This is a genomic window from Salarchaeum japonicum, from assembly GCF_049705945.1.
Taxonomy (GTDB): domain Archaea; phylum Halobacteriota; class Halobacteria; order Halobacteriales; family Halobacteriaceae; genus Salarchaeum; species Salarchaeum japonicum_A.
The window spans coordinates 1-56,432 of sequence record NZ_JBNAMV010000001.1 but is presented as its reverse complement, the minus strand read 5'-3'; the positions used below and the strand labels follow the sequence as shown (position 1 = coordinate 56,432).

General features: G+C 64.4%; 53 protein-coding genes (1 of these 53 running past the window's edge). 31 read left to right on the top strand and 22 right to left on the bottom strand.

What is annotated here, in order from left to right:
- Positions 1-136, top strand: partial view of a hypothetical protein gene (locus ACOZ4O_RS00265; protein WP_424523367.1) — the end only. It extends 503 nt beyond the left edge of the window; the window shows 136 of its 639 coding nt (coding positions 504-639); its start codon lies beyond the left edge, outside the window; its stop codon occupies positions 134-136.
- 133 nt (positions 137-269) lie between these two features.
- On the opposite strand, the gene ACOZ4O_RS00260 is transcribed toward ACOZ4O_RS00265, so the two are convergent.
- Positions 270-926: a helix-turn-helix domain-containing protein gene (locus ACOZ4O_RS00260; protein ID WP_424523366.1), complete on the bottom strand. Its 657-nt coding sequence runs from the start codon at positions 924-926 to the stop codon at positions 270-272.
- 176 nt (positions 927-1,102) lie between these two features.
- Here ACOZ4O_RS00260 and ACOZ4O_RS00255 point away from each other — a divergent pair, with 176 nt between their 5' ends.
- The 3 genes from ACOZ4O_RS00255 to ACOZ4O_RS00245 all read left to right on the top strand — a co-directional run bounded on the left by ACOZ4O_RS00255 (position 1,103) and on the right by ACOZ4O_RS00245 (position 4,931).
- Positions 1,103-2,305, top strand: coding sequence for an FAD-dependent monooxygenase (locus tag ACOZ4O_RS00255; protein WP_424523365.1), 1,203 nt, complete (start codon positions 1,103-1,105; stop codon positions 2,303-2,305).
- Positions 2,306-2,686: 381 nt separating this feature from the next.
- Positions 2,687-3,049 carry an STAS/SEC14 domain-containing protein gene (locus ACOZ4O_RS00250; protein WP_424523364.1) on the top strand — a complete coding sequence of 121 codons (363 nt, stop codon included), beginning with the start codon at positions 2,687-2,689 and terminating at the stop codon, positions 3,047-3,049.
- 52 nt (positions 3,050-3,101) lie between these two features.
- Positions 3,102-4,931 carry a S9 family peptidase gene (locus tag ACOZ4O_RS00245; protein WP_424523363.1) on the top strand — a complete coding sequence of 610 codons (1,830 nt, stop codon included), beginning with the start codon at positions 3,102-3,104 and terminating at the stop codon, positions 4,929-4,931.
- 102 nt (positions 4,932-5,033) lie between these two features.
- Here ACOZ4O_RS00245 and ACOZ4O_RS00240 read toward each other — a convergent pair whose 3' ends face one another.
- The 3 genes from ACOZ4O_RS00240 to ACOZ4O_RS00230 all read right to left on the bottom strand — a co-directional run bounded on the left by ACOZ4O_RS00240 (position 5,034) and on the right by ACOZ4O_RS00230 (position 7,707).
- On the bottom strand, positions 5,034-5,381 hold the full coding sequence (locus ACOZ4O_RS00240) for a VOC family protein (protein WP_424523362.1): 348 nt from the start codon (positions 5,379-5,381) through the stop codon (positions 5,034-5,036).
- A 43-nt stretch (positions 5,382-5,424) separates the two neighbouring features.
- Positions 5,425-6,429: a lysylphosphatidylglycerol synthase domain-containing protein gene (locus ACOZ4O_RS00235; RefSeq protein ID WP_424523361.1), complete on the bottom strand. Its 1,005-nt coding sequence runs from the start codon at positions 6,427-6,429 to the stop codon at positions 5,425-5,427.
- A 114-nt stretch (positions 6,430-6,543) separates the two neighbouring features.
- Entirely contained in the window at positions 6,544-7,707 is a 1,164-nt protein-coding gene (locus tag ACOZ4O_RS00230) for a PQQ-binding-like beta-propeller repeat protein (protein WP_424523360.1), read from the bottom strand.
- An 88-nt stretch (positions 7,708-7,795) separates the two neighbouring features.
- Here ACOZ4O_RS00230 and ACOZ4O_RS00225 point away from each other — a divergent pair, with 88 nt between their 5' ends.
- The 4 genes from ACOZ4O_RS00225 (at position 7,796) to ACOZ4O_RS00210 (ending at position 11,399) form a co-directional block, all read left to right on the top strand.
- Positions 7,796-9,127, top strand: a complete 1,332-nt coding sequence (locus ACOZ4O_RS00225) for a hypothetical protein (RefSeq protein ID WP_424523359.1) — start codon at positions 7,796-7,798, stop codon at positions 9,125-9,127.
- A gap of 94 nt (positions 9,128-9,221) precedes the next feature.
- The gene (locus ACOZ4O_RS00220) at positions 9,222-9,407 is read left to right on the top strand and encodes a DUF7333 family protein (protein ID WP_424523358.1); all 186 of its coding nucleotides are present in this window, start codon (positions 9,222-9,224) and stop codon (positions 9,405-9,407) included.
- A 57-nt stretch (positions 9,408-9,464) separates the two neighbouring features.
- Positions 9,465-9,899, top strand: a complete 435-nt coding sequence (locus tag ACOZ4O_RS00215) for a hypothetical protein (protein WP_424523357.1) — start codon at positions 9,465-9,467, stop codon at positions 9,897-9,899.
- Between the two features lie 93 nt (positions 9,900-9,992).
- The gene (locus ACOZ4O_RS00210; protein WP_424523356.1) at positions 9,993-11,399 is read left to right on the top strand and encodes a PAS domain S-box protein; all 1,407 of its coding nucleotides are present in this window, start codon (positions 9,993-9,995) and stop codon (positions 11,397-11,399) included.
- 153 nt (positions 11,400-11,552) lie between these two features.
- Here ACOZ4O_RS00210 and ACOZ4O_RS00205 read toward each other — a convergent pair whose 3' ends face one another.
- From ACOZ4O_RS00205 to ACOZ4O_RS00195, 3 genes are all read right to left on the bottom strand, one after another.
- A complete protein-coding gene (locus ACOZ4O_RS00205; RefSeq protein ID WP_424523355.1) occupies positions 11,553-11,729 on the bottom strand; it encodes a DUF1059 domain-containing protein in 177 nt (58 codons plus the stop codon).
- Positions 11,730-11,793: 64 nt separating this feature from the next.
- Positions 11,794-12,300: a winged helix-turn-helix transcriptional regulator gene (locus ACOZ4O_RS00200; protein WP_424523354.1), complete on the bottom strand. Its 507-nt coding sequence runs from the start codon at positions 12,298-12,300 to the stop codon at positions 11,794-11,796.
- Positions 12,297-12,581 (bottom strand): DUF7471 family protein, encoded by a 285-nt coding sequence (locus ACOZ4O_RS00195; RefSeq protein WP_424523353.1) that lies wholly within the window; start codon positions 12,579-12,581, stop codon positions 12,297-12,299. Before ACOZ4O_RS00195 ends, ACOZ4O_RS00200 begins: the two co-directional genes overlap by 4 nt.
- A 304-nt stretch (positions 12,582-12,885) precedes the next feature.
- On the opposite strand from ACOZ4O_RS00195, the gene ACOZ4O_RS00190 reads away from it, so the two are divergent.
- A complete protein-coding gene (locus ACOZ4O_RS00190) occupies positions 12,886-14,976 on the top strand; it encodes a hypothetical protein (RefSeq protein WP_424523352.1) in 2,091 nt (696 codons plus the stop codon).
- Here ACOZ4O_RS00190 and ACOZ4O_RS00185 read toward each other — a convergent pair.
- Positions 14,973-15,110: a DUF7503 family protein gene (locus ACOZ4O_RS00185; protein WP_424523351.1), complete on the bottom strand. Its 138-nt coding sequence runs from the start codon at positions 15,108-15,110 to the stop codon at positions 14,973-14,975. The two genes, ACOZ4O_RS00190 and ACOZ4O_RS00185, sit on opposite strands and share 4 nt — an antisense overlap.
- Positions 15,111-15,444: 334 nt before the next feature.
- Here ACOZ4O_RS00185 and ACOZ4O_RS00180 point away from each other — a divergent pair, with 334 nt between their 5' ends.
- Together ACOZ4O_RS00180 and ACOZ4O_RS00175 are read left to right on the top strand one after the other, a co-directional pair.
- A complete protein-coding gene (locus ACOZ4O_RS00180; RefSeq protein ID WP_424523350.1) occupies positions 15,445-16,077 on the top strand; it encodes a hypothetical protein in 633 nt (210 codons plus the stop codon).
- Positions 16,074-17,531, top strand: a complete 1,458-nt coding sequence (locus ACOZ4O_RS00175; RefSeq protein ID WP_424523349.1) for a response regulator — start codon at positions 16,074-16,076, stop codon at positions 17,529-17,531. The genes ACOZ4O_RS00180 and ACOZ4O_RS00175 overlap by 4 nt, the downstream gene beginning before the upstream one ends.
- Before the next feature lie 113 nt (positions 17,532-17,644).
- On the opposite strand, the gene ACOZ4O_RS00170 is transcribed toward ACOZ4O_RS00175, so the two are convergent.
- From ACOZ4O_RS00170 to ACOZ4O_RS00160, 3 genes are all read right to left on the bottom strand, one after another.
- Positions 17,645-20,155, bottom strand: coding sequence for a PAS domain S-box protein (locus tag ACOZ4O_RS00170; RefSeq protein WP_424523348.1), 2,511 nt, complete (start codon positions 20,153-20,155; stop codon positions 17,645-17,647).
- A gap of 189 nt (positions 20,156-20,344) precedes the next feature.
- Entirely contained in the window at positions 20,345-21,589 is a 1,245-nt protein-coding gene (locus ACOZ4O_RS00165; RefSeq protein WP_424523347.1) for an anion permease, read from the bottom strand.
- Between the two features lie 117 nt (positions 21,590-21,706).
- Positions 21,707-23,881: a PAS domain S-box protein gene (locus tag ACOZ4O_RS00160; protein ID WP_424523443.1), complete on the bottom strand. Its 2,175-nt coding sequence runs from the start codon at positions 23,879-23,881 to the stop codon at positions 21,707-21,709.
- Positions 23,882-24,723: 842 nt separating this feature from the next.
- On the opposite strand from ACOZ4O_RS00160, the gene ACOZ4O_RS00155 reads away from it, so the two are divergent.
- The 4 genes from ACOZ4O_RS00155 (at position 24,724) to ACOZ4O_RS00140 (ending at position 28,007) form a co-directional block, all read left to right on the top strand.
- Positions 24,724-25,968 (top strand): orc1/cdc6 family replication initiation protein, encoded by a 1,245-nt coding sequence (locus tag ACOZ4O_RS00155; protein WP_424523346.1) that lies wholly within the window; start codon positions 24,724-24,726, stop codon positions 25,966-25,968.
- A gap of 1,068 nt (positions 25,969-27,036) precedes the next feature.
- Positions 27,037-27,375: a helix-turn-helix domain-containing protein gene (locus ACOZ4O_RS00150; protein ID WP_424523345.1), complete on the top strand. Its 339-nt coding sequence runs from the start codon at positions 27,037-27,039 to the stop codon at positions 27,373-27,375.
- Entirely contained in the window at positions 27,372-27,689 is a 318-nt protein-coding gene (locus ACOZ4O_RS00145; protein WP_424523344.1) for a DUF7521 family protein, read from the top strand. Before ACOZ4O_RS00150 ends, ACOZ4O_RS00145 begins: the two co-directional genes overlap by 4 nt.
- Positions 27,690-27,722: 33 nt before the next feature.
- Complete coding sequence (locus ACOZ4O_RS00140) at positions 27,723-28,007, top strand: DUF7521 family protein (protein ID WP_424523343.1); 285 nt, start codon at positions 27,723-27,725, stop codon at positions 28,005-28,007.
- On the opposite strand, the gene ACOZ4O_RS00135 is transcribed toward ACOZ4O_RS00140, so the two are convergent.
- Entirely contained in the window at positions 28,004-29,281 is a 1,278-nt protein-coding gene (locus tag ACOZ4O_RS00135) for a glycosyltransferase family 87 protein (protein ID WP_424523342.1), read from the bottom strand. The two genes, ACOZ4O_RS00140 and ACOZ4O_RS00135, sit on opposite strands and share 4 nt — an antisense overlap.
- A 205-nt stretch (positions 29,282-29,486) precedes the next feature.
- On the opposite strand from ACOZ4O_RS00135, the gene ACOZ4O_RS00130 reads away from it, so the two are divergent.
- The 3 genes from ACOZ4O_RS00130 to ACOZ4O_RS00120 all read left to right on the top strand — a co-directional run bounded on the left by ACOZ4O_RS00130 (position 29,487) and on the right by ACOZ4O_RS00120 (position 33,120).
- Positions 29,487-30,647, top strand: coding sequence for a LolA family protein (locus ACOZ4O_RS00130; RefSeq protein ID WP_424523341.1), 1,161 nt, complete (start codon positions 29,487-29,489; stop codon positions 30,645-30,647).
- A 44-nt stretch (positions 30,648-30,691) separates the two neighbouring features.
- On the top strand, positions 30,692-31,447 hold the full coding sequence (locus ACOZ4O_RS00125) for a hypothetical protein (RefSeq protein WP_424523340.1): 756 nt from the start codon (positions 30,692-30,694) through the stop codon (positions 31,445-31,447).
- Between the two features lie 200 nt (positions 31,448-31,647).
- Positions 31,648-33,120, top strand: a complete 1,473-nt coding sequence (locus ACOZ4O_RS00120) for an MATE family efflux transporter (RefSeq protein ID WP_424523339.1) — start codon at positions 31,648-31,650, stop codon at positions 33,118-33,120.
- On the opposite strand, the gene ACOZ4O_RS00115 is transcribed toward ACOZ4O_RS00120, so the two are convergent.
- From ACOZ4O_RS00115 to ACOZ4O_RS00085, 7 genes are all read right to left on the bottom strand, one after another.
- On the bottom strand, positions 33,117-33,473 hold the full coding sequence (locus tag ACOZ4O_RS00115) for a TRAM domain-containing protein (protein ID WP_424523338.1): 357 nt from the start codon (positions 33,471-33,473) through the stop codon (positions 33,117-33,119). The genes ACOZ4O_RS00120 and ACOZ4O_RS00115 overlap by 4 nt on opposite strands.
- Before the next feature lie 46 nt (positions 33,474-33,519).
- Complete coding sequence (locus ACOZ4O_RS00110) at positions 33,520-33,696, bottom strand: hypothetical protein (protein ID WP_424523337.1); 177 nt, start codon at positions 33,694-33,696, stop codon at positions 33,520-33,522.
- A gap of 181 nt (positions 33,697-33,877) precedes the next feature.
- A complete protein-coding gene (locus tag ACOZ4O_RS00105; protein ID WP_424523336.1) occupies positions 33,878-34,324 on the bottom strand; it encodes a hypothetical protein in 447 nt (148 codons plus the stop codon).
- Positions 34,324-35,184 (bottom strand): ParA family protein, encoded by an 861-nt coding sequence (locus ACOZ4O_RS00100; RefSeq protein WP_424523335.1) that lies wholly within the window; start codon positions 35,182-35,184, stop codon positions 34,324-34,326. The genes ACOZ4O_RS00105 and ACOZ4O_RS00100 overlap by 1 nt, the downstream gene beginning before the upstream one ends.
- A gap of 299 nt (positions 35,185-35,483) precedes the next feature.
- Positions 35,484-37,415 carry an archaea-specific SMC-related protein gene (locus ACOZ4O_RS00095; RefSeq protein WP_424523334.1) on the bottom strand — a complete coding sequence of 644 codons (1,932 nt, stop codon included), beginning with the start codon at positions 37,413-37,415 and terminating at the stop codon, positions 35,484-35,486.
- Between the two features lie 76 nt (positions 37,416-37,491).
- Entirely contained in the window at positions 37,492-38,109 is a 618-nt protein-coding gene (gene rdfA / locus ACOZ4O_RS00090) for a rod-determining factor RdfA (protein WP_424523333.1), read from the bottom strand.
- 72 nt (positions 38,110-38,181) lie between these two features.
- The gene (locus ACOZ4O_RS00085; RefSeq protein ID WP_424523332.1) at positions 38,182-38,955 is read right to left on the bottom strand and encodes an IclR family transcriptional regulator; all 774 of its coding nucleotides are present in this window, start codon (positions 38,953-38,955) and stop codon (positions 38,182-38,184) included.
- Between the two features lie 95 nt (positions 38,956-39,050).
- On the opposite strand from ACOZ4O_RS00085, the gene ACOZ4O_RS00080 reads away from it, so the two are divergent.
- From ACOZ4O_RS00080 to ACOZ4O_RS00065, 4 genes are read left to right on the top strand one after another with little or no spacing between them, the layout of a single operon-like run.
- On the top strand, positions 39,051-40,391 hold the full coding sequence (locus tag ACOZ4O_RS00080; protein WP_424523331.1) for an MmgE/PrpD family protein: 1,341 nt from the start codon (positions 39,051-39,053) through the stop codon (positions 40,389-40,391).
- 36 nt (positions 40,392-40,427) lie between these two features.
- Positions 40,428-41,627, top strand: a complete 1,200-nt coding sequence (locus ACOZ4O_RS00075) for an acyl-CoA dehydrogenase family protein (RefSeq protein WP_424523330.1) — start codon at positions 40,428-40,430, stop codon at positions 41,625-41,627.
- Positions 41,627-42,175 (top strand): MaoC family dehydratase, encoded by a 549-nt coding sequence (locus ACOZ4O_RS00070; RefSeq protein WP_424523329.1) that lies wholly within the window; start codon positions 41,627-41,629, stop codon positions 42,173-42,175. The genes ACOZ4O_RS00075 and ACOZ4O_RS00070 overlap by 1 nt, the downstream gene beginning before the upstream one ends.
- Positions 42,168-43,619, top strand: coding sequence for an acetyl-CoA hydrolase/transferase C-terminal domain-containing protein (locus ACOZ4O_RS00065; RefSeq protein WP_424523328.1), 1,452 nt, complete (start codon positions 42,168-42,170; stop codon positions 43,617-43,619). Before ACOZ4O_RS00070 ends, ACOZ4O_RS00065 begins: the two co-directional genes overlap by 8 nt.
- Positions 43,620-43,648: 29 nt before the next feature.
- On the opposite strand, the gene ACOZ4O_RS00060 is transcribed toward ACOZ4O_RS00065, so the two are convergent.
- A complete protein-coding gene (locus ACOZ4O_RS00060; protein WP_424523327.1) occupies positions 43,649-44,272 on the bottom strand; it encodes an RraA family protein in 624 nt (207 codons plus the stop codon).
- Between the two features lie 82 nt (positions 44,273-44,354).
- Between ACOZ4O_RS00060 and ACOZ4O_RS00055 the strand changes: the two genes are divergently transcribed.
- From ACOZ4O_RS00055 to ACOZ4O_RS00035, 5 genes are all read left to right on the top strand, one after another.
- Positions 44,355-45,971: a thiamine pyrophosphate-binding protein gene (locus ACOZ4O_RS00055; protein WP_424523326.1), complete on the top strand. Its 1,617-nt coding sequence runs from the start codon at positions 44,355-44,357 to the stop codon at positions 45,969-45,971.
- Positions 45,972-46,013: 42 nt separating this feature from the next.
- Positions 46,014-47,114, top strand: a complete 1,101-nt coding sequence (locus ACOZ4O_RS00050; protein WP_424523325.1) for an Ldh family oxidoreductase — start codon at positions 46,014-46,016, stop codon at positions 47,112-47,114.
- A 66-nt stretch (positions 47,115-47,180) separates the two neighbouring features.
- Positions 47,181-48,452, top strand: coding sequence for an acyl-CoA dehydrogenase family protein (locus ACOZ4O_RS00045; RefSeq protein WP_424523324.1), 1,272 nt, complete (start codon positions 47,181-47,183; stop codon positions 48,450-48,452).
- Positions 48,453-48,495: 43 nt separating this feature from the next.
- Positions 48,496-49,029, top strand: a complete 534-nt coding sequence (locus tag ACOZ4O_RS00040) for a carboxymuconolactone decarboxylase family protein (protein WP_424523323.1) — start codon at positions 48,496-48,498, stop codon at positions 49,027-49,029.
- Positions 49,030-49,071: 42 nt separating this feature from the next.
- On the top strand, positions 49,072-49,845 hold the full coding sequence (locus ACOZ4O_RS00035; protein ID WP_424523322.1) for an enoyl-CoA hydratase/isomerase family protein: 774 nt from the start codon (positions 49,072-49,074) through the stop codon (positions 49,843-49,845).
- Between the two features lie 37 nt (positions 49,846-49,882).
- Here ACOZ4O_RS00035 and ACOZ4O_RS00030 read toward each other — a convergent pair whose 3' ends face one another.
- Complete coding sequence (locus ACOZ4O_RS00030; RefSeq protein WP_424523321.1) at positions 49,883-50,923, bottom strand: TAXI family TRAP transporter solute-binding subunit; 1,041 nt, start codon at positions 50,921-50,923, stop codon at positions 49,883-49,885.
- Positions 50,924-51,097: 174 nt separating this feature from the next.
- Here ACOZ4O_RS00030 and ACOZ4O_RS00025 point away from each other — a divergent pair, with 174 nt between their 5' ends.
- The 3 genes from ACOZ4O_RS00025 to ACOZ4O_RS00015 all read left to right on the top strand — a co-directional run bounded on the left by ACOZ4O_RS00025 (position 51,098) and on the right by ACOZ4O_RS00015 (position 54,757).
- Entirely contained in the window at positions 51,098-52,588 is a 1,491-nt protein-coding gene (locus ACOZ4O_RS00025; protein WP_424523320.1) for an aldehyde dehydrogenase, read from the top strand.
- 65 nt (positions 52,589-52,653) lie between these two features.
- Positions 52,654-53,922 carry an MFS transporter gene (locus ACOZ4O_RS00020; protein WP_424523319.1) on the top strand — a complete coding sequence of 423 codons (1,269 nt, stop codon included), beginning with the start codon at positions 52,654-52,656 and terminating at the stop codon, positions 53,920-53,922.
- Positions 53,923-53,959: 37 nt separating this feature from the next.
- The gene (locus ACOZ4O_RS00015; RefSeq protein WP_424523318.1) at positions 53,960-54,757 is read left to right on the top strand and encodes an SDR family oxidoreductase; all 798 of its coding nucleotides are present in this window, start codon (positions 53,960-53,962) and stop codon (positions 54,755-54,757) included.
- On the opposite strand, the gene ACOZ4O_RS00010 is transcribed toward ACOZ4O_RS00015, so the two are convergent.
- Positions 54,754-55,779 carry an NAD(P)-dependent oxidoreductase gene (locus ACOZ4O_RS00010; RefSeq protein WP_424523317.1) on the bottom strand — a complete coding sequence of 342 codons (1,026 nt, stop codon included), beginning with the start codon at positions 55,777-55,779 and terminating at the stop codon, positions 54,754-54,756. The genes ACOZ4O_RS00015 and ACOZ4O_RS00010 overlap by 4 nt on opposite strands.
- Positions 55,780-55,864: 85 nt before the next feature.
- On the opposite strand from ACOZ4O_RS00010, the gene ACOZ4O_RS00005 reads away from it, so the two are divergent.
- Positions 55,865-56,432, top strand: a 568-nt coding sequence (locus tag ACOZ4O_RS00005) for an acyclic terpene utilization AtuA family protein (RefSeq protein ID WP_424523316.1), incomplete at its 3' end; no start/stop codon positions are given.

Genomic DNA, 56,432 nt, shown 5'->3' with positions numbered 1-56,432 from the left:
CGCCGTCACAACGATTCTGCTACTGCAGCGAACACGCGGAACCACGTATGCACTACTCGGATTCGGGATACTCGCCCTCCCGCTGGGCCTCCCAGCCCTCTACAAAGGCGTCCGGCAAGCAAGAACTGACGGCTGATGTGAGCCAAAGGACGGCAGTGAGGTTTGGTTCGGGCTGCTCCCAGAGCGTGTCACGGAGGGCCTCCTGCACCCCCATTCATCGGTTCGTCGCAAAAATAGCAACCGCCGCACCCAATTCGACCCTCCCAGCCTCACCGAACGAGAGTTCCAAATACGCGTTCTTCGGCTTTTCGGAGGTGGTCGCCGACAGTCGTGGGCGCGATCCCGACGGCCGCGGCCACGTCATCAAGCGTTGCTTCCCGAGGAACCCTGTAGTACCCTAGTTCGACAGCCGACTCAACCACCTCTTGCTGGCGTGTCGTTAACAGGCGTGTGAACGAGGGATCGTCCGGGTTGTATTCGCCCATTTCGACGACATCAAACGTAAAGGGGAGGTCCGCCGGTCTGTCTCCAGCGAACGTCTGAAAATCTTCGTCGGTGCCCAGGTATGTGACGCGGAACGAGCCATCTGCGTTGAAGTGAATCGGCGTTTCAATGGTGAGATTCAACTCACGTTGTCGTTCCAGCAGTCGTCGCGTCGTCTCAGTCGGTTCAAACTGACTGACAGCCATCCATCGGTCGTCTCCGGACACGAGATAGTCGATGACGAATTGAGAGTGGTCCATGATCTCCTTGTATCGATCCTGGTCGCCACTTCCTTCGGCGAACAACAGCACCGACCCATCCGAGAGCAGTTCGACGTTGTGAATCGCTTCCCGAGTGATTGCGGGGTCGTCCATGAGCTCTTTAGCGAGCGGATGGAACGCGCCTGCAGCCGCCGGACGGATATGGAGCGTGAGATACCGCATTGGAGAGGGTGATTCGCAGTGCCTGATAAAAACACGTGGATATACGCCAATCACCGTTTCGTGATCCCCCTCGAATCAAGTAGCATGAAGCCGCTCCGAATGGCCGCCCGCTCTGCGGAACTGGCAGTGGTGAGGGATCTGCAACGTGCCGTGACTGCTGCAGGACGGGGATACTGATGGTGGAATCGAACCCAGACGTTGCGATCGTTGGAGGCGGCATCTGCGGACTCACGACGGCACTCGCGTTTGAACAGCGAGGATGGACGCCGACAGTCTACGAGGCTGCCTCCGAATATCGTCCTATCGGCGCGGGACTGCTCCTCCAGACGAACGCACTCCGCGTCTTCGATCGGCTCGGAATCGCTGACCGGATTCGCGCTGCGGGCGTCCCGCTCAACGAGGGGCTGATCCGCTCCGCGAGCGGCCGGATTCTCACCCGGTTCGATCTCGATCGCGTGGAACGGAGCCAGTTCGGGTACGGATTCATCGCGATTCACCGGGCTGAGCTCCAGCGGATACTCCTTGCGGAGCTCGACACCGACGTTCGTACAGACATGACGTGTGAGGCGGTCGCCGCGACGACTCCGCCATCGGCTCGGTTCGCTGACGGCACGCAGATTCACCCGGATATTCTCATCGGGGCTGACGGTATCAACTCTGTCGTCCGAAACGAAATCACAGCGAACGTCGAACCAACCGAGTTGGATAGTATCGTCTATCGAGCGGTCACCACAGTTACGCTTCCCGACGACTATCGCAGTCAAGGCGTCGAAATCTGGGGGAACGGGACCTATACAGGTGGCGCGCCAATCGACGACAATCGATTCTACTGGTTCGCAACAGCACCTGGGGAAGTGCCATCTGATCCAACTGCGCTTCCGGAAACGATAGCGACACTTCGTGACCGATACGCCGAGTATCCGGAACCGATCCCCACGGTAGTAAACTCGCTCAATCCCGAGGATGTTTTCGTCACTGGTCTCACGGAGGTTCCAGCTCTGGAGACGTGGTATCGTGGGTCGGTTGTCATCGCGGGCGATGCAGCTCATGGAATGCTCCCGTTCGCGGGCCAGGGCGCGGCGCAAGCCATCGAGGATGCCCTTGCGTTGGCGCACGCGCTCGACACACACGCCAACCCTGAACTAGCGTTCGAGGCATTCGAAGCAGAACGTAAGCCGAGAGCGGACCGGATTCGGTCCGACTCCCATCGACTTGGCGCTCTCGCGACGATACAGTCGGGGGTCGGAACCTACGCACGCAATCTTGCTGTCAGGCTGCTTCCGAGCGCTGTTGTTCGGCGATTGCGTCGGCGGCGAGCAGCTCAGACCGCACTCCCAGAATCCAGAGTGAAAGAAGCACCCTCCGACAGTCCCCGCTGAGTCAGACACGGTGACTGCTGTCCTAATGCTTCACTCGCTGTCACGTGTCGTGGAACTCGCGTTGGATAGGCGGGTTAAAGCCGCTGTCGCTCGGACGGCTCGTAGTTAGGTGGGGATGCGCGGCTGTGAGGCTGGGTGTGTTAGAAATCCGAACGCTGAAGATGGGGTGTCGTTGGGCCGCGGCAAATCGGGCTTATGGCACTCGGCCTCGCCATGGTTGTGGTTGGTGTTGCTGGGCTCGTTGGCGTGGTCTGAAAGCCACGGTGAATCCACCGCATTGAGCCGGGCGACGGGTGCGAGCACACGCTCGCACGTGTTGGAGTGTGATGCGCGTTTCGCGCCGCCAGAATGGTTTTTTGGGTGGCGTTCGGCTTGTCGGGTATGTACGAGAAGCTCGACCGGAGTCACGGAGCGGTTCGTGGGTACGAGGTTCGGGACGAGCTGAGCGAGGCGGATTTGGAGGCGATTGTCGCGGATCTCGAGGGGACGATTCACGAGGAGGGATCGGTGCGGGTGCTCGTTGCGATGCCGTCGGTACCGACACCCGAACTCGACGCACTCGACGAAGACCTCGGATTCTGGCTGGAGCACAGCGACGACATCGAGAAGTACGCCGTCGTCGGCGACAGCACGCTCGTTGAGTGGGCGTCCAGCGCCGGCGACCTCGTCTCCAGTATCGACGTTGAGCACTTCGAGGCTGACGAACGAGACGACGCGTGGGCGTGGCTGGAAGACGACGATTGATGGGGTCGCCGGTGGGCGAACTGTTTAGCCGCCGGACGTTCGCAGTCACGGTATGTCGAGTCCGGAGTACGGTGTCGCTCGCTACCTGGCGATCGAGCGCGCTGAAGCACCGACTGTAACGCCCGCCGGCCGTCTTCTCTTCCTTGCGGATACGTCCGGCACGCCACAGGTGTGGACGACCGAGACCGCGGGGACGTGGCCCGAGCGGTTGACGCCACACGAGGAACGCGTCTCCGCGGTCGCCGCGTCCCCAACGGACGAAGCGTTCGTGTTCGGGATGGACCAGGGGAGCGACAAGCGCGACCAACTCTTCCACTACGACCTCACGACGGGCGTCGAAACGGCACTAACCGACGAACCCGAGGCGAAACACGCGTGGGGTGCCTGGGGGCCGGACGGCGACCGGGTCGCGTACACCGCGAACCGGGCGGACCCGGGACGGTTCGACGTGTACGTTCAGGAGGCCGACAGTACTCCCGGCACGCACGAGCGAGTGTACGAGGGCGGGGGTGGATGGTTGACTGTTGCTGCGTTCGGGCCGGACGGCCGCCGGCTCGCGCTCCTGAAACCACACTCCAGTACGAACGTCGCGCTCTCTGTTCTCGACCTTGAGACGGGCACGCACCGCGTGCTCTCGGGGGACGAGCCGGCGCGACACTCACACGTCCACTTTGACGGCGACGGCGGCATATACTGTGTCACGGACGCGGACGCGGACACCGCGTACGTCGCTCGGTACGACCTCGATACGGGCGCTCGCACGCCGGTCGCGGGGTACGAGGAAACGCTCGGCGAACCGGAGACGGACGCGTGGTCTGTCGACGGCTTCGCGTATGACGCGGAGACCGGACGGAGCGTGTTCGCAACGAATGAGAACGGTTACAACGGTGTGCACGCCGGTGTTCTCGACGGGTCGTCGTTCGCGGAGACGGTCGCGCCGGACGTGGAGGGGGTGGCGAGTGGGTTCGTGTTCGGGCCGAACGCGGAGTGGGTGGCGTTCACGCAGACGGCGCCGACCGACCCGTACGGCGTGCACGTTGCGGACTGGGCGGCCAGCGACCACACCGAGTGGACGCCCGTCGGCACGAACGGACTCCCCGACGACGCCCTCCGCACGCCTACCGAGGTTGACTACGAGTCGTTCGACGGCCGGCGGATTCCGGCGTACTGGACGCTGCCGGAGGGTGCGGACGCCGCAGACCCCGCGCCGGTGATCGTGGATATCCACGGTGGGCCGGAACATCAGCGCCAGCCGTGGTTCTACCCGGAAAAACAGTTCTTCCTCAATCGTGGCTACGCCGTCTTGGAGCCGAACGTCCGCGGGAGTTCGGGGTACGGGAAACGGTATGCTGGGCTCGACGACGTGGAGAATCGCATGGATTCTGTCGCCGATATCGCCGCCGCCGTCGAGTGGCTCAGTGACCGTCCAGCGGTAGACGAGGAGCGTGTCGTCGCGTACGGCCGGTCCTACGGCGGGTTCATGGTGCTCGCAGCTATTACCGAGTATCCCGAGCTCTGGGCAGCGGCGGTGGATTTCGTTGGTATCGCGGATTTCACGACGTTCCTCGAAAACACGGGGGAGTGGCGGCGCAGCCACCGTGAAGCCGAGTACGGCAGTCTGACGGACGATTACGAGTTCCTGAAATCCATCTCGCCGCTCTCGAACATCGACCGCATCCAGTGTCCGCTGTTCGTCCAGCACGGCGCAAACGACCCTCGCGTTCCCGTCGGCGAAGCCGAACAGGTCGCTGATGCCGCCCGCGAACAGGGTGTGCCCGTCGAAACGCTCATCTTCGACGACGAAGGCCACCACACAACCTCCCGCGAGAACCGTATCACCGAGTTCGAAGCCATCGCCGACTTCCTCGACACCCACGTGTAGGAACCCAGTGAACAGCGCGTCCCCATCCACGAAGAGACGATGAGCGGGACGTGCCGGTTGGAAGTGGGTTACCTGGGTGAGGTGACAGCGGGGAGGCAGAGTTTACTCCGGGGTTTCGTGGAGGAATGCCTGAAGTTCGACGATACGGCCGTCTGGGTCGTCGGCGAAGAACTGATAGATGCGGTACTGTTCGTTCTCGTGCGGGTCCTCGCGGACAGCGTCGCCGAGGCGGTCGTGCATCGCGTCCACCTCACTCGGGGTGTCGTAGACGAACGTGAGGATGCCCTCGGTTTCGGTGTGGTCGGCGTCGCAGAACCCGAACCGGAACCCCTCGAATTCGAGGATTGTGCAGCCGGGTTGTTCGAGCCAGACCTCAACGTCGAGCGTCTCGGTGTACCAGTCTTCGAGCGCTGCGCGGTTCTCCGTTCGATAGAAGACGATTCCGGACACGAGCGAACGCTCTCACGCCGGGACTGTGTACGTTTCGACGCCCCTAGGTCGGCCGCCAGCCGCGGAGGAAGGCGGCGCAGACGCCGCCGACGGACGCGCCGAACACGAGCGTGACGGTGCGAAGGACGAGCACGGCGGCGGCCGCGGGGGCGCTCGGCGCGGCGGTCACGACGACCAACGCGCCGCCGAGGAGGAGGTCGTACGCGCCGAGACTCCCGGGAATCGGGACGGCGCTCGCGACCTGCGGGAGCGGGATGACGACGAGAATCGGCAGGAGCGCGACCGGGTGGCCGACGCCGTGGAGGGCGACCCAGAGCGTGATCGCAGTGGCGAATTGTTCGAGCACGCCGCCGAGCGCGATAAGCGCGAGGAGGCCGGGCGTTCCGCGGAACGCGACGATACGCGTCCAGAACCGTTCGACCGCCGCCCGGACGGTCGCGCGGTCGTGCGGCCGGTCGCGGTAGAGTGCGGACACCCGCCTGACGAGCGGCGTGAGCACGGCCACGAGGAGGCGCGACAGCGCGTCACGGGACATGAGCGCGACGACGCCGACGACGAGCAGTCCGCCGATGGCGACGGCGAGCACGGACAGAATCCCCGTGGCGTCCGGGACATCAAGGAGGACGAGGACGCCGAGCGCGGCGGAGAGTGCGACCTGTGTGCCGGATTTGACGTACTTGGCGACCGACCGCACGCCGAGCGCGTCCGAGTACCCGGTGTCGGTCGCGACGCTGATGAACCGCGCCATAATCGGCTCCGAGGTGACGGGGCCGGCGGGGCTCACGATGTCGAAGAAGTCGCCGGCCAACGCGAACTGCACGCTCTCCCTTCCAGAGAGCCCGTCGTTCAGCGGACGGACGGACGCCCAGACGCCGATAGCGTCTACGAGACCCTCGATAACGACGAGTGCGACAACGACGGCGAGCAGAAGTGGTGAGAGGCGGGTAGCACGGGTGACGATGGCGTCCACGCCGACCGTGGCGACGGCGGTGGCGAGCACCGCCAGTCCAAGAAGCGCCCCGACAAGGAATCGGAGTGAACGACGCACGTCCGCCAGTCCGCGGAGGACGAGGAAAAACGCTCCGGGGTTCAGTCACACACCGACGACGGCTCGGTCCGCGTGCAGTCTGCGAAATACACGAGCTGACGCACGGAGCAGTACTCAGGCGTTGAGGGCGACGATGCGGCCGTCGCCGTACATCACGAGGAGTTCGTCGAGCGGGTCGGCGTCGATGTCGGCGGCAGTCGGGTGCACCCAGACGGCGACATCGCGTTCGTATGTGGCGACGGTTTCGCCGGTCGCTGCGTCGAGGACGGCGACTTGGCCGTCGTGGGTGACGGCGGCGATCTCGAGGCCGGGATTGTCGGTGAAGTTTCCGGTGATTGGTGCGGGGGTGAGGTCGGTTGTTTCCGAGAGTCGGGTCCGCCACTCGACGGCGCCAGTAGTGGCGTCAATGGCGAGGATGCGGCCGCCACGACTTCCGACGTACACCTCACGCGTGCCGTCCTCGTCCCCGTCCGCGGCGTCGTGGACGACTGCGCGACCGGCGGTGTCGAGCGTCCAGTCGACCGTGCGGGTGCTGGTGTCGATACTCGCCAGACGGGGGCCGTTCGACGTGACGACGTGTGTCTCGTCGACCCGGGTGAGCCACTCGGCGCCGACCGGTACCGACCACGCGCGCGAGCCGTTCCGGTGGAGGGCGATGGTGGAGTCGGTCATCCCGACGACGATGCGGTCGTTCATCACGACCGGGTCCGCGATGACGGCGGGGTCGACGGAGACGTTCCACGCGACCGACCCGTCCGGCCGCCAGGCGTACGCGCGGCCGTCGAAGTCGATCGCAAAGACGCGACGCGGGTCGTCGAGAAGGATTGGCTTGCTGTATCCGAACGAGGTCGTGTTCCCGACGAACTCGCGGTCGCCGCTCGACACGTCGTAGCCGTAGACGGCGTTTTCGGCGGTCGGCACGACGACCTCGCGGTCGCCGTCACCGGTGAGGTCGAGGACGGTCGGGTCGCCGATGCCGTGAATCGCACACGCCCGGTCGGCGATGCCCTCGCTCCATTGCTGAGCGCCGGTGGTGTCGAGCGCGATCAGCCGACAGTGTCCGCCGCTCCCGGAGACGGCGCTTACGGGCGCGAGCACCGTCGCATCCGCTCCGGCGACGGCGACGGGGTGGTGGTTCACCTGGTTCGGGCGGTCGGTGTCGCTCACCCACGCCACGTCGAGCGTCCCCGGCCCACCGCCATTCGTGACGGCGTACGCGCCGACGCCCGCGAGCGCGAGCACCACCACCGCCGCGGCCACCGTCGTCCTCCGACGCATACAGACAGTCCGCGACAACGCCGGAAAACCCCCACTATTCGACGCGCGTACCACTACCGCTTTCCCGCGACGGCGTCAAGCCCGCGTGATGTCGGTCGCCCGCACCCTTCCCGTACTCGCCGCGCTCGCCCTGTTCGTCGTCCCGGCGAGCGCACACGAGGTGACGGCGACTCGATTCGACGCCCCGCTCCCGCTCTCCCTCCTCTACCTCGGCGCGGCCGCGACCGTCGCGGCAACCGCGCTCTTGCTCGCCCGCGCCAACACCACCGACACCGACGAACGAACCATCATCACGCTTCCCGCGAGCGTCGGTGCCATCGGCCGACGCGTTCTCTCTCTCGGATTTCTCGCGGTGTTCACAGCCGTCCTCGTCGTAGGGGTGGTCGGCCGAACGTCGCCGACGAACCCCGCGGTCGTCGTGTTCTGGGTGCTCTGGCTGAAGGGCGTGCTCGTCGTCGCCGCACTCATTGGGAATCCGTGGCGTGCGCTGTCGCCGTGGCGAACCGTCCATCGCGCGCTGGAGAGCCTCGAAGGCGAGCGCATCAGTGGCTATGCGTATCCGTCGTGGCTCGCCGCGTGGCCGGCAACCATCGGGTTCGTGGTCGTCGCAGGCGTCTTCGAGAACCTCACCGTCCTCCCGCGGTCGCCCGAACGCACCACCGTCCTCCTCGCGGCGTACGCGACCGCGATGATAGGCGGCGGCGTGGTCTTCGGCCGCGACTGGTACCGCCACGCGGACCTCTTCGAAGTGTTCTACGACCTCGTCGGCCGTGTCGCCCCGCTCACCGCCCGCGTACAGGACGGCCGACTCGTCGTCACTGTCCGCCGGCCGTGGACCGCCTGCGCACGCCCCGTCGCGTCACCAGCCGTCGTCACGTTGGTCGTGGCGAGCGTGTACACGGTGAGTTTCGACGGTTTCACCAGCACGCCCGAATACCAGACGCTCGCACTCGCGCTCCGCGACCTCGGCGCCATCCAAACCCCCGGCCTCCTCGTCTACACGCTCGGGCTGCTCGCCTTCATTCTCGTGTTCGCGCTCACGGCGAGCGTCGTCGCTCGTATCGTTGCTGACGACGCGCGAACGGTCGCACTCGTCATCGCCGCATCCCTTCTTCCTATCGCAGTTTCGTACGAACTCGCACACAACGCCACCCACCTCGTCGAGAACGCCGCGCTCCTCGTCGGCGCTCTCACTGGCACCCCACCCGTCCTGCTCGCCTGGCTGTCCATCCCGGCGTACTGGACCGGTCAAGTCCTCCTCGTCGTCGCCGGCCACCTCGTCGCCGTCGCCGCCGTCCACCACGCTCTCACTCACACCTACCCCGACCGGTCGCTGCGCGCTCACGCCCCACTCGTCGCGCTCATGGTCGCCTACACCGTCCTCTCACTCTGGATTCTCTCCCGTCCACTCGCTACGTAGCGTCGTCCAGGTCACCGCTGCCGCCGCCATCACAGGCCTGACCGAGGCCGTATCCTCGGTCAACGTTTTTGTCGGTCCGTCCCGAACAGTGAGTATGGAATACGACTTCGCGCGCTCGGTGGTTCCGCTCGTCCTCATCGTCGCCATCGCAACGGTCGCGCTCACCAGCGTGATGCAATCTTCGACGGTCTTCATGATGGTACTCCCCTCGATGATCGTCTTCTCGGTCATCGCGTTCTTCTTCGGTATGAAACACGGCGAGTTCCGCGCCGGCCGGTAATCCTCGCACGGCGGCCGCCACGTAGTTAGGGACGGCTCGTGACGAACGAGTGAACAGATGGCATCAACGTCGGCTGCGACGCGACGCAGGCTTCTGTCGGGCGTGGGCGTCGCGCTCACCGCCAGCGTCGCCGGCTGTTCGGCACCGGAAGAAACGACGACAACGACGCGCGAACCGCCCGAATCGACGACACTCCGGATTCGCGTCGAGAATCACGACACCACCATCCACGACGCGACGTTTCGGCTCCTGGTGACGACGGACGACGCCGACCGTTACGAGTTGTTCGAGGTCGCGGACCTCGCGCCCGGCGAACATCGCACGCTCGACGACCGAGAACTCCCCGCGGGCGAGTACGAACTCGAAATCGACCTCCCGCTCGGCACGCCGACCATTCGCTGGACGGCGTCGGAGTGTGTCGAGAAACTGGTCGTCGTTCGGTTCACGGAGTCCGGATTCGAAATATCGGACCGATGTCCCTCAGCGGAGTGAGAACGAACACCTCCGCTTAGTCCTTCGATTCTGGATGTTCCGCGCCTGGTTTTTCCGGTTCGTTTAACCCTCCACGTGAGGTACTAGTCGGTAATGGATTCCGGGGTGGGCGGGTCGACAGCGCTGCGGACGTTCCGCGAGGCCGTAGAGAACACGGGGCATGCGGTGTACTGGACGGATACGAACGGACGCATTCAATACGTCAACCCAGCGTTCGAGGCGCAGACAGGCTACTCGGCAGACGAAGCCGTCGGTAGTAACGCGAACATCCTCGAGTCCGGCGTGCACGACGACCGCTTCTACGAGCAGCTCTGGGAGACGATTCTCAACGGCGAGGTCTGGGAGGGTGAAATCGTAAATCAGCGGAAATCGGGTGAACGCTACGTCGTCAAACAGACGATCTCGCCCATCACGGACGACGCGGGAAACATCACGCGGTTCGTCGCCGCGAACGAGGAGGTCACCGAACTGCGGACGTACCAAAACCGACTCGAACGCCAACGCGACCGGTTCGCCGCACTCCTCGACGGCGTCCCTGTGCCGCTGGTGCTCGCCGACTACGACGACAGTGGAGACCCGGTGGTCAAGCAGACGAACGACGCGTTCCGGGAGACGTTCGGCTACAACGGTAGCACAATCGGCGGGTCGTCGCTCGACAAATTCATCGTCAACGACAGCAAGGCGGAGGAAGCCCGCGAGTTGAACGAGCAGGTCCAGCACGGAGAACAGGTACGCCGTGAGGTGGTTCGGCACACGGAAACCAACGACAATCGGACGTTCCTCCTCAACGCGACACCGCTCTCTTACGACGACCAGTGCGAAGTGCTCGCGACGTACATCGACATCACCGACCGAAAAAAGGCGGAGGAGATGCTCGAACGCCGAACCGAGGCGCTCGAAGACTTCGCGAGCGTCGTCAGCCACGACCTCCGCAACCCCCTGAACATCGCGTCCGGCCATCTCGACTTGCTGGACGACGAGTACGACAGCCCCCACATCGACCCCATCCGGAACGCCCACGAGCGGATGCAGGAACTGATAGAGAACATTCTGCTGCTCGCGAAACAAGGGAAGTCCGTCGGTGAGACCGAACGCGTCGCGCTCGACGACTGCGTCGCCCGCAGCTGGGGAACCATCGACACCGGAAACGCCAGCCTCCGCGTCGAAACCACGAAAACCGTGCACGCGGACGAGAGCCGGCTACGACAGCTGTTCGGGAATCTCATTCGGAACGCCGTCGAACACGGCGGCACCGACGTAACGGTCACCGTCGGCGACCTCGACGACGGCTTCTACGTGGAAGACGACGGCCCGGGAATTCCCGAATCAGAGCGCCCGCAGGTGTTCGACACCGGCCACACGACCACGAAGGACGGCACGGGCTTTGGGCTCTCCATCGTCCGCGAAATCGTGGACGCCCACGGCTGGACTGTCACCGTCACCGACAGCGAAAGCGGCGGCGCACGCTTCGAAATCACGGACGTCCCAACTGCCACCTGATAGACTCCGCACCCCGAGGCGAACGACGCGCCCGGGTCCGCGTCACCCCACCGTGTCCGCTGTTCTTCCTATCGCCCTCACTGGGTTCGACGACGGAGAACGTCGGTGAAGAGGACGGTAGGAACGAGGAGGGAGGCGTGGACGCCTCCGCGTTTAGTCGTCCGCGGGGAGTTCGACGCGCTGCCAGCTATCTCGGACGTCTGCCCGAGACATGTCGAGGTTGTGCATCTCTATCGCGTGTTCCTGCGTGAAGTCGATGACCTCGTCGTGTTCGTTCGACCGTACCTGGAACGCACAATCGTCTGCCGTGCACGTGAACTGGTATGCCATTGCGTCCGACGCTACGGTTTCGTCGTACCTTGTTAGCGCGGGCGTTCAGAACGTACGCGACGGCTTACCCGTCGAAAACGGAGTCGAGGAGGCGTTCGAGGCGGTCGACGAGGCGTTCGGGAAGCGACGGTTCGATGTCGGCGAGGATGCGCGCGGTGCGCTCCGGATCGGTGAGGGCGAGTTCGACGCGCTGCTGGGAGTCCTTGTGCTTCTCGACGAGTCCCACATCGACGAGGCGGCTGGCGTGGTAGGAGAGCGTGCTGCGCGCCAAATCGAGGTCGTCGGCGAGCCGGCTGGCGCGACGGTCACCGTCGAGGAGCGCGATGAGAATGTCGCGGGAGTTTTCGCGGCGGGCGAGCGCGAGCGCGCGGCGTTCGAACGCGTCGTAGCCCCGTGGGTAGTAGTGTGTGCGGCCGTACAGGGACTCTTCGACGAGCGTATCCGCGCGCAGGAGGCGGTGGACGTGGTACTGGACTTGGCCGGGCGCGAGGTCGAGTTCGCGGACGAGCGCGCTGAAGTGAATGCCCGGGTCCGCGTCGATACGGTTCGTGATTCGTGTGCGTGTCGTCATGGCGTGTTGTCGCGTTCGACGGTGCGGGCGTAGTAGACGGCCGCAACCACTAGGCCAGCCATTACCACGTCGAGCGCGTGTTCGAGGACGTGGTGGAACGTGGCCGGAACCGTGTTCGAGACGGAGAGCAGTGCGACGATAGCGCGCGCGAACAGCGCGGCGAACGCGAGCACGACGAGGAGGTAGGAGCGCTGGCGGCGCCGCAGATACACCGCGGTAGCGAGCACGACGAGCACCCCGGAAATCGCGGCCGCCGCGAGGAGCACCGCGACCAAGAGCATACTCGGGTCGCCACCGTGGTACTGCACGCGCCGACGTTCGGCCCCGAGCGCCGTATGTCGTTCGCTTCGACACCACCTACCAGGAGACAGGCGGGGTCGTCACGGCGTTACCCACCCGGCGGAGAAGTGTCAGAAATGTATCTACGTCGTGGTTCCGGATGCGAAAGGTTCGAAACACGGGACTCCATTGGAGGAGATACTGGACGCGACCACCGAGGTCGCACAACGGCACAGGGACACTAACGATGGACAGGACAGGCACGCAAGTCGAACTAGCTTCCTCGTCGATATGCAGAGGTGAGCGGTGAGTATCGTCTTCGAAGACCACGGGGAGACCGTGCGAATCCGGGACGAGACGAACCAGCGCCAATACCGGTTAACGATTCCGGCGGACAGCCAGCTGTCGGCGTCCGATTCGGGGGTGTTCTCGCCGTACCGGGACGACGAGGCAGGAATCGACTTCGCGGTCGAGGAGACGCGGACGTTTACAGCGGACACGTTCGGGGTACCTGAGCTCGTCGTCGGATTGATTCGGCGGCTCGACGGGTCGCTGGTGGCAGATATTCACGACGCAGGCGGGAAACGGTTCCCCGAGGACGCCTACGTCGTCGAACTCGACCCACACCTGAAGGTCTTCATCCGGTTCGAGGGCGCGTTCCGCATCATCTACGAGGAAGAAGGGTTCCGCGTGCTCTTGGAGGACGAAACCGAGATTTACGTCGGCGCACGCTCGGTCAGTCGAACGCCGCGACGAACACTCACCGTGGACGAGTCGATCGAGAGCGTCTACCGCGTGCTGAATCAGTTCGGCGACTCTCTGGTAACGTTGTCGCCGGAGCGGTCGTGGCCGACGCTACGCGACCATCCGCCGCGCGTAAAACACGACCCGACGGCAGAAACACTCCAGGAGCGAACCCCGGAAACAGGTATCGAACTGCACGTTCCACGTGACCGCGAGTTCCTCTACGCCGCTGCGCCGCTGGCGTACTATCTCGACGCACACGTGGTCCCAAGTCCGAATCCACGCGTACTGTCGGAGGGGGACGAGGTGGCGTCGTTCGCGGACGCCTCCGCGTTTGCGTTCAGTCAAGATGTCCAGGAGATGCTGAAACACCAGTTCACGCTCGACGTTCTAACGCGCCTCGAAGGGTTTTACCCGGTCGACTTATTCGAGCGCGAACTACTCACGTACGCTGACGTCGGCATCAACTGGCGTGAGTTGTACGAACTGGAGTTGTCGGAGCGCGTGGTGCGGCATCAGGAGATTCCGCGGTCGGTAACGCGTCGCGTGGAACCACGGTGGCGGACGACCGCAACGGTGACAGGCGCCGTGGAGAACGTCGAAACCCTGCCGTACCTGATCGACGAGCTAGCACTCATTCAACCGCTCCGGGAGCCGAAAACCGACCCAGAAGCATCGGAGATGGCCGAAGCAGTCTCCTCGTTTCTCCGGACGCCAGCAGAGGATTCCGAGGCCGGCCATCGGTTCGTCTCACCGGAGAAAGGAGAGAGCATCGAGAGCGTGTACGCGGGCGACGGTGTTCCAGTAGGGTCTTCGAAACTCCTAGTCGAGGGCTATGAAGCCGATCTGTCCCGCGAGGCGACGCCCTCCGATATCTCCATTCAGGTCGTCTGCAACGACGAGTCGATGCGTCACGAGGTCGAAGAAGACCTCTACGGAGGCCGTGAAGAGTTCCCGTTCACGGTAGAAACCGCGTTCGGAGTATCCGTGAGCGAACTTCGAGACATCTTGCAGTCGGACCGCGATTTCATCCATTACATCGGCCACCTCGACGGCGAGTACTTCTACTGTCCGGACGGGCGGCTGGACCCCGCAGAGCTGGACGACGTGGGTGTGCGGGCGTTCCTGCTGAACGGCTGTGAGTCCTTCGGGCAGGCGGAAGCCCTGGTGCGTGCAGGAGCATCCGGGGGAATCGCGACAGTGTCGCGAGTGGCGGATGAGCGCGCAGCAGAGGTCGGCGTGATGGTGGCGAAGCTGTTAGACGAGGGGTTCTCGATTCGCGGCGCATTGGAACTCGCTCGCGACCATCAGCTCATCGGCTCCCAGTACGTCGGCGTCGGCGATTCAGGACTATCGTTGGTACAGAGTGAAGGCGGGATACCCACGGTAACGGACGTCTGGACGACGAACGAAGCCGGAATGTACAGTGTTGTAATCAAGACGTACCCATCTGATGGTGCCGGGATGGGGTCGCTATATCGGCCATTCCTGGGTCGTGTCGAGAAGTACTTTATGTCGGGTGGCGAGACTGCTCGGGTGCGTGTTACTGAACGCGAGCTTCAGGAGTTCCTAGAACAGGACTACCTAGAACCGGTCGTGTTTGAGGGAGAGTTCTTCTGGAGTCCGGACGTAATCGAGCGATACCTGAGTTAGGGGCCAATAAGGACGCCGTCCTTAGCTGCGAGGGCGGCACCGGTTTGGCTGAGGAGGACGGTCATGGTGAACAGGACGCCGATGAAACGCGGGTTGTTCTTGAGGTACGCCGTGAGTGCATTGTGGTCGGACATTACACTCAAATCATTCTGTCGGATTGTAATAAATCTAATTTAAAAAACATAATGTTTTTGTACCGCATATAACATACGTCACTCCCGCCGGTCAAACCACCAACAGCCAGCCGTCCAGACGCGTCTACTACTTAATCCTATGCTACCCGACAGCAAGCTAATCGATTTCACGTCTCGAAAAGTAGACGTAGCCATCGACATCGCCCAGTCACACACCGTCACGCGCCAGCTTGAATCGTTATAGCGTTCTGCTGTAACCAGATTGTTTCTCTTTGTTGTCATTTCCTATGCAGAGATGTTAAATATGTATATCCTAATGTGAAACCAACGAATGATGGAGGAGACAAGAGGGGCTAGAGAAGATGGTTCCTCCAGCGAGGCGGCGCGGCTGGCGAAACAGATCTGTGAGGGATTCATCGCACATGACCGCGGAGACCGACAGGGCGCGATAGCCGCATTCAGCGCTGTCGACGAGCGCCAGTTCGACCACGTTTCGGTCGAGAATCGGCGGATGGCCGCCGAAGCTCTCGTAGACGCGCTCTGGGAGAAAGACGACCTAGAGGCGGGTCACTATACCGGCGGAACGCTGAACGCGGAAACGCTCCGGAAGGCCGACTGGGGGCCCGTTCGACGGAAGTTCCGCGAGCGCGCGTCACTCCTCGAACTCGATAACGAGTACGCCGTGTTGAAGACGCGGGCGTGGCGTCGCCACAAGACGGGCGGCGACTACTGGACGCCCTTCCAGCAGGCACAAGTCCACGAGTTACGCGTCGCGACCGACGACCCGAACTATCCCTCGAAACCGAAGTGGGGGACGTCCGGATTCGGCCCGGAACCCGCGCGGTACGCGCTCGCGGTCGAACTCCACGACATGCACGACGCATCCTACTGGCAGCAAGCCCAAGACGTCATGACACCGTACTTTGAACGAGTGCTCGACGACACCGGAGGTGTCTCGGGACGATGAGCAAGACCGTCCAAACCTTCGGCGAGGAGACGATCTCCGAGACTGTGTCCGTGCTCGTCGTCGACGACGACGCGAGCCTCGTCGAACTGGTGGAAACCTTCCTCGAACGCGAAAAACGCGTCTTCGACGTCACGACGACGACAGACTCGAACGAGGCCATCACGCTCGCTGAGCGAGGTGAGGTGGACGCGGTCGTCAGCGACTACGACATGCCGACCCGGAACGGAATCGAACTCCTCAAACAGATCCGGAACTCGCGGCCCGACATCCCGTTCATCCTCTTCACCGGGAAGGGGAGCGAGGAGATAGCGAGCAAAGCCATCTCCGCGGGCGTCACGGACTATCTCCAGAAAGGCGGCGGGTCGAGTCAGTACAAACTCCTCGCGAACCGCCTGATGAACGCCGTCGAGAAGCACCGCTCTCAGCGCGCGCTCGAACACTCCGAGGAGAAATTCAGCAAACTCGTGGAGAACTCGAGCGACTTCATCGCCATCGTCTCCGAGAACGCCCTCTTCGAGTACGCTTCCTCGTCGGCGGAGTCCGTCATTGGGTACTCCAGTGACGAACTCGTCGGCGAGTCGGTCTTCGAGTTCGTGCATCCGAAGGACCGAAAGCGAGTCATGGAGGAGTTCTTCAGGAGCGTCGAGAACCCGGAGGAGGACGTGTCCGTCGAGTTCCGGCTCGCCGACTCGGGTGAACACCCCGTCATCCTCGAATCTCGCGGGAACAACCTCCTCGACGACGACACCGTCTCCGGGTTCGTCGTGAACACCCGAGACATCACGGACCTGAAGGACAAACAGAACCAGTTAGAGCAGCGCAACGACCAACTCGAACACGTTCAGGAACTCATCGCGCACGACGTGCGGACGCCGCTGACGGCAGCGGAAAGCTGGCTCGACCTCTACGAGGACGAGGAGGACCCCGCCCACCTCGACAACCTCCGGCAGGCCCTGGACCGCGCCGTCTCGCTGCTCGACCAGACCGACGCTCTGACCGAGGAACCGATCGTGATACGCGACCTCCAGACCGTCGCACTCAACGAGACGGCGAAAGCCTCGTGGACAACCGCGGACACGACCGACGCGCGACTCGAAATCGTCGACTCGCGACTCCTAGAGGCGAACGAATCCCAGTTCGGCCAACTGCTCGAGAACCTCTTCCGGAACGCAATCGCGCACGGTGACGCTGACACGGTCCGCGTCGGAACGCTCCCCGGCGAAGACGGGTTCTTCGTCGAAGATACCGGAACCGGTATTCCGGAGAGCGAGCGGCCCCGCGTGTTCGAGTCCGGATACACGACCGGCGAAGTGACGAATACAGGTCTCGGCCTCGTGATCGTCAAACAGATCGCGAACGGTCACGAGTGGGACGTGACGCTCACGGAGAGCGAGGAGGGCGGTGCGCGCTTCGAATTCTCGAACGTGACGTTCAAGCCCGACGTCTGTGAGTGACGGCCGCTCAAGCTGAAACCCGTTGCGGGTATTTGAAGGACCGGGCGTTTTGGATTGCTGGGTCGTCGTACGGAACGCGCCCAAGAGTGAGTACGGCAGTCCGGCGCGACCGATTAGTTCGGGGACTCTATGTCGGTAAACTCGAATCGGGCGCCGCCGGTGGCGCTTTCGGTCACGCGAATATCCCAGCCATGTGCGTCCGCGACCTCTTTGACGATACTGAGTCCGAACCCAGTTCCGTTCGTTCCCGTGGAGTACCCCGGCGTGAACACCTCGTCACGGTCGTGTTCCGGAATCCCGGCGCCGTCGTCCGCAACGAAAAACCCGTTTTCCAGGGCGCCGACGGTGACTGTCACGCTCTCGCCGCCGTGCTCGACCGCGTTCCGAACGAGGTTTTCGACGATCTGTTTGAAACGAGAGCGGTCAGCCAGTAGTCGTCGCGTACTCTCGATTTGGAGTGTCGCCGAACCGGTATCGATAGTCCCCCAGCAGTCATCCACGAACGTCGCCAGATCTATTTCTTCAGTTTCGCCGATTCGGTCGCCTTCTCGCGCCAACGTGAGTAGTTCATCGATGAGCGTTTCCATCCGCGCGTGGGCGTTCCCGATCTTGTCGAGATGGCTGCTTTCACAGTCGTCTTCGGCGAGTTCAAGATAGCCCTGCGCAACGCTAAGCGGCGTTCGAAGGTCGTGGCTGACGACGGACGCGAACTGTTCTAGCTGTCGTTCACGCTCCTTCCGTTCGGTGATTTCTCGACCGATAGTCAGAACCGCCGGCTGGTCCGCGTACGTAATCACCGTGGAGCTGAGCTCGACCGGGAGTTCCTCGCCGTGTTTGGTCTGGTGGACTGTCTCAACGACCTGTGTTCCGTCCGCCGGGATATCGTCGATGAGTTCCGAGATTTCGCTTGAAGATAAACTGGTGTCGATGTCGTCCGGCCCCATCGAGAGAAGTTCGTCTCTCGAGTAGCCAGTTCGCTCCACGGTCGTATCGTTCACTGCGAGGAACGTCTCGTCGAATCCGACGACCACAGCCATGTCGTTCATCCCGTTGAATAGTTCCTCGTACTCCGTTCTCGCCTGTTCGAGGTCGCGTTCCCGTCGCTTGTGGTCCGTGATGTCCTGTACGGCACCACGCAGTCGAACCACCTCGTCGTCCTCGATCGTGGGCTCACCGAGAATCCGGAACCACCGTATTTCGCCGTCGGGTCGCTCGAATCGTGCTTCCACGTCGAAGGAATTACGCGAGGCTATCGCGTCCTCGATGGCCGTTTCGACGGTCGATCGATCCGCTTCGAGGTAGACGTTGAGCGCCTCGTCGAGTGATGGGGCCTCGTCACCGTCGATGCCAAGCATCTCGAACAAGTGGTCGGACCAGTACACGTCGTTCGTCGCCGTTTCGATTTGCCAGCCACCGACATCGGCGATTTGCTCGGTCTTGTCCAACAGGTCCCGGGCGAATTCGAGTTCCGCCTCGCGTTCCTTCCGGTCGGAGAGGTCACGGCCGATTCCGACGACTCCGACGAAATCGGCCGCCGGGTCGGTCAGCCGTTTTCCCGTCAATTCGTACGGGACTCGTCCACGCGTTTCGGTGCAGAGGTCGGCTTCGACCGTTCCCGTCCCTTGGTCCATGGTGACCTCAATCGCGTCATCGACCTTCGAGTGATGGTCGTCAGCGACGAAATCGAGGATGTTCCGCCCAGCCAGTATCTCCTCGTCGTACCCGGCTTCCGCCGCAAGTTGGTCGTTCCACCGTTTGAGATTTCCGTCGGCATCGACGACGTAGAAGAGGTCGTCAAGTGTATCGAGCGCCTGTTCGGTGAACGCACGCTCCTGAGCAAGCTGCTGTTGGCGCTCAATCCGGTCAGTGATATCCTGCAGCTTCGAGAACGAGGTCACTACGTCCCCGAGTTCGTTCCGGATGACACGGTGGTGCCATTCGCAGACGAGGCGGTCACCCTCTTTCGTGACTGTTTCGTGCTCGGCGTTGTAGGCGGCAGCCCCGTCGTTCAACGCCGCGAGCATCTCGGCAAACGAACGCTGCTCGGGTTCGGGAACGAGCTTTCGCCACGACGCACCGACCAGTTCGCCGTCGTCGTAGCCGAGGAGGGCTTCCGCGGTCTCATTGATACGTGTGATTTCGAAGTCCGCGTTCCATTCGATGGCTCCGAGCGGAGAGTGTTCGAAGAACAGCGAGAGGCGTTCCTGCGTCGTCTGGGCTTCTCGCTGGGAGTGATACTGGGAGACGGCGTTCGTAACCCGGTGAGCGAGTAGCGTGTACTGGCTGCTTCCACCCTCCTTCTGGAGGTAGTCCGTGACACCTGCAGAAATCGCGTCACTCGCGATCTCCTCGCTTCCCTTCCCGGTGAAGAGGATGAAGGGAACGTCTAGCTCCGAATTCCGAACAGTGTGGAGAAACTGGAGTCCGTTCGCTTCCGGCATCTCGTAGTCGGAAACGATGCAGTCGATACTCGAGATATCCAGAATTTCTATCGCGGATTCGACAGTTTTCGCTGTCTGAACGGTTATCTGAGGGTCTTCTCGTTCAAGGAAATCCGCCACCATATCAGCGAATCCCGGTTCATCATCGACGTGGAGAACGCGAATCGGTGAGTCTGGGAGCATGGATGTAAATGGGCGGCGGTGAGTGATTTCGTGTAGTAGGTACTGATAGAGATATAAGGATGTTGGCACCCACAGAAGTGTGTTTTTGCGGTAGTAACGGCTGTAATGAGCGTTTTCGACGAACGGAGCGAAAAGTCACGGCCCAGTTCGTGGTCTCGCAGACGGTCGTTGGCCGCGTCGTTTGGAAGCTTACAACAGCACAGTGAACACCGGGTAGGAAGCGGTGACTGCCAGCGCGGGCGTCAACACCCACATCGTGACGATGCGCTTGGCGGCCGTTGGGTCAAAGAGGCTTCGCTCGTCGAGGTCGGCCGGGCCTTCGGCACCGATGTCAGGGACGTCTGGAAGGTCGGACGGTTCCTCCGCGGGGGTTTCGTCGCGAGCAAGGTCGCCGATGGTGGGGCCTGCGGGTGCGTCCTCGGCGCGTGAGGTGACAAGCGCGCCCGTCGCGACATCGGTTTCCGGTCGGTCGGTCGTCGGTGTCGCGAACTCCGCGAGCGTCGCTGCCCGGCTCGCCCGCCCCCAGCCGAGGCCGATAATCGCCGATGTCGTGCTGACCGCGAGACTCGCGGGGATTCCCAGGTACGAGAGTACCGTGATGACCGTGCCGCCGACGAGCGAGACGATCAACGACGCGAGTATCGGAAGTTCCGTGATGTCGTTTCCGACCGTCTCAAGCGTGCGACGCGCGATGGTGAAACTCCCCAGAGCGAAGGCCGCCACCGCGAGCAGGACGCCCTGGTCGACGGTAAGCGGGCCGCCGGCCCCGACGAGGGGGGCGACGGCGTTCGCAGCGTTCGATGCCCCCGCCGAGAACGCCATATAACAGGCGATGACGACTACCGAGAGCGAGCCGACGACGTCCTGCGGGGACGCGTCCGGGTTAACGTAGGGACGCGGAATGGTTCCCGAGCGGTCTAGCTGGATGAAGTGAAGGTCGAACGTCGTGAACGCGACGTACCGGTCGAGATACGGGTAGACGTACCGGCCGATCACGAGTCCGATGGCGAAACTCACCAGCGGGGCGACGATCCACGCCGAAACGATGACGAACATCAGCGCCTGATTGAGCGTGCCCGACGCGAGACCTAAGCCGACGATAGCGCCGACAGCCGTCATCGACGTCGACGCAGGAACGCCGTAGAGGTTCGAGATGAACAGCGCCGCACCCGTGAAGAACAGGACGGCGACGCTCGTGGCGGGCGTAAACTGGGCGGCCGGGACGATACTGCTGCTCATCGTCGCGATGACGTTCCGGCCGACGGTCCACGCGCCGAGGAAGGCGAACCCGACGAACAGGGCTCCCGCGGTCGTCTTCCGAACGAGGCGTGAGCCGACTGCCGGACCGAACGCCACGCCGGTTGAGGAGCCGCCGATGTTGAACCCGACGAACACGGCGACAGCAATACCGGCGAGAGCTAGCAGTGACAGCATCGTGTCGTACGTCAGTCAACGAATGCGCGCGCTCAAATAACCCCCGGAGTCCGGCCCTTCGTTCCCCAGAGTCGGCGCTTCGTTCGGGGTGACGCTGACGCCAGAATCGGCGCTGACCTACCGTTCGACCTGAACGTTAGTGAGGTCGAACTGTGCGCCGCCGTCCGGGCTCTGAGTCGCACGGATCGTCCAATCGTGGGCCTCGGCGCACTGCGCGACGATGGCGAGTCCGAGCCCGGTTCCGGAACTCCGCGTCGAATACCCGGTTTCGAAGACGCGCTCGCGGTCCGGTTCGGGAATTCCGGGACCGTCGTCGGCGACGGTGAATCCGTTCTCATGGAGGGCGATAGTGATGGTGTCGCCGCCGTGCTCCGTGGCGTTCCGGAAGAGGTTCTCGAGGAGTTGCTGGAGGATGGCGCGGTCGGCGTACACCGTCCCGGTGGTCGCGATGTCGAGCGTTGCGGACTCAGTAGGGACGTGTTGCCACGCGTCCTCGGCGACCGTCGCGAGGTCAAGCGCGGTTTCGGTCTGCACGCCATCGCCACGCCGGGCGAGCGCGAGGAGGTCCTCGATGAGGTCGTTCATGCGTTCGTGTGCGCGCGCAACTTCAGCGAGCGCGTCACTATCCTGGGTTTCGCGCGCGAGCGTGAGGTACCCGTCGGCGACGCTCAACGGATTACGGAGGTCGTGGCTGACGACGCCCGCGAACTGCTCCAGTTGCTCGTTCTGTCGTTCGAGTTCGCGCTCGTGGTGCTTGCGTTCGGTGATGTCGCGGTTGTTCGTCACAACGCCCGCGATGACGGGGTGGTCGAGGTGGTTGCGGCCGCGAACTTCGAGCAACCGCCACTCGTCATCGGCGGTACGAAAGCGCGCCTCGACCGTGACGGACTCGTCGGGCCGTTCGACAAGCTCCAAAAATGTCTCGTAGAGTTCGGGGCGGTCGTCGGGATGGACGAGTTCGAAGCCATCTTGGCCGATGAGTTCGCCGGATTCGTAGCCGAGGATTCGCGTGAGCGACGGGCTCTGATACTTGACGGTGCCGTCAGCGTTCAACACGGTGATAATGTCCGTCGAACGCTCCAGGTATGCCTCGTAGCGTTCGAGTTCGCGTTCGCGCTCGGTTCGCTCGGTGATGTCGCGGTCGGAGACGATGAGAGCGGTGACGGTACCGTCGTCGTCGCGAACCGGCCGGAACACGCCACTGACGGTCCGACCACCGTCCTGTCCGGTGATATCCGCCTCGAACTCGACGTACTCGCCTGCCGCCGCGCGCGCCACCCAGTCGTCGACATCGGCGCGGAGCGCGTCGTTGTCGCCCCACCACGGTGTCGCTGAAAACTGCTCGCCGAGCACGTCGTCGATGTCGCCATCGATGTACTCCATTGCGGTTTGATTGACATCCAGCACCGTTCCGTCGGGCGCGAGCACACCGGTGAGGATGTTCGGGTCCTCGAACACCGCCCGGTACTGGCGCTCCACGCTCGCGAGCTCGCGCTCACGTGTCTTCCGCTCGGTGACGTCCCGCGTGAACCCGCCGACGTGCGTGACCGTTCCCGCGTCGTCCGTAATCGGTTCGCCCTTGATCCAGACGTCACGGAGTCCGCCGTCTTCGGTGACTACACTGACTTCGATATCAACCGAAATCCCCTCGGAAAGCCCTGCCATCGCATTCGTGAGTTGCTCGTGATCGCTCGGTTGAACCGAATCGAGGAACGTCTCCGGGTCCGCTTCGAGACAGCTCCGGGAGTGTTCGAAGACCTCCTCGTACGCGTCGTTAACGAAGACTACCTCGTTCCAGTCCGCGGTGAACATCCAGAGCACGTCGGTCGTGCGGTCGGCGAGTTCGGAGAACAACCGTTGTACGTCGTTTACCGCCGCCTCCGCGCGTTCACGCTCGACGAGCGTTACAATACGGTTTGCGAGGACGCGGTAGTGGTCGAGACCGGATTCCTTCTGCATGTAGTCGCTCGCGCCCGCGGTAATCGCGTCGCTCGCGACCTCCTCGGAGCCCTTCCCCGTGTAGAGGATGAATGGCACGCGCGGCTGCGTCGTGCTCGTGCGAACCGTGCGGAGGAACTCGATGCCGTTCCGGTCGGGCATATCGTAATCTGACACGACGCAGTCGAACGTGCGGTCATCGAGTCGCGTCAGTGCCTCGTCGACGGTGGCCACGGTTGTCACGCGAAGGTCGTCGTTCACGCGCGTCAGGGACGCGCCGACGAGTTCGGCGAGCGAGCGGTCGTCGTCCACGTGCAGGACGTGAATTCGGTCGGATCGTGTCGTCGATGCCATGTCTGTCACTGAGCGCCCTCCACGAGAGCACGGACGACGCCGAGGGTATCCGTGTCGCTGATGTTGCGGGGAGACAGTTCGAAGAGCATGTGCGGCTATGAGTGCGGTCAGTCACTCCACGCGGGAGGTGAGACCGCCTGTGGTGTTGTAAACAGCAGTTTCGCGCGTAAATACTTGCCCCGTATGTGCAAGTCTCATACCTCGTACGTGCTTCGAATCCTGTACGGATTGCACGTGGCGACGAGACGACTGCAGCCGGGAGATCCGTGAGTTCGTTAGCGACCAAGCAGAGACTCGAAGAAAACAGAGCGGCGAAGAATATAGGGAGGTCTTTCGATCGCCGGCAGAGTAGAGAAATCGGACGGTATGAGTGTTTTAACGGCGTTTTACTGCGGACATGGTGGAGTGGTTGGTGGTGTTAGTGGCTGGCTTGTTTGTGAGAAGATAGTACGGAGAGTGCTTCAAGCGAGAGGATTCGACACCCTCGGGGACAAAGCAGGATGGAATAGACCCTCACCCCACTGTGTCCGCCGTTCTGGGAGAACGGCAAGGGTGGGGTCGTGAGCCGGCTGTAAAACGGGCGGGAGAGCGGCGATTGTTATCCATAGAACATCTGCCAAGACAAGATTATAATTGAGTTAATGGACTATTTTTTGTATTACATATTAGTTCTTTCCCTTAATTCACGGCAATTCTCGTGATGGTGAGTAGTTCCCCACTCGTTTTCCATGTTTCTGCGGACATGGTGGGGGGGGTGTGTTCCACCCTCTCCTTATAAAACTCGCTTCTGCGGACACTGCGGACGCGGTGGTTTTATAATACTGTACGCGTCACTCAGTCCCATGGCGCTGTTCGAACGGGATCGGGACATCTACACCGACCGCGACGCTCTCCGCGAAGACTACCAACCACAGGAGCTCGTCGGTCGGGACGACGAACTCACTACCTATCAGTCCGCCCTCCAACCCATCATCAACGGCGAACAACCCAACAACGTCTTCCTCTACGGCAAGACCGGAGTCGGCAAAACCGCCGCCACCCGCTACCTCCTCTCCCATCTCCGTGAGGACGCCTCTCAGTACGACGACATCACGCTCAGCCTCAACTTCCTCAACTGCGACGGACTCTCCTCCTCCTACCAGGTCGCCACCCATCTCGTCAACGAACTCCGCGACGAATCCGACCAGATCTCCACCACCGGCTACCCGCTCGCCGCCGTCTACGACATGCTCTGGGAGGAACTCGATTCCCTCGGCGACACCGTCCTCATCGTCCTCGACGAAATCGACAACATCGAGGACGACAGCCTCCTCTACCAGCTTCCCCGCGCACGCGCCAACGACAAACTCTCCAACGCCAAAGTCGGCATCATCGGCATCTCCAACGACTTCTCCTTCCGCGAAGACCTCTCCCCGAAAGTCAAGTCCAGCCTCTGCGAGAACGAGATCCACTTCCCCGCCTACGACGCGAACGACCTCATCGCCATTCTCCAACAGCGCGCCGACGTCGCGTTCCACGACGGCGTTCTCGAAGATGGTGTCATCCCGCTCTGCGCCGCCTACGGCGCGAAAGACGCAGGGGACGCGCGACAAGCCATCGACCTCCTAATGAAAGCCGGAGACATCGCCCGCGACCAAGACGGCACTACAGTCACCGAGGACCACGTCGACCAGGGGCGGAACGCGCTCGAACGCGGCCGCATCGAGGAGGGCGTTCGCGGCCTCACCGAACACGGCCACCTCGTCCTCTACGCACTCCTCACCCACGAACTCGAAGACAACACGCCCGTACGATCGCGCGACATCCGCCCCCGGTACACGCGCTTCGCCGAACTCGCCGAACGCGACCCGCTCGTCCCGCGCCGCATGCGCGACCACCTCAGCGAACTCACGATGCTCGGCATCGTCGGCGTCACCGAACGCAACGAGGGCCGCCGCGGCGGCACCTACCGCGAGTACACACTCGACATGAACGTCAAACAAGTCCTCGACGCCATGTCCGACACCGTCGAACTCGTCGGCATCCACGACTCCGTCGTCGACCAAGCGCTCGAAGATGTCGACATCAGCACCACCGACTCGGCTTAATTTCCTGTTTCCTTGTATCCGTCTCTCTTCCGGTATATCCGTCACTGTGTCTCTGCCACGTTTGTGTGAAAAGCTCACCCGGCCGGCATTTTTCCGCCTTACGCACGTCTCGGCGGCGATAACTCCGGACATGGTGGGGTCACAGACGTGGAACAGTGGACAATGAACTGGATATTCGACGAACTATCGGATGGAGTCGATTCACCCTGTGATGTCTCTCCTGACGTGAGTATTTCTGCGGACGTAGTGGGGTGACGCGCTGTCACAGTTTCTGCGGACATGGTGGAGTGGGGCCTGTTCGTTAGGGAGAATATCATCACGTAATACGGCCGGAAAGACCCTCACACGCCGATACGATGAGTTGTAACAGCGGACACGGTGGGGTCGCGTCCCGCCCAAACTCCCGATTAGGCGTATTCTATCGAGGACGTGTCACCGAAACGGCGGACGCGGTGGTGTGATTGTGGCTCTTTTACCACGGACATCGTGGTGTGGATTCTTCCCCCGGCGATCTGATAAGGCGAATTCTCTCTATGTAGCCATCCCGATCGGATCGAGAACCGCGGACACGGTGGGGTCGCTGTCACCCCTGGACCGTTCGCGCTCGGTAGGTCTACTGTTCGGTGGAACAGCGGACGCGGTGGTGTGGGGTTCGCCGCTCACCACCCATATTCCCTGTTTCAGGCAATTCTGATGGTCCGCTCGGACGAGGGATAAACGCTCAAGCATCCTCGCCCAATAGTCACTCGTCATGAGTATGGAATCGCGGGAAAACGACCTCGAAGAGCACGAAGCGCAGATTGACCGGCTTATCGAGGAGGACGAAGATCTCCTCGACGCCCTCCACGACTAACCCCGCGTTCTTCTTCAGTCGCGTGACCTCACACATGTCGCGTGGAGATGCAAAGAATCATACGCGATACTGTGCCATGGCGTGTATGAGCGTTGACGACTGGGGACCGGCGTCGGCTGCCGGTTCGGGGTGTGCACCCGGCGTCACCGCAGCCCCAACGCTGAGGGGTCGCTCCCAGAACGCGCTGCGTCGGTCGGCCGCACCGGTGACGCGTCATGTGTGAGGACGAACGCGTCGTACTGTCCCTGCTCGACGACGAGTACGCCCGCGAAATCCTGAAGGAGACCAGCGTCGAACCGCTCTCCGCGAAAGCGTTGACCGAACGCTGCGACGCGTCCCCGCCGACCATCTACCGCCGCCTCGACCGCCTCCAGGAACAGGACTTGATCGTCGAACGCCAGCGAATCGCGTCCGACGGCAACCACCACGCCGTCTACACGGCAACCTTCGAGCGCGCGGTCGTCGAACTCGAATCCGGCGACCTCGCCGTGGACGTGTTCGTCCGCGATGATCCCGCTGACCAGTTCACACACCTCTTCGAGGAACTCCGATGAACGTTGGCGGTGTCTCGATAACGACGAGCGGCGGCACACCCCTCCTCGTCTTTGGGTTGTTCCTCAGCGTCGGCCTCGCAACGCTGCTCGGCGGCGTGCTCGTCGTTCGCATCGGCCGCGGCTACCGGCGCACTGGCAGCCGGCACCTGCTCGCACTCGGCGTGGGGTTCCTGTTCGTCGTCCCCGTTCCGAAACTCCTGAACCTCTCGCTCTCGACAGCCACTACCCTTTCCAGCGAGGCAGTGGGGCTCGTCGGGTCGAGCGCACAGCTCCTCGGATTTTCCGTCATCCTGTACGCCATCTATGACACGTAACCGACCGACACGCGCGATCGCGGGTGAGATTCGATGAGTGGACTCGCGACCATTGCGGTCTGGACGGTCGTTCTCGACGCGTTTCTCGTCTGCGTCGGCGGCCTCGTCAGCGTTCAGGCCTATCGTGGATATCGGCGCAACGACAGCACCGCGATGCTCGCTGTCGCCACCGGCACGCTCGTCCTCGTCCTCACACCGTTCCTCCTAGAATACGTCTTCGAGGCCGCGACGGTTCTCTCGCCGCTCCAGAGCGCGATTCTCCGGCAGGGCGCGGACAGCATCGCCGTGCTCGTCATCCTCTACGCGCTGATGCGTTAGTCCTGTTCCGCGACACGCCGGTCACTCGGCGTCGTCGCCGGTTCGCCGACCGCCGCGGCGCGCGCCGCGTGCACGACACAGCCCCCGAGAATCACGAGGAGTCCGTAGAGCGCGAGCGACCCGACGGACAGCACGGCGTGACTCGCCGTCACCACGGCCGCGGTGAGCGATGCGGGCGCGCCGAGCGCGCCGAATACGTCCGCGAGTATCGCGGGCTGTACCGGCGCGAGGACGAGCGCCGTTCCCGTCAGGAAGCACGCGCGCACGACCGGGTCGTGGACCGTGTAGAGGAGCGCGACGAGCGGTACGTAGACGTAGAGGACGTGGTGGACGTTGGACGCGGGGGAGACGAGCAACATCACAACGAGCGTCCCGAGGTACGCGACGGCCCGGTCGCGTCCGGTTCCGACCTGCGTGTACAACACGCCGAGCACGGGAAGCAGGAGGACGACGGCGAGCACGGTGTACACGACCGGCTCTGCGTCGGGGAGGAGCGCTGCGAGCGGTCGCTGGAGCGTGAGCGCCGAGACGTTCGGGCTCATTCCCGCGGCGAGTTCGTCGACGCGACTCCGCTCGAACACGATGAACTGAACGTACTCTCGGTGGAGCGACCAGCCGAACAGCGCGACGCCCGCCGCGGACAGAGCGCTGAGGGTGCCGACGCACCACGCGACCGCCCGCCACGCGCGACGCCGGGCGAACCAGACGAGGACGAACAGTGGGAAGAGCTTGAACGCGGACGCCAGTGCGAGCAATCCGCCGGCCGTCCGCTGTCGATCTGCGCGGAGCGCTCGGTACACGCCGAGGAGGGCGAGAAGGATGAACAGTCCGAGCTGGCCCTGGCCGAGTACGACCATCGGGTACGTGCTGAGCGTGAAGAACGCGTAGACGAGCACGCTGTCGGTCCGCTGAATCGGAACGCCGCGCTCCCGGAGGTCGTCGAGCACGAGACGTGCACACGCGAGTCCGGCGATGACGCTCACGGCCGCGTGCGCGAGGTACGCCGTACTCCACGACACGAACGTGTACGCGTAGAACGCGACGACGGTGACTGGCGGATACACCCATTCGCCGCCACCGACGGGCGGGGACACGCCGACGAACGGCCGGCTGTCGAGCGCGAGAGTCGCTGCGTGGTGGTACGCGCGGAAGTCCCACGCTAACGGTGTGGTGTCCGCGAGCAACCAGAAGTAGGCCGGGACGAGACTCCCGACGAGCACGCCGAACGCGAGGACGGTGCGGACGGCGCGTCGCGAGCGCTGGCCGGTGGCCACTACGACCACCACCGCGGGCGAGCGCGGTCTGCGCGTCCGGTTGGAGCGTCGCTATCGGAGGCGATGTCCGTGGAGGGCGGCATCGTCTGAACCGTGTCGAGCCTCCATCTTAACCGATAGTGCGGAGTTTCGCGCTCTGAAACAGCCGCTGGCGGACGACGACACCGAGGGGTTTACGGCGACGCCGTCGGACGTACCGGTCGTCATGCGTTCCCGCTTGTTGGTCCTCCTGTGTCTCGCCGTCCTCTCCGTGAGCGCGGGGTGTGCCGCGCTGCCGGACGACGGACAGCCGAGTGCCGCCGAGGTGAAGGAGGCCGCGATAGCCAAGGCCGACGCCTTGGACGCGTACGCGGCGACCGTCCACGTCACGCTGAACGGCACGTTCGACCGAAACGTCACGTACCGAGTCGCGCACAGCGGCGGCCGGACGAACGCGACGTACCGCCAGCCAGCCGACATCGCCGGGATGCGCATCGTCACGAACGAGTCCGCGACGGTCCAGTACGTTCCGCGCACGAATCGCGCGACCGTGACGTACGGCACGACGCCGGCAGACCTCTTCGAGTGGATGGGCAACCTGCTCGACGGGAACACGACCTACGAGGGCGAAACCGACGCCAACGACGGGTTCGCGGTCGAGTACGCGGTCGAAGGCGAGAACGCGTCGGTCCGGATCGGCGCTGGCGGCGGCCCCTACCAGTTCGTCACACAGGCCGAGACGGCGAACCGGACGACGCGCGTCTGGGTGGACCGAGACCGACAGATTCCGGTGAAAGCCCGAATGACGTACGCGACCAACAACACCACGTCACGCGTCACTATCGAGGTGACGGACGTCACGCTCGACCCCGAGTTCGCGGCCGACCGGTTCGACCCGAACATCCCCGACTCCGCCACGGTCACCACGAACCGCATCGTCACCACCGACAACATCACCGAACTCCGAACGAACACGACCGTCTCGCTCCCCGAACCGGACGTTCCCGCGCCCTATCGGTTCGAAGACGGCATGCTCATCGGGTACGACAATCAGACGACCATCACGCTCACGTACGCCAAACCGAACAACACCAGCCTCCTCGTCACGAAACGCGTTCCCGCCGCCGACCATCAGCTTGACGGCGAGGCGGTGACGGTGAACGGCACGACCGTTCGGTACACCGAGACCGATGACCGCCAGCTGGTGCGGTGGCAGACCGAGTCAGCGACGTACACGCTCACAGGCGAGGGCCGCGACTTCCTCCTCTCAGTCGCCGCTTCCCTCATCGATGGAGAAGAAACGTCAGCGGGGGCGCCGGCGGACGCAGCGCCACCGACTCCTACACAGACCACGCCCCTCATGGTTCCGCAGAGTTTCTCGGTCTGAAACTCCCCGACAGCCACATACTACTAGTCCACGTGCTCTCGACTATGCCGTTCTCTCTGGATATCTCCGTGTCGACACTGTTCGGCGCGTTTCTCCTTCTCGTCTCCACGATTGTTCTCGCGGCCAGCGCCCGGTACGTCTGGCGCGCGTCGGCGGTCGTTCGCACCCCCACGACCGAGTCGCTCGCCGACGTGGACTCGAACGCGCTCGTCCGCCTCACCGGCACCGTCGAACCGCCCGACGACCCGCTCGTCGCGCCGTTCAGCGCTACTGACTGCGTCGCCCTTCGCTACCAGGTCGAGGAACGACGCCTCAGCTTTCTCTACGTCCTCCCCTGGTCTGTCACCGTTCACGAGGCCACCGCGGCCGTTCCGTTCGACCTCACGACATCCATCGCGACCGTCTCCATCGACGAAGCCACCCGAACTGTTACCGCGGCCACGACGACCGTCGCGACCGTCGGCCCGAACGACACACCGCCCGACTCCATCCGGTCGTTCGAACGCGACCACGACACGCTATCGAGTTCGTCGTGGTGGCAGACGCCGCCCCGCTTCATTCGGCCACTCTTCCGCGCGCTCTCCATCGGTACGCGGCGCTACACCGAACAGCGCATCGAGCCCGGCGACACGGTCACCGTCGTCGGCCGCACCACGGACGACGGCACCGCGCTCTCCCCGCTCGTCGTCTCGGACCGCTCGCCACGCGCGACGGTCTTCCGAATGGCGCGCACTTCCCTCGGCGGCCTCGTCATCGCCCTCGTTGGCTTCACCCTCAGCGCGTTCCTTCTCCTCGTCTGATGCGAGGTACGACGAGCGTGGTTGCGTTCCTGAAGACAGCGCGCGCGGTCGGTTTGTGGTTCGGGGGGCTGTGAACGCGTAACGCAGAACGCTTTTGACTGACCAGTCAGTAAGCACGTGTAACGAATGACGCTCACTTCTCTCCTGAGGCCTTCCTCACACGATGAACCGCCCACGACAACCGCCGAGGTGACCGCCTGATGGGCGTCCGCCAGCAAATCGAGCGCTTCTTCAAGGGGCCGGAAGAGTTCGACCTCACGTCCGGCAGCATCGGTAAACCCCTCTTCTACCTCTCGCTCCCCATCGTCATCACCAACCTCTTTCAGACCGCGTACAACCTCGCCGACACCTTCTGGCTCGGCCAGTACAACACCGACGCCTTGGCCGCCATCAGCTTCGCGTTCCCGATGGTCTTCCTCCTCATCTCCGTCGGGATGGGTGTCTCCGTCGCCGGAAGTGTTCTCGTCGCCCAGTTCACGGGCGCGGGCGAGGAGCGGGAAGCCGAGTACGCCGCCTCCCAAACCATCACCTTCGCCGTCATCATCTCCATCCTGCTCGGCGCCATCGGCTACGTCTTCGTCAGTGACTTCCTCTCCGTAATGGGTGCGTCCGCAGACGTCCTCCCGCTCGCCACCAGCTACATGGAAGTCATCTCACTCGGCCTCCTCTTCATGTTCGGATTCGCCGTCTTCATCGCGCTCATGCGCGGGTACGGCGACACTATCACGCCGATGCTCGTCATGTTCGGCAGCGTCGTCCTCAACATCGTCCTCGACCCCTTCCTCATCTTCGGCTGGACGGTCGTCGAGAACGCACCGCTCGTCGGCACGCTCGCGTTCCCCGAACTCGGCATCCAAGGCGCCGCCATCGCCACCGTCTTCTCCCGCGCGCTCGCGCTCGTCGTCGGCCTCGCCATCATGTTCCGCGGCCACCGCGGCGTCCAGATCAACATCCGCGACATGGCGCCCGACTTCGACTACCTCCGCCGCCTCGTTCGCATCGGCGGCCCCGCATCCATCGAAGGCAGCGGACGCGCCATCTCGATGAACCTCCTCCTGTTCATCGTCGCGTTCTTCCCGGACGCCGTCGTCGCCGCGTACGGCGTCGGCACCCGCGTCTTCTCCGTCATCTTCCTCCCAGCTATCGCCATCTCGCGCGGCGTCGAAACCATGACCGGCCAAAACATCGGCGCGGGCCAGCCAGACCGCGCCGCCGCCGCCGCGAACCTCGCGAGCAAAGTGTTGTTCGTCGTGCTCGCGCTTGCCGGCCTTGTCGTGTTCGCGTTCCCCGAACCCATCATCTCCGCGTTCGTCGGCGCGGACCAAGCGAACGCCGACCAAGTCGTCTCCGTCGGCGCGGAGTTCCTCCGATACGTCGCGCTCACGTTCGGCTTCATCGGCGTGACGCAGGCCTACGTCGGGAGTTTCCGCGGCGCGGGCAAAACCCTCACTGCCGCCGTCATCTCCGTCGTGGTTCTCGGGTTCGTTCGCTTCCCCATCGCGTGGATCGCGTCCGGCCCGCTCGGCGAGACCGGTATCTGGGTCGCGTTCGCCGTATCGAACGTCCTCGGCGGCGTTCTCGCCTACCTATGGTACCAGCGTGGGACGTGGCGTGACGCCGACCTCACCGAGGACCGCGTCGACGCCGAAGACGTCGTCGCGACCGACGACTAACCCGTCTCGACGAACGTCGCGTCCGCCGACGTTTTCCCCTGATTGAACGAGAGTATTTTCGCGCGAATCACGTCACCCTCTTCGACGAAGTCCGGCACGTCCTCGGTGAACACTACGAATCCCTCAACCTTCCCGACGGCCACGCGCTCGCCCGAATGGTGGTCGGTGAACTCCGTGATGCCGAACTCGTACGACTCTCCGAGCTCGACGGGCGGTTCGCGTTCCTGTGCGGCCTCGTGGGCGCGCTCTGAGGCGCGTTCGTCCGCGGACGACCGCCGCCACAGGAACACCGCTACGCCCCCGACCACCACCACGCCGACAGCACCGAGTGTGATGAGCGTCGTCGTATCCATACCGCCGCAACGACACCCGTCAGGATAACTCCGGCGGCCTCCGTCGCTACTCGGCCGCCGCCTTCAGGAACTGCGGGACGATGAGGAGTTCCGTCACCGCGATGACGAACAGTATCGTCTGCATGAGGCCCTCCGCGAACGTGAACGCGACGATGAAGATGATGATCGCGGAACTCGCACCCATGCCGTACCGAACGAGCGGACTCTGGAGGGCAGACGCCATACGCCACTCACTCGCACACTCGAAAAAGAACGTTCCGATACACGGCTCTCCATCCACAATCGCCACACACCGAAGGTATAGTTATACAGTATAGCTATTCAGTATAACTACCATCTAGTAGTGTGGCCTGCGATGTGGAGAACAGCGGACACAGTGGTGTGGCGTCGGCGAATGGACGCGACTATTCCAGGTCGTAACCCCACTCGCGGAGCACGTTCGCGACGAGGTCCGGGTGGCGTTGTGCGACCACCATCGCCGCTTCTCGGTAGTCCGACTTGTACACCTTCTCCCCGAGCACGTCCTCCAGTTCCGCCTGGAGCTCGTCCTCGCCCGCAACGACGTCCTCTCGGAGGAAATACGGGACCTGCTCGCGGCCCTCGTTCACCTTGTCCCGGCGGAGCTTGTAGGGAATCGAACTCATCGACGGCCGGTCGTCACCGTCGTCATCCTCGCTTTCGGACCCCACCGTGTCCGCTGTTCTCGACGCGTCGGACTCGGTAGCCGACTCCGGTTGCTCGACCGCCGGAGACGCGGCTTCCGTGGTCTCCGTGCTCTCCTCGGTCTCTGCGCTCTCTTCGCCCTCTTCGTCGTCGAGGCCGGCGTCACGTGACCCAGACTTGAGTCCCATTACGCAGTCACCTCCTCGGGCGTGTCGAGGCCAGCCTCCTGCTCGAGGTGGCGCGCAAGCTCCTCGAACTGTTCGAGGGTTTCAAGCTCGTACTCGCGCTCCCGGTCCCGGTGCTCTTCGATATAGCGAAATGGACTACATTGCTGTTTCCAGCAGCCTTCCATCAGCGAACTCCGCTCCCCGATAACCACTGGTACCGGGAATCCCTGTGCTCGGAGGCCCTCCAGAATTTCTCGCTGGTCGCGTGTGTTCTTGAACCCCAGCGGAAGCACGGCGAGCACGCCAACGTCGACGCCGATGTTCTCTTCCAGGCCGTCCACCAAGTCGTCCAGGCCCTCGATGGACTCTTGGCCCTTCGCGGTCGCTTCGAACGGGATGACGACATTTCGCACCGCAACCAGCGCGTTGTAGAGAATCGGCCCCGCCTTTCCCGCAGTATCGACGATGATCACGTCGTACTCGTCGCGCACGTTCGCGTCCGTGAGCACTCGGTGGAGCTGGTGGTACATACTGAAGGACTCGCCGAGGCGTTCGGCCTGCTGTTTCTCGTTCAGCAGGAACTCGTGAACGTCTTCGAGCATATTGTGGGATGGAACGAGATCTACGCCTGCCTCGACCTCGTGCGTGAGATCCGCGAAGTCGCCTTTCGGTCGACCGACTAGGTGCCGGACGAGGTTGTCCGCCTCCGGATCGCCCCGGTCGTAGTCCGGACCGAAGAAGTACGACAGGCTCCCATTCTGGGTGTCCATGTCGATTGCGAGGACGTCTCGGCCGTTCCGCGCGTGACTGACCGCGAGCGTCGCGGCGGTCGTGGTCTTCCCCACGCCGCCCGCCTCCGACACCGGGGTGTACGTCAGCATACAATGGTAGATACACGCATCATGCATAAATGTGAGCCACAACTAACAGCGACAACTCACAACTACACTCTATACCTATACTGTATAACTATAATTTGGGGCTGGATAGTATACCGCTCTACTGTCGCTATTCTGCCTGTTAGCCCCTCGTCCATCGGCACCCATCGATACACGATCTCGCTATAGATTTTGGGTAAACAGTACAACTATAGCATCTAACTATATCTTATGACTATACCTCATGTGCTCGGTTCTTCTGGGTGTCGGCCGGAACGGCCCTACGAAGGAACGACAGCGCGCTACAGGTCGGTGACGCGTCGATGGTCGTCGTCAAGCGCCTGCGCGTCCTCCGGCAGCAGGGCGACAACTAGGTGTGGCACGAACTCCCCGAAGTACTTGACTAGCGCCGCGATACGGGCTGAATCGATCGCTTCCAGCGAATCCAGGAGCATGAACGGCACCGTCTCGTGAACGTCGTGCACGAGATAGCCGGCGAGCGCGAACACCAACCCGGTCACGTTTCGCTCACTCTCGCTCAGGTGGTCGATCGTGTCCTCGTAGGTCGCCCCGGAACTCGTGGACCGAATCACGTGCAAGTCGAAAACCGACTTCGTCGTCTTCCGCCGCCCCTCTCGAACACGTTGCTCGGTGCGTTCAAGCCAGATCCGATCGAGGTTCTCGTACGCCAACCGCTCCAGCACGTCGTCCATGTGTCCGTTGAACGCCTCTACCGCATCTCGCTCCAGCCGCTCGATTTTCGTGCGCTCGTGCTCCAACTCGTCTCGCACCGCTTCGAGCCGCTCCTCAATCTCGTCTTCACTGGTGAGACGGTCTTCGATGCTCTCGATGTCGTCTTCGACGCGGTCGCGCTCGCTCTCCAGCCGCCCGATGTCGTATTCGAGCTCGTTCGCCTCCTTGTGCAGGTCGAGCACCTCGCTGTACGTCTCGTCGTCACGCGCCGCCACCTCCTCCTCCAACCCCTCGATATCCGCCGTCACAGCCTCCCGCCGGTCGGTCAACTCCGCGATGGTATCCGTCGTTTCTTCGAGTGCCGTCGTCGTCTCCTCGAGCTCTCGTTCCAGCGACTCACGCCGCTGGCGCTCTCGTTCCACCTCGCGCTTCTCCGCCTTCGCGTCCTCAAGGTCGCTTTCGATTTCCCGAACGTCCGCGAGCTTTTCCTGTGTCGTCTCCCGGAGGCGCTCGACCGTCGCCTCGATCTGGTCGGTTTCGACCGTGCTCCCGCACGTCCAGCACTCGACCTCGCGGTCGGCGACGAGTCGATCCGTCACCGACTCTTGGTCGTCCAGCGCGGCGATACTGCCGTCGGTCGCGGCGTCCAGTTGGTCCTCGTTGAACGAGACGATGCGCTGGAGTTCGTCCACGTCGGATTCGAGCGACTGCTTACGCGTGCGAAGGCGCTCGATGGTCTCCTCGATGTCGTCCAGGTCCGCCGCCGAGTCCGGGAGGTCGGCGAGTTCCGATTCGAGGTCGCGTTTTTCAGCGCGCAACTCCTCCCGGCTCTCCTTCTCCGTCTCGATGTCGTACCGAATGTCTTCGAGCGTGTTCCGCTTCTCTTGGAGGTCGGCGAGTCGCTCCTCGAGTTCTTGTTTCTCCGCGCGCTGGGCCTCCACGTCCGCGTCCGCGTCCTCCAGTTCGTCCTCGACGCGTTCGAGTTCCGCGCGCTTCTCTTGGATCTCGTCGGTGAGGCGGGTTCGTTCTTTCTCGAGGTCCGGGAGGTCGGCCTTCAGCGAGTCGAGTTCGTCGAGTTCGTCCTGTAGGTCCTCGCGTTCGTCGGTGAGGCGTTCGATTTCGCGTTCGATTTCGTCGGTGTCGACGGGGCGCATGATGAGCTCGCGGAGGTCGTCGCGTCGCGCGACCGCCTGCCGTGCATCGTTCGATTCGAGGAGGAACGCGAAGAGGTCGGCGACTGTCGGGTCGTCGAGGTAGGGGTCGCCGCTCGTGGTGACGCGGCCGCCCTGACGGGTGAACTGTCGCGTGTACGTCTCGCCGTCGATTGTGAGTTCGACTCGTCCCTCGTCCGCGTCGCCTTTGAGCGAGGCGTCGTCACTACCGAGCGCGGCCATAATCGCGTGGAGGAACGACGTGCGGTTCGTCGCGTTCCGGCCCGCGAGCACGGTGACACCCGGCGGGAGCGCGACGCTCGTTTCGTCGATCCCCCCGACGTTCGTGACCGCCACGGTGGTTCGCTCTGATTCCTGCTGTACAGTCATCCGTTGTGCCGTTCTTCGCCCGAACGAACATAAACTACGTCCTCCACGCCCCGATAGAATAACAACGGTACTATTGTTATTCGCAGTTGCAGCCGCCGCGGTCGAGAAGCTCGCCGACCTCGTACTGCCCGCCGCAGTCCTCGCACACGACCCGCACGCTCACCAGCGTGCGGAACTCCCCGAGCGTCACATCGTCGCCTGCCAGCGCGTTGAGCTTGCTCTCCGTCACCGACCGCAGCCGTCCCTGAAGCTGTTGAATCGTCTGGCGGTGGTTCGCGGCCGACGGTCCCGTCGACGAGTACTCCGCGCCCCGTTCGTCTTTCAGGTACGAGCGCACGGCTTGATACGTGACAAACGACGATTCCACCTCGTCGACGTCTACGCCCTCGCGTTCGAGTTGCCGCCGTGCCCGGGTTCGTGTCGCGCCGCGCACGTCGTCGTCCGTCAGCACGCGGTACGTGTTCTCCACCTCACCGTCGAGTGGCTGGGCGTCCGCGTCCGCGAGCACCGCCGCCAACAGCTCGCGGTTGACGTAGTCCGCGAGGTCCCGGAGACTCATCCGGCGGTCTCCCTCGGCGGTCCACCGGTCTTCGAGGTCGTCACCCAGTCCGACGAGGTCGTGTTCGTCGATGAGGCGCGCGACCTTCCCCGATGGTCTGCTCTCGGCGTCCGCACTGTCGTCCGCGTCAGTCATACACGCATGTCGCCGGGCCGGCCGTATTACTCTTCCTCCCACCAGCATCTAGTGTTCCGCGATGCGGAACAGCTACGAGTGGGCGATGTTGAGTTCGAGCTCGTTCGCCGTCCCCAACAGCAGCGTCGGAAGCTCGTCCTCGAAGCGCTCACCCGTAAACCGGTGACTCGGACCGGAAACACTCAGGCCACCGATAACCCCTCCGTCGGGGTTTTTCACAGGAACACCAACCGCATGCAGGCCATCAAGGTTCTCCTCCCGGTTGAACGCGTACCCACGCTCCCGAATCTCGTCGAGCTCGTTGCGCAGTTCCTCCGCGTCGGTCACGGTCTCAGCGGTCACCTCCGCGAACTCTGTCTGTTCGATAATACGGGACACCTTTTCGGACGGCATCGCCGCCAGCATCGCCTTCCCCGATGCCGTCGCGTGCAGCGGAATCCGCTTCCCGATACCCGGATCTGTCCGCACCGCCCGACTCCCCAGCGCACGGTGGATGTACACCGCCTCGCCGTGCTCCTCCACCAGAAACTGCGCGCGCTCCTCGGTCTCCGACGCCAACTCCTCGACTTTTTCCTTCGCAAGCTGGTAGCCCCGGCGTCGATTTCTGGCGTCCTCGCCGAGTTCGAGGAACCGCAGTCCGACGTAGTAGCCGTCGTCGTTCACGACGTACCCCCGCTGTTCGAGCGTCGCGAGGTGTCTGTGTACCGTGCTCTTCGCGTAGTCGAGTTCCGCTGCCGCCTCGGAGACGGTGACCCCGCCGGCCTGATGGACGTGTTCGATGATGTCGAACAGCGTCTCGACGGACCCGACCGAGTCCATGCCCCCTGCCGCGCCGTTTTCGGTCATGTACACCCCTTCCCCGTCCAGATACTTAGTGTTCCGTATGGTCGAACAGAACCGGGTGGTGAACGTTTATCACGGTCCCCGCGCGACACCCAGCCATGCCATCGCCCGAAACCACACTCAGCGAATTCGTCACCACCCTGGCCTACGACGACATCCCCGCTGACGCCCGCGAAACCGTCCAACGGGCGTTCCTCGACACCGTCGGCGTCACCCTCGCCGGCGCCCACGACGCCGCCGGCGACACCGCCTTCAACACCGATGGCGTCACCCCCGACGACGCCCCGACCATCCTCGGCCTCACCGACGACCGCCCGCCCACCCAGCGCGCACTCCACACCGGCACCGCCAGCCACGCCCTCGACTACGACGACCTCGCGTGGGCGATGGACGGCCACCCCAGCGTCACCCTCGTCCCCCCGATTCTCGCGCTCGCCACCGAGACCGACGCGACCGGCCGCGACCTCATCACCGCGTTCGCCGCAGGGTTCGAACTCGAATGCGCGCTCGCCGCCCCCATCAGCCCCGACCACTACGAGGACGGCTGGCACGCAACCGCCACCTTCGGGGCGCTCGGGGCGACCGCTGCCGCAGCGTCCCTGCTCGACCTCACCGCTGACCAGACCGAACACGCGCTCAACACCGCCGCATCCACGCCTGCCGGCCTCAAACGCAACTTCGGGTCGATGACTAAACCACTCCACGCCGGCCTCTGCGCGCGCTCCGGCGTCACCGCCGCCCGCCTCGCCCGCGAAGGGTTCACCGCCGACCCGACCGCCATCAGCGGCGACCGCGGCTTCTGGGACCTCTACGGCCCCACCGTGCGCGACGAATTCACGTTCGAACCGGACGTGTGGACGCTCGAAGAGCCCGGCATCCACGTCAAATACTACCCTTGCTGTTACTTCACCCACACCAGCATCGCCGGCACCGCCGCGCTCGTCGACGACCACGACATCGACCCCGAAGACATCGAACGGATTCACGTCCGCGTCGCGCAGGGCGCGGCCGACGCGCTCCACCACGCCGACCCCGACACCGGCCTCGAAGCGAAGTTCTCGATGGAGTACACGGTCGCAAGCGCCGCCGTCCGCGACCGCGTCGGCCTCAGCGCGTTCGACGACAACGCCATCGACGACCCCGCCGTCCAACGCGTCCGCGAGCGCGTCGATTTCGAAGTGGACGACGACCTCCACTACGACTCCCACGAAGCCTACGTCCGCATCGACACCGCCGCGGACACCTACGAACGCCACCAAGAGAACCCGCCCGGAACCCACGAGAACCCGCTCACGGACGCCGAGCTTCGCGCGAAGTTCGACGAGTGCGCACGCCGCGCCGTCTCCGCCGAAACCGCGGACGCGCTCGCCGCCCTCTTCACTGACCTCGCGGCCTGTGACGACATCGCGGCGGTGGTACGGGACGCAGCCCAACCATAGTTTTAAGCCAGTCCCACAGGCATCAGCGAACGTTCAATGGTAGACCGAGACACCGTCCAGCTGACCGACCAACAACGACTGGTCCGCGACTCTATCCGCGACATCTGTGGAGACTTCGACCAGTCCTACTGGCGCCAGCAGGACAAACAGGGCGAATACCCCCACGAGTTCGCGGACGAACTCGCGGACGGCGGGTGGTTCGGCGCGCTCCTCCCGGAAGCGTACGGTGGCGCGGGCATGGGGACCGAGGAAGTCGTCGTGATGATGGAGGAAATCGCGGCGTCCGGCGGCGGGTTCAGCGCCGCACAGGCAGTTCACGGCGCGATTTACAACTCCGTCCCGCTCGTGAAGTACGGGAGCGAGGAGATGAAAGAAGACCTTCTGCCCCGGGTCGCCGACGGGGACACGTCGATTCAGGCGTTCGGGCTCACGGAACCGAACGCGGGGTCCGATTCTACGTCCATCGAAACCCGTGCCGTCCGTGAAGGCGACGAGTACGTCGTGAACGGCCAGAAGATCTGGATTTCGCGCGTCGACGCGAGCGACTACCTCGTTCTCATGGCCCGAACCACGCCGAAATCCGAGGTGCAGAAACGGACGCGTGGATTGACGATGTTCCTCGTCAATCTCGAAGAAGCGTACGACCAGGGCGGTCTCGAAATCGAACAGATAGACAAGACCGCGAGCAACTTCGTGCACTCCTACGAACTGTTCTTCGAGGACCTCCGCCTCCCCGCCGAGAACGTCATCGGCGAGGAAGGAAACGGCTTCTACCAGATGCTCGACGGCCTGAACGAGGAACGCCTCGCCATCGCCGCCGAGTGCATCGGCCTCGGAGAAGCCGCCATCGAGGCGGGCGTCTCGTACGCGACCGAACGCGAGGTGTTCGGCGCGCCCATCGGGTCGAACCAGGCGATTCAGCACCCGCTCGCGGAGGCGCACTCGCGCGTCCAGGCCGCGAAGGGCATGGTGTATCGTGCCGCCAGCGAGGTCGAGAACGGTACTCAGAAGGATGTCGGAGCGCGCGCGAACATGTCGAAGTTCCTCGCCGCGGACGCCGCGTTCGACGCCGCGGACGCCGCCGTGCAGACCCACGGCGGGTTCGGCATCGCCCGCGAGTACGATGTCGAACGGTTCTTCCGCGAAGCCCGGCTCACCCGCCTCGTCCCCATCACACAGCAGCTCGCGTTGAACTACATCGGCGAGAACGTCCTCGGCCTCCCCCGCTCATACTGATGACGGAAACACGCATTCAGGCCGGCTGGCAGGGACGGTTCTACGAGGACTTCGACGTAGGCGACGTGTACAAGCATCCGTACGGCCGGACCGTCACCGAGACTGACGACGTGTGGTTCACGAACCTGACGATGAACGTGAACCCGATGCACTTCAACGAGGCCTACGCGTCGGAGACCGAGTTCGGCGAACGCCTCGTCAACGGCACGTTCGTCATCGCGCTGGCGGTAGGGATGAGCGTGGTGGACGTGTCGATGAACGCCACCGCCAACCTCGGCTACGACGACATCCGCCACCACGCGCCGGTCTTCCACGGCGACACCATCTTCGCCGAGTCCGAAGTCATCTCGAAACGCGAGTCCGAGAGCCGGGAGCACGTCGGCATGGTCACCACGGAACTCCGTGCGTACAACCAGGACGGAACGAAAGTGCTGTCGCTGGAGCGGACGCCGATGGTGCTCAAACGCGAACACACGAATCCGTCACCCGAACAGCCGCCGGGGTGGCCGGCGGGCGTCGGCACGCAGCCGGGTGACGCGGATGAGTGACCGACTCGTCGGCGACCTCCCCGTGCGCGACGCCGCCTCAGTCGCTGCCGATATCCCGGCGGACGCCGCCCTCGTCGTGAGCGGGTTCGGGAGCGTCGGCTACCCCAAACTGGTGCCGCTCGCGTTGGCCGACGACGAGCGCGACCTCGAACTCACGGTCGTGAGCGGCGGGAGCGTCGGCGAGGAGATCGACGTGGCGCTCGTCGAAGCGGACGCCATCGCCCGCCGGTATCCCTACCAGGCCCGTCCGCCCGCCCGGGAGGCCGTGAACGACGGCCGCATCGAGTTCCACGACCGTAACATCAGCACGCTCGGCGACGACGTCCGGTTCGGCCACCTCGTCGACGCGGACGTCGCCGTCGTCGAAGCGCTCGCCGTCGGCCCGGACTGGCTGATTCCCACGTCGAGCATCGGCCAGACGCCCGCGTTCGTCGAGGCCGCGGACGAACTCGTCGTCGAACTCAACCGCTCCGTCCCCGAGTCGGTGCGACAGTTCCACGACATCTACCGAACTGAACTGCCACCGAATCGGGAGCCGATTCCGCTCACCGACCCCGGCGAGCGAATCGCCGACGACCGCATCACGTTCGACCCCGAGAAACTCACCGCGGTCGTGGAATCCGACCGCCGCGACCAGCCCTACGAGTTCCGCGACCCCACCGACGACGACCAGGCAATCGCCGCGAACCTCGGCGCCTTCCTCGAAACCGAAGTCGAAGACTCACCGCTGTTCGAGGACTCGCTTCGCATCCAGTTCGGCGTCGGCAGCCTCGGAAACGCCCTGATGGGCGCGCTCGGTGACGCGGACTTCGGCGACCGCGACCTCGTCTACTTCGGCGAAGTCATCCAGGACGGCCTGCTCGACCTGCTCGACGACGGCGACCTCGAAGCCGCGAGCGCCACCTCCCTCGCGCTCTCCCGAGAGGGCCAAGACCGTCTCTACGAGCACGCCGACCGGTACGCCGAGGACATCGTGCTCCGGCCCGCGGACGTGTCGAACAACCCCGCGCTCATCGACCGATTCGGCGTCGTCGGCGTGAACAGCGCGCTCGAAGTCGACCTCTTCGGGCACGTGAACTCCACGCACGTCAACGGCACGTACGCGATGAACGGCGTCGGCGGGAGCGCGGACTTCAACCGGAACGCCGCCATCGCGGTGCTCGCACTCCCCTCCACGGCCGCTGGCGGCGACATCTCCCGCCTCGTCCCGATGGTCCCCCACACGGACCACACCGAACACGACCTCGACGTGATTGTCACCGAACAGGGCGTCACCGACCTCCGCGGGAACTCCCCCCGCGAGACCGCCGCCGCGCTCATCGAGAACTGCGCACACCCCGACTTCCGCGACGCCCTCCGCGAGTACTTCGACCGCGGCCTCGACCACGGCGGCCACATCCCCCACGACCTCGAAACGTCACTCGACTGGCACACCGACCGCTGAAAAACCGTTCGCGGACCGTTTCTCCCGCCTTAGAACTCGTGGTCGCGGAGGTCGTCGTGCGTCGCGCCGTTCGAAATTTTCTCCCCGATGAGCAGTTCCTCCGAGAGCAGCGACTCCGCCGTCTCCGCCACCGCTTCGGCGTGCTCGCTCGGCACGACGACGACACCGGTCGCGTCCGCCACCACGATGTCGTCGCGCTCCACTGTCTGTCCGTCGAGCGTGAGCGGGTCGTTCGTCGCCGCGACCCGCATCCGGCGCTGGCCCGTCAGCGGCGTTGTTCCCGAACTGAACACGGGGAACTCGCCCGCACGGATTTCGTCCGCGTCCCGGACGCGACCGTTCGTTACGACGCCCGCGACACCCGCGCCAGCCCCGAGACGGGACGCCATCCCGCCCCAGCAGGAGAGGTCGCTGGGGCTGTCCATCACGAGCATGCGGTCGGGTTCCATCGCGTCGAACATCGCGTTCGGGAAGTTCGTCGTATCGTCGGTCTCGACGCGCTCGAACCGAACCGTCGTCGCCCGCCCGACGGCCGCGTGTGTGGGTGAAACCGGCGTGATGTCGGTGATGACACCCGTGACGCCGTGCTGGTCGAGCGCGTCGGACACGAGACTCGTATCGAACTTCCGGTAGCGGGACGTGATATCGTCCATACGCCCTCCTCACGACACGGTCCCTTCAATCTAGTGCGCGGGGTAGAGAAAGGACTAAGCGTGCCCGGCCTGGGGCTTGTGTATGGACCGCACGGGAAGCGACTACGTTCTCGACGCACTCGCGAGTGAAGGCGTCACGGAGCTGTTCGGCCTCATCGGCGAAGGAAACGCGCACTTCCTCGACCGAACCAGCGACCACGACATCCCCTTCCGATACGCCCGCCACGAACAGGTCGCCGTCTCGATGGCGGACGGCTACGCCCGCACCACCGGCAACGTCGGCGTCTGCACGCTCACACACGGCCCCGGCGTCACGAACGGCGCGACCGGCCTCGCCATCGCCGAAAGCGACAACATCCCGCTCGTCGTGCTCGTCGGCGACGTAGACGGCCCCGGCCACGAGAACTCGCTCCAATACCTCGACCACCTCGCGTTCACGGACAAGATCACGGTCTACGGCACTCGCGCCGCGTCACCCGCTGAACTCCCCGGCACGCTCGCAACGGCGTTCGACACCGCGCGCACCGAGCGCGGCCCCGTCGTCGTCGAACTCCCCGGGAGCGTGCAGGAGGCAGACGCGCCCGCCGAGGACTACCACCCCATCGACCGACCGTCCCAGCAGGTCCGCCCCGACGCCGACCGCCTCGCGGACGCTGTCGACCTGCTCGCGGACGCTGACGCGCCGCTCGTCCTCGCCGGCGGTGGTGCCGGTCCGTACGGGGACGCCGTCGCCGACCTCGCCGAGCACGTCGGCGCACCCATCGTCACGACGTTCTACGCGAAGGGCATGCTCGACGACGACCACCCGTATCTCGCGGGTATCGGCGGGACGTTCATGACGCCCGCCGCCGGCGAAGCCGCCGACGCCGCGGACGTGGTGCTCGCGCTCGGCGCACAGCTCTCGGGGAAGACGACGCGGTACGGCGCGCTCTACGACGACGCCGACGTCATCCAGGTGGACATCGACCACGGCGCCATCGCCACGCACACCGACCCCGCCGTGAAGGTCGTCGGGGACGCCGAATCCACCGCACTCGAACTCAGCGAGTGTCTCCCCGCGAACCCCGAGCGCGCCGCCGACGTTCGGGACGCTATCGCGACCGCGGACGACCCGCAGACGGGGCCGTTCCACGCGACGGACGAGACGGTCGATCCGGCCGAACTCACCGTCGAACTCGCCAACATGCTTCCCGGGGACGAGGTCGTCACCGTCGACTCCGGGAACAACACGGGGTTCCCGCCGGTCTACCACGACCTCGACCGCGGCGGCCGCATGCTCGCGAACGGGAACTTCGGCACGATGGGGTACGCGCTCCCCGCCGCGCTCGGCGCGAGCGTCGCCGACGACAGCACGCCGTCCGTCTGCTACATCGGCGATGGCGCGTTCCTGCAGGTGATTCAGGACATCGAGACCGCAGTCCGGTTCGACCTCCCGGTGCTCGTCGTCGTCTACAACGACGAGAGCTACGGCATCATCCGCCACCGCCAGCAACTCGACTTCGACCGCGCGACCGCCGCGGAGTACGAGAGCGCGGACTTCGCTGCCATCGCTCGCGGGTTCGGCGCGAAGGGCGTCACCGTCCGCGACATCGACGACCTCGACGCGGTCGCGGACTACCTCGAGGACCCGAACGGCCCGATGGTCGTGGACGCGCGCACGAACCCCGCCGTCTCCCGGCCCGGGTTCCCGCCGTACTGAGTACTCGACGGATTTAACTACGCGACCGCGACAGGGTACGGCATGCCACGAATCGAACAGGACGCACTCGTCGACTTCGTCGCCACCTTGGTCGACGAACTCGGTGCTGACTCCGACGAAGCGACCAAGGTTGCGTCCTCGCTCGTCGCGGCGGACGCCCGCGGCCACCACTCACACGGCGTCCGCGCGCTCCCCGCGAAGTACTATCCCGAGATTCAGGACGACAAGATACGGCCGGCAGCGACACCTACTCGTCTGGATACGGGCGCGTTCTCCGGGCGCGTCGAGGGCAACCAGGGGTTCGGCCAGCTCGCCGGCCGGCACGCCACCGACCTCGCCGTCGAGACGGCCGCCGAACACGGCATCGGCGTTGTGGGCGTCGACGGCGTCTCCCACATCGGCCGCATCGGTGAGTGGGTTGAACGCGCCGTCGCCCACGACATGCTGTTCGCGGCGTTCGTCTGCAACCCCGGCAGTCAGTACGTCGCGCCCGCGGGGAGCGCTCAGCCCCGGCTCTCCACCAACCCGATCGCGTTCGGCGTCCCGACCTACGACGCTCTGCCGTTCCCGCTCGTGCTCGACATCGCCACCAGCCAAGTCGCCCACGGGAAGGTCCGCGAGTACGCCGCGAGCGACGACACCGTCCCCTCGAACTGGCTCGTCACTGATGACGGCACGTCGCTCCGCGACGCCGGCGCGTTCATCGACGGCGACGATGGCGCAATCCTCCCGCTCGGCGGGTTCACCACCGGCCACAAGGGGTTCGGGCTGTCCGTGATGATGGAACTGTTCGCGTCCATCCTCAGCGACGGCGCGATATCAGGTGCGGACGGTGACACGTGGGGGAACACGGCCGTTTTCGTCGTCATCGACCCAACCCTTCACACGACCCAGGATGGCGTCGAGGAACGCGTCGAGACCTTCACCACCTATCTGCGCGACACCGACTACTCCGCGCCCGTCAGCCCCGGCGACGCCGCCAGCGGCGACCGTGGGCTTCTCCCCGGGGAAGCCGAACACCGCGCGCTCCGCGACACCCGCGAACACGGGGTCGATATCGTCGACGTGGACGCCGCATTGCTCCGCGAACTCGCCGCCGAACTCGACCTCTCGGACGCCGTTCCGGCCGCGCTCGACGCCTGAAGACTCCCCGACGACATCCGTTTCACCCCAACACTTACGCCGCGGGTTTCCGAACCGGCTACCACAATGGAGCTAGCCTTCTCCGAACAAACCCAGATGCTTCGCCGCGAGATACGGCGGTTCGTCGACGACGAGTTCCGACCGATACTCAACAGCGTGGACGAGAAAATCGAGCGCTACCACGACCTCGACCCTGAGAATCCCGAACTCACGGACAACGTCCGTCCGCATCCTATCAAGATACCGAGCGAGGACCGCGAACGACTCCGTGAACGCGCGAAGGACGCCGGGTTCTGGGCGATGGGCGTCCCCGAGGAGTACGGCGGCGGTGGACTGAGCCTCGTCGAACGCTGCGTCGTCCTCGAAGAACTCTCGAAACACAAGATGGGGCTCTACCAGCCCGGACTCGGCGTCATCGAACTCGGCCCCGGTCTCACCGTCGGCGAACCGACCGCCTACCTCGACAGCGCGAACGAAGACCAGATCGACCGGTTCTTCCAGCCGTGCATCGACGGCGACGCACAGAGCTGTTTCGCGCTCACCGAACCCGCCGCCGGCTCCGACCCCCGTGGAATGGAGACGCGGGCGGAACGGGACGGCGACGAGTGGGTGATTAACGGCACGAAACACTACATTTCGTGGGCGGGCGACGCGGACTTCCTCATCCTGTTCGCCCGCACGAAACCGAAAACCGACGACATCAACGACCACGGCATCACGACCTTCCTCGTCCCCGCGGACGACCCCGGAATCTCGATGCGGTCGATTCCCGTCATCCGCCCCGAGTACCCATTTGAAGTCACGATTTCGGACGTTCACGTTCCCGCGGAGAACGTGCTCGGCGAGGTCGGCGAGGGCCTCGGAATCGCCAAGGAGTGCCTCGGCGAATCCCGCGTCCTGTACGCCGCGAACTGCCTCGGCCCCATCCAGGAGTCGATCGAGATGGGGATCGACTGGGCGAACGACCGCGTCGTTGGCGGTGATCCGCTCGCCAGCAAGCAGGCCGTCCAGTGGAAGCTAGCGAAGTCCGCGGTCGACTATCAGTCCGCGAAGTACGCCGTCTACCATGCCGCCGACGCGTACGACGACGGCGACGACATCCGTCACGAGTCCTCGATGGCGAAGTACCGCGCCACCGAGACGCTCTGGGAAGTCCTCGACCGCATGGTACAGATACACGGCGGAATGGGTGTCGACGCAGACCTCCCCCTCGAACGCTGGCTCCGCGAGGCACGCGTCCGCCGCATTGGCGAGGGCCCGACTGAAATCCACCTCAAAACCATCGCCCGCAACCTCCTCCGGGGATACGAGGACGTCGACCCGCTCCCAATCGAATAGGGCATCGGGGGATTCATACGCCACGTTTCCGTCGGTGTTTCGTATGTCGCGACTTCCGATGCGCGAGCAGGCGGACCTGCCGGACGACTACCAGTACTTGCTCTCCGAGGACGCGATGGGCGAACTCAACCTCCTCTGCGTGATGGCGAACAACCCGGACGTTCTCCAAGCGTACATGCGGTACGGCTCCGCGCTCTGGAGCGACGCTGGCCTGAACGGCGCCGACGTGGAACGCGTCATTCTCGCCGTCGCACGCGAACTCGACGCCGAGTACGAGTGGCACCAGCACTACCCAATCGCGCGCAGCGAGGGCGTGCCACCCGGAGAGATACGCGCGCTGGCGGACGGAACCACGGACGCACTCTCAGAACGCGTCGTCGCGCTCACGACGTACGCCCGTGCTGTCGCTACGGACGACGTGGACGACGCCGTGTTCGCGGCCGCACGGGAGTTCCTCGACGACGCCACCGTCGTCGGCGTGACACTGCTCGCAACCCACTACCTCGCCACCCAGCGCTTCCTCAGTGCACTCAGCGTTCCGATTGAGGACGAGTCGTTCATCGGTTGGACGCCCTAGACCTGAGAAGGACTATAGGCCCCCTGGGCGAACCCGTCTGGTATGGCAGACCGCGTACTCGTCGACCGAACGGACCGTGTCGCCACCATCACCGTCAACCGACCGGAGAAGAACAACGCGATGGACGTTCCGACGCGAAAGGCGCTCCGGGACGCGTTCGAGGAGGTCGCGCACGACGACTCGCGTGCCGTCGTGCTCCGCGGCGCCGGGGACGGCGCGTTCATCGCGGGCGGCGACATCGACTCGTTCGCGGAGTTCGACCACATGGACGCTCTGGAGTACGTCACCGAGTACGCGCAGGGACTCTACAACTACGTCGCCGACCTCCCGAAACCCACGGTCGCGGCGGTCGACGGACCTGCGCTCGGTGGCGGCACCGAACTCGCGCTCGCCTGTGACATCCGCCTCGCGTCCGAGGACGCGCTGTTCGGGCTTCCCGAGGTCACGCTCGGCGTCATTCCCGCCGGCGGCGGCACGCAACGCCTCGTGCAGGCCGTCGGCGTCGGGATGGCGAAAGAACTCGTCCTCACCGGCCGCACCGTCAAACCCGGGGAGGCGGACGACATCGGACTCGTGAACCACGTCTACGAGCGCAATGCGTTCGAGGACGCGGTCGACACGATGGCCGACCGTCTCACGAGTCAGGCGCCGGTCGCACAGCGCCTCGCAAAGGAGGCGATGAACCGCGGCCTCGACCAAGAGGCAGGCCTCGACCTCGAACGGCTCGCGGGCGCGTTCGTGTTCGAGACGGACGACGCCGCGGAAGGGATTGACGCGTTCCTCGAAAACCGGGACGCGGAGTTTACGGGCCGCTGACTGGCCTGTCTTGGCTCGGCAAAAAGTACGTCGTGAATTAGTCGCGGGAGGCCTCGGTGAGGCTGTCGTCCCACGCGTCGTTGTCCTTGTAGTACTGGGCCGCGCCTGGATGGATGTCGAACGCGCCGACCGCGGACGCGTGCATGTCGCTCGTGGATTCGAAGCCGACGAACTGGGGTGCGGTGTCCTTCACCGCGCTGTTGTGCTCGTCCACGATTCGACAGAGTTCGTAGACAGCGTCGTCGCTCGCGGTCGGATTGAACATGAAGTTACACTGGATGTCCCAGGTGAACAGACTGTTCGTGCCGATGTCCTGGTCCGCGAGCGGCATGTTGCCGTACTCGATGGTGGACGTGCCGGCACCGTCGTACGCGGCCGCGGATTCTTTGAGTGCGTCCGTCGGTTCGACGTAGTGGACGTCGATGCGGGACGCGATCTGGGTAACCCAACCGGTGTAGCCCGCGCCCGGTGCACCGTACGCGATACAGGCGTCGATTTCGCCTTCTTCCATCGCGCCGGGGGCGTCCTCGACGCTGAGGTCGACGATGTTCATCTGGTCGTAGACGTCCGCCGTGGGTTCCTGCGACCAGACGTCGATGGATGTCGCGCGCGTGGAGTAGCCGGGTTCTGCGGGGTAGACGTTCTTGCCGGCGAGGTCGTCGAACGTCTCAATATCCGTGCCGTCACGCGCGACGATGTAGATGTTGTAGGGGAACCCGTAGAAGCCGTACCACGGGATGCTGTCGACGCCCTGCTCGGAGAACGACCCGCGGTCGTTGGCTGCTTTGACGAGCGAGTTGTTGTCCGTGATACCGGAGTTGAACTGGCCCTGGGCCATCCGGCGGATGGTGCCGATGAATCCGGGACTCTCGACTGTCGCGTACTCCAGGCTGTCGCTGTTGTTCGTCGCGACTTGTTCGACTGCGAGACCGATTTCTTTCGTTCCGCCGGCGGACGTGCCGACGCGAAGCGACATGTCGCTGTCGCCGCCGCCACTCGCACATCCGGCCAGTCCGAGCGCGCCAACAGCGGCTGTTCCATACAAGAATTCCCGTCGGTCGATGGATTGCTCTGCCATAGACGTTCATCAGCGTTCACCGCGTGTGGTAATAACTTTCCCTTGGTTACTGTTACCACTCATAGAAATTTAGGAATGGGTTTTGTACATATCACCTTATATCCAATCGTGTCCGCCGCCCACGCGCCCGCTCACCGCAGAAAGAGTTATTGTGGCGTGTTCTCCCATACCAGTATGGCCGACATCGAGAGCTACGACCAGTTCATCGACGGCGAATTCGTGCCATCTGACGGTGCCGAACGCGCCGATGTCGAGTTCCCGTACAACGGCGAAACTTGGGCTAGCGTCCCGCTCGGCACCGCCACCGACGTCGACCGTGCCGTCGATGCTGCCCGCGACGCCTTCGAACGCGACGATTGGGCCGGCCTCCACCCGAGCGAACGCGCCAGCCTCCTCCGCGATGTCGCCACCGTCATCGACGACCACGCAGACGAACTCGCGGAACTCGAAACCCGACAGAACGGCAAACTCATCCGCGAGATGAACGGCCAAATGAACTCGCTCGGCGACTGGTTCCGATACTACGCCAGCCAGTGCGAAACCCGCGAAGGCGACACCATCCCCGTCGAGAGCAAAGACGGCGAGATGTTCAACTATGTCGTCGAGGAACCCTACGGCGTCGTCGGCGCCATCACTCCCTGGAACTCCCCGCTTCTCCTCACGACGTTCAAACTCGCGCCCGCGCTCGCCGCCGGCTGCACGTTCGTCCACAAACCCAGCACGCAGACGCCCGTGAGCGCGCTCCGCCTCGCCGACCTCCTCCACGAGGAAGCCGGCCTCCCCGCCGGCGTCTACAACGTCGTCACCGGCGGCGGCAGCACCGTCGGCGACGCCCTCGTCAACCACGACGGCGTCGACAAAGCCTCCTTCACCGGCAGCACGGGCGTCGGCCGGCACATCGGGAAATCTGCGGGTGAGAACCTCATCCCCGCCTCCCTCGAACTCGGCGGAAAGAGCCCGAACATCGTCTTCGACGACGCGAACCTCGACAACGCCATCAACGGCGTCATCAAGGGCATCTTCGCTGCAACCGGCCAGACCTGTCTCGCGGGCTCGCGCGTGTTCGTCCACGAGGATATCGCCGACGAGTTCGTCGAACGACTCACCGAACGCGCCCGCGACATCGACCTCGGCGACCCCCGCGACCCCGAGACCGAGATGGGACCAGTCGCCTTCCGCGACCAATGGGAGACTGACCGCGAGTACATCCAGACCGCGCTCAAAGAGGGTGCAACCCTCCGATTCGGTGGCCACCAGCCCGACGACCTCCCCGGAGAGTGCTTCCTCGAACCCACCATCCTCACCGACGTAGAAAACGACATGACCGTCGCCCAAGAGGAAATCTTCGGCCCCGTTGCCAGCGTCCTCACCTTCGACGACACGGACACCCTCATCGAACGCGCGAACGACACCGATTTCGGGCTCGCTGCGGGTATCTGGACCGAGGACTTCCGGAAAGCCCACCGGGTCGCCGACGCCCTCGAAGCCGGCACCATCTGGATCAACGAGTACCGCACCCTCACCTACAACTCGCCCTTCGGCGGCTACAAGGACAGCGGCCTCGGCCGCGAAAACGGCCACGAAGGCCTCGAAGAATACCTGCAGACGAAGAGCGTCTGGGTTGACCTCGCCGGCGAGGTCGACGACCCGTTCACGCTCGGCTAACCCACGCCCGTCCGGCGTTGTCGATACCCGTACGCCTTTCACCCCGTACGGAGAACGTCGCCCCAATGACATGGGTCGGCAGGCTGTTCGGGCGGAACGCGAGCATGGTCCACGACGACGAGTTCCGCCTCCTTCTCGCGGCGAACGCCATCGGCGCGCTCGGCACCGCACTCGTCTCTCCCCTCCTGAACTCGCTCACGGGACCGTTCGGCGTGTCCGGCGCCGAAATCGGCCTGCTCGTCACCGCCGTCGGCGCGCCCTCCATCTTCCTCATCCCGATTTCGGGCGTTATCGCCGACCGCATCGGACGGAAACCCGTCCTCATCACCGGTCTCATCCTGTTCGGCAGCGCCGGCGCAGCCATCGCCCTCACAACCGACTTCACCGTCGTACTCGCCCTCCGCGCGCTTCAGGGCGTCGGGTTCGCGGGCATCACCCCCATCATCATCACGTCCTTCGGCGACCTCTACGCCGACGACACCGAAGCCACCGCGCAGGGCATCCGGTTCGGCGTCACTGGTCTCTCCCAGGCCGTCTTCCCTGCTATCGCGGGTATCGTCGTCGTCGCCGCCTGGCAGTACCCCTTCTTCATCTACGCACTCGCCCTCCCCATCGCCGCCCTCGTCTGGCTGTTCTTCGACGAACCCGCCGACGACGGCCGCGATCCCGACAACGAAGCAGCCGCCGAGACGGGATACGGCCGCGGACTCGCCCGGCTCGCCGCCCACCCGCACGCCGCCGCGTACCTGGTCGCGCGCGCCATCGTCGCGATGCCGTTCTTCGCCTTCCTCACCTACAACTCGCTCGTCATCGGCCGCATCCAGGGCGGGTCAGCGAGCCAGGCCGGTCTGCTCGTCGCCGCGTTCAGCATCGTCTACGCGGTCACGTCGACGCAGGCCGGCCGCATCACCGCGTGGTTCGACCACGACGCCATCCCGCTGGTCGGCGCGAACGTCCTGCTCGGCGGCGGCCTCGCGACGTTCGCGCTCACGTCCGCCGTCCCGCTCGCCGTCCCCTCGGTCGTCGCGATGGGTGTCGGCGTCGGCATTACGTTCTCGCTCTACCGCAGCATCATCACTGGTGTCGCCCCACCCAGGTTCCGTGGCGGCCTCGTCAGCCTCTCCGAGTCGGGCGCGCGTGCCATCGCTACCCTCACGCCCGTCACCATCGGCGGCCTCCTCGCCGTCCTCGAACCGTCGCTCGGACGCGCGAATGCGCTCCGCTGGATTCTCGTCGGTGCGGGCGTCGTCGCCGTGTTCGTCGGCGTCGCGAGCGTCCTCCTCGCTCACGCCACCAGCGCCCCCGAGGGCGCCACCGCGTACTCGGCCGACTAACGCGAACGATTAACTCGGCCCGCCCACTGGACTGCGTATGGACCTCGATATCGAGGGGAACGCAGCGCTCGTAACGGCATCCAGCAGCGGCCTCGGAAAGGCATCGGCGGAGGCGCTCGTCCGGGAGGGCGTGAGCGTCGCCATCAACGGCCGCCGCCCGGACGTTCTCGAAACCACCGCCGACGAACTCCGCGACATCGCACCGGCCGGGACGACCGTTCTCCCCGTCCCGGGCGACCTCACCGAGCCGGAGGATATCGAGAACCTCGTGCAAACGACGGTGGACGAGTTCGGCGGTCTCGACCACCTCGTCACGTCCGCCGGCGGCCCGCCCTCCGGCCCCTTCGTGGAGACGACGGACGAGGATTGGTACGACGCGTACGACCTGCTCGTCATGAGCGTCGTTCGCACCGTCCGCGAGGCTGCGGACCCTCTTCGGGCGGGTGCCGGCGGCACCATCGTCAACATCACCTCGCGCACGGTCAAGGAGGCAGTCGACCAGATGGTGCTCTCGAACGCCGTCCGCATGGGCGTCATCGGCCTGGAGAAGACGCTGTCGACGGAACTCGCGCCCGACGTGCGTGCGAACGCCGTCCTCCCCGGGTCGCACGAGACTAGCCGCATCACCGACCTCATCGACCAGGGTGTCGAACGCGGCGACTACGACGACTACCAGGACGGCCTCGACGACCGCGTTACCGAAGTCCCACTCAACCGCCTCGGCACCACCAGCGAGTTCGGCGCGGCCGTCGCCTTCCTCTCCTCACCCCGCTCGGGCTACATCAACGGCGCCGCCATCCCCATCGACGGCGGATCGATGAACGCCAACCTCTAACCGTCGTACACGCCGGGATTAACGACGGTGTCCGGCCGCCCACCCCCGAGCACGGTTTCGACTTTCTCCGCCGCGAGCCGCGCCCCACGTTCGAGATAGCCGTCGGTCACACCCGCGACGTGCGGCGTCGCGATGACGTTCGGGTTCGCGAGCAACGGATGGTCGGCGGCCGGCGGCTCCGCCGACAGCACGTCCACGACCACGCCCGCGAGCCGGTCGTTCTCCACGGCGTCGACGAGCGCGTCCTCGTCCACGACGCCGCCACGCGCGACATTGATGAGGTAGCCGTCGTCGAGCGCCGCGAGTTCGTCCGCGCCGATGAGGTTCCGCGTGTCGTCCGTCAGCGGCGCGTGCAGCGACACCAGCTCCGCGCGCTCCACGAGCGCCTCGATACCAACGAGCTCGACGCCCGCCGCCTCAACCTCCTCGCGCGAGTGCCGGGGGTAGATGCGGGAGTCGGTTCGGTCGCCCGCGACGTACGGGTCGTACCCCAGTACGGTCGCGCCCTCCCCGCTCGCGCGCTGCGCCACATCGAACCCAATCGTGCCGAGGCCGACAACGCCGACCGTCGTTCGACCGAGCTCTCGGCCCATGCTCTTCGCCGCCTGCCACTCGCCGCTCAACGTGCGTTGGTGAATCCCGAGAATGTTCCGCAGCAGCATCGTCATCGACGCCATCGTGTACTCGACGACCGCCGGCCCCGGCGCACCCGGCGAGTGCGTGACGACGACGCCGTGCTCCGTCGCTGCGTCCAGGTCCACGCGGCCGTACCCCGACCCGTACACGGCGAGCACCTCCAGGGACGACGCGCCCGCGAACAGCGCGCGGTCGGCGACCCCCGGCCGCAGCACGAGCGCGTCGTGCCCGTCCGCCGCCGCGGCAAGTTCCGCACCCGACCCGCGTTCCAGGCCGTCGGCGTCGATTTCGTACGTCTCGACGGTCCAGTCGTCCGGAAGGGCCGCGGTCAATACGTCTGCACGGACGGGACGCGATTCGCTGGTCGTGACTAACACCGACTGCATGCTCCCTCAGCGTTCCCGGACCAGTATGAAGATTTGGCTCGCTGGCGGCGCTGGACTTTTGTAGTGTAGTCGTGATTTCAGAGGCATGTCAACAGCCGACGCCGTTCGTCTCGGCAGCGGCGCCGGATACGCCGGCGACCGCATCGAACCCGCCGTCGAACTCTCCCAAGACCCCAGCCTCGACTACCTCGTGTTCGAGTGCCTCGGCGAGCGCACCGTCGCGTTGGCCGAGGAACGCCGCGAGCGCGATGACCCCGGCTACAATCCGCTTCTCGTGGACCGATTCGACGCAGTCCTCGAGAACTGCGCGCGAAACGACATCACCGTCGTCACCAACATGGGGGCCGCGGACCCGGACGCCGCCGCGGAGCGCACGACCTCGCTTGCCGCTGACGCCGGCCTCGACGGCCTCCGCGTCGCCAGCGTCACCGGGTCGAAGGTCGGCTTCGATTCGCTCGAATCGACGACGTTCGATGGCGAGCCGACCGCGGCGTACCGCGACCGGACGCTCGCCGCCCACGCCTACCTCGGCGCCGACCCAATTCGTGAGGCGCTCGACGCGGACGCTGATGTCGTGCTCACGGGCCGTGTCGCGGACTCCTCGCTGTTCCTCGCGCCGCTCCTCCACGAGTTCGACTGGTCGTTCCCGCACG

Bases quoted from the DNA above. Each gene is read 5' to 3' on its own strand.
- ACOZ4O_RS00260 (WP_424523366.1), bottom strand. From the start codon at position 926: ATGCGGTATCTCACGCTCCATATCCGTCCGGCGGCTGCAGGCGCGTTC.
- ACOZ4O_RS00255 (WP_424523365.1), top strand. From the start codon at position 1,103: ATGGTGGAATCGAACCCAGACGTTGCGATCGTTGGAGGCGGCATCTGC.
- ACOZ4O_RS00250 (WP_424523364.1), top strand. From the start codon at position 2,687: ATGTACGAGAAGCTCGACCGGAGTCACGGAGCGGTTCGTGGGTACGAG.
- ACOZ4O_RS00245 (WP_424523363.1), top strand. From the start codon at position 3,102: ATGTCGAGTCCGGAGTACGGTGTCGCTCGCTACCTGGCGATCGAGCGC.
- ACOZ4O_RS00230 (WP_424523360.1), bottom strand. From the start codon at position 7,707: ATGCGTCGGAGGACGACGGTGGCCGCGGCGGTGGTGGTGCTCGCGCTC.
- ACOZ4O_RS00225 (WP_424523359.1), top strand. From the start codon at position 7,796: ATGTCGGTCGCCCGCACCCTTCCCGTACTCGCCGCGCTCGCCCTGTTC.
- ACOZ4O_RS00220 (WP_424523358.1), top strand. From the start codon at position 9,222: ATGGAATACGACTTCGCGCGCTCGGTGGTTCCGCTCGTCCTCATCGTC.
- ACOZ4O_RS00215 (WP_424523357.1), top strand. From the start codon at position 9,465: ATGGCATCAACGTCGGCTGCGACGCGACGCAGGCTTCTGTCGGGCGTG.
- ACOZ4O_RS00210 (WP_424523356.1), top strand. From the start codon at position 9,993: ATGGATTCCGGGGTGGGCGGGTCGACAGCGCTGCGGACGTTCCGCGAG.
- ACOZ4O_RS00205 (WP_424523355.1), bottom strand. From the start codon at position 11,729: ATGGCATACCAGTTCACGTGCACGGCAGACGATTGTGCGTTCCAGGTA.
- ACOZ4O_RS00200 (WP_424523354.1), bottom strand. From the start codon at position 12,300: ATGACGACACGCACACGAATCACGAACCGTATCGACGCGGACCCGGGC.
- ACOZ4O_RS00195 (WP_424523353.1), bottom strand. From the start codon at position 12,581: ATGCTCTTGGTCGCGGTGCTCCTCGCGGCGGCCGCGATTTCCGGGGTG.
- ACOZ4O_RS00185 (WP_424523351.1), bottom strand. From the start codon at position 15,110: ATGTCCGACCACAATGCACTCACGGCGTACCTCAAGAACAACCCGCGT.
- ACOZ4O_RS00180 (WP_424523350.1), top strand. From the start codon at position 15,445: ATGGAGGAGACAAGAGGGGCTAGAGAAGATGGTTCCTCCAGCGAGGCG.
- ACOZ4O_RS00175 (WP_424523349.1), top strand. From the start codon at position 16,074: ATGAGCAAGACCGTCCAAACCTTCGGCGAGGAGACGATCTCCGAGACT.
- ACOZ4O_RS00170 (WP_424523348.1), bottom strand. From the start codon at position 20,155: ATGCTCCCAGACTCACCGATTCGCGTTCTCCACGTCGATGATGAACCG.
- ACOZ4O_RS00165 (WP_424523347.1), bottom strand. From the start codon at position 21,589: ATGCTGTCACTGCTAGCTCTCGCCGGTATTGCTGTCGCCGTGTTCGTC.
- ACOZ4O_RS00160 (WP_424523443.1), bottom strand. From the start codon at position 23,881: ATGGCATCGACGACACGATCCGACCGAATTCACGTCCTGCACGTGGAC.
- ACOZ4O_RS00155 (WP_424523346.1), top strand. From the start codon at position 24,724: ATGGCGCTGTTCGAACGGGATCGGGACATCTACACCGACCGCGACGCT.
- ACOZ4O_RS00150 (WP_424523345.1), top strand. From the start codon at position 27,037: ATGTGTGAGGACGAACGCGTCGTACTGTCCCTGCTCGACGACGAGTAC.
- ACOZ4O_RS00145 (WP_424523344.1), top strand. From the start codon at position 27,372: ATGAACGTTGGCGGTGTCTCGATAACGACGAGCGGCGGCACACCCCTC.
- ACOZ4O_RS00140 (WP_424523343.1), top strand. From the start codon at position 27,723: ATGAGTGGACTCGCGACCATTGCGGTCTGGACGGTCGTTCTCGACGCG.
- ACOZ4O_RS00130 (WP_424523341.1), top strand. From the start codon at position 29,487: ATGCGTTCCCGCTTGTTGGTCCTCCTGTGTCTCGCCGTCCTCTCCGTG.
- ACOZ4O_RS00125 (WP_424523340.1), top strand. From the start codon at position 30,692: ATGCCGTTCTCTCTGGATATCTCCGTGTCGACACTGTTCGGCGCGTTT.
- ACOZ4O_RS00120 (WP_424523339.1), top strand. From the start codon at position 31,648: ATGGGCGTCCGCCAGCAAATCGAGCGCTTCTTCAAGGGGCCGGAAGAG.
- ACOZ4O_RS00115 (WP_424523338.1), bottom strand. From the start codon at position 33,473: ATGGATACGACGACGCTCATCACACTCGGTGCTGTCGGCGTGGTGGTG.
- ACOZ4O_RS00110 (WP_424523337.1), bottom strand. From the start codon at position 33,696: ATGGCGTCTGCCCTCCAGAGTCCGCTCGTTCGGTACGGCATGGGTGCG.
- ACOZ4O_RS00105 (WP_424523336.1), bottom strand. From the start codon at position 34,324: ATGGGACTCAAGTCTGGGTCACGTGACGCCGGCCTCGACGACGAAGAG.
- ACOZ4O_RS00100 (WP_424523335.1), bottom strand. From the start codon at position 35,184: ATGCTGACGTACACCCCGGTGTCGGAGGCGGGCGGCGTGGGGAAGACC.
- ACOZ4O_RS00095 (WP_424523334.1), bottom strand. From the start codon at position 37,415: ATGACTGTACAGCAGGAATCAGAGCGAACCACCGTGGCGGTCACGAAC.
- rdfA (WP_424523333.1), bottom strand. From the start codon at position 38,109: ATGACTGACGCGGACGACAGTGCGGACGCCGAGAGCAGACCATCGGGG.
- ACOZ4O_RS00085 (WP_424523332.1), bottom strand. From the start codon at position 38,955: ATGACCGAAAACGGCGCGGCAGGGGGCATGGACTCGGTCGGGTCCGTC.
- ACOZ4O_RS00080 (WP_424523331.1), top strand. From the start codon at position 39,051: ATGCCATCGCCCGAAACCACACTCAGCGAATTCGTCACCACCCTGGCC.
- ACOZ4O_RS00075 (WP_424523330.1), top strand. From the start codon at position 40,428: ATGGTAGACCGAGACACCGTCCAGCTGACCGACCAACAACGACTGGTC.
- ACOZ4O_RS00070 (WP_424523329.1), top strand. From the start codon at position 41,627: ATGACGGAAACACGCATTCAGGCCGGCTGGCAGGGACGGTTCTACGAG.
- ACOZ4O_RS00065 (WP_424523328.1), top strand. From the start codon at position 42,168: ATGAGTGACCGACTCGTCGGCGACCTCCCCGTGCGCGACGCCGCCTCA.
- ACOZ4O_RS00060 (WP_424523327.1), bottom strand. From the start codon at position 44,272: ATGGACGATATCACGTCCCGCTACCGGAAGTTCGATACGAGTCTCGTG.
- ACOZ4O_RS00055 (WP_424523326.1), top strand. From the start codon at position 44,355: ATGGACCGCACGGGAAGCGACTACGTTCTCGACGCACTCGCGAGTGAA.
- ACOZ4O_RS00050 (WP_424523325.1), top strand. From the start codon at position 46,014: ATGCCACGAATCGAACAGGACGCACTCGTCGACTTCGTCGCCACCTTG.
- ACOZ4O_RS00045 (WP_424523324.1), top strand. From the start codon at position 47,181: ATGGAGCTAGCCTTCTCCGAACAAACCCAGATGCTTCGCCGCGAGATA.
- ACOZ4O_RS00040 (WP_424523323.1), top strand. From the start codon at position 48,496: ATGTCGCGACTTCCGATGCGCGAGCAGGCGGACCTGCCGGACGACTAC.
- ACOZ4O_RS00035 (WP_424523322.1), top strand. From the start codon at position 49,072: ATGGCAGACCGCGTACTCGTCGACCGAACGGACCGTGTCGCCACCATC.
- ACOZ4O_RS00030 (WP_424523321.1), bottom strand. From the start codon at position 50,923: ATGGCAGAGCAATCCATCGACCGACGGGAATTCTTGTATGGAACAGCC.
- ACOZ4O_RS00025 (WP_424523320.1), top strand. From the start codon at position 51,098: ATGGCCGACATCGAGAGCTACGACCAGTTCATCGACGGCGAATTCGTG.
- ACOZ4O_RS00020 (WP_424523319.1), top strand. From the start codon at position 52,654: ATGACATGGGTCGGCAGGCTGTTCGGGCGGAACGCGAGCATGGTCCAC.
- ACOZ4O_RS00015 (WP_424523318.1), top strand. From the start codon at position 53,960: ATGGACCTCGATATCGAGGGGAACGCAGCGCTCGTAACGGCATCCAGC.
- ACOZ4O_RS00010 (WP_424523317.1), bottom strand. From the start codon at position 55,779: ATGCAGTCGGTGTTAGTCACGACCAGCGAATCGCGTCCCGTCCGTGCA.